Genomic DNA, 41,347 nt, shown 5'->3' on the forward strand with positions numbered 1-41,347 from the left:
GGACCTCAACGTGGCCGGGATGGTCCGCAACCGGCGGCTGGCCCGCGCCCTCTCCGACGCCGGCTTCGGGGAGATCCGCCGTCAGCTCGCCTACAAGACCGGCTGGAACGGCGGCCGACTGCTGGTGGCGAGCCGCTGGTTCCCCTCCTCCAAGACGTGTTCATCCTGCGGTGCGGTGAAAGCCAAGCTGCCGCTGCGGGTGCGCACCTACGTGTGTGAGGGGTGCGGCCTGTCGATGGATCGCGATGAGAACGCCGCGCGCAATCTCGCTTCGCTGGTGGAGCGTACGGTCGCCGGGAGTGGCCCGGAGACCCGAAACGGACGTGGAGCCGACCGTAAGACCCCGCCTGGCGGGGCAGGTGGCCGTGAAACGTCAACCTCGCACCGGGCACCCGCTGCCCGGATCAGACGGGGACCTTCGCCCACACCGGGCGAATCACCGAGAATCCTTAAAACTCAGTGAACGGTTGTGCGTGTTGTCATGCGGCGGCGGTCACCTGGCCGCCGGTGGGGGAGACCTGGCGGCCGCGCGCGGCGAGTGCCGGGTCGTGGGTGGCCATGACGACGGTGCCGCCCTCGGCGGTGTACTCATCCAGCAGTACGGCCAGTCGCTCGCGGAAACCGGAGTCCAGGCCGCGTTCCGGCTCGTCGAGCAGCAGGAGCTCGCTGGGCCGCAGCAGCGCGGCGGCCAGGAGCAGCCGCTGGCGCTGGCCCGTGGACAGGTTCAGTGGCGGCGCGTCGGCGCGTACGGCCAGGTCGAACAGCTCCAGCGCGGCGTCCACGGTGAGGCGGGGGCCGGCGTGCACCGTGTGCGTCAGCTCCAAGTGCTCGCGGGTCGTGAGCCCCGGGTACCAGGCCGGCTCCTCACCTACCAGCGTCGTCCGCCGCCAGAAGGCCGGTTCGTCGACCGGCGGCGCGCCGAACACCTCCACCGTGCCGCCGGTGGCGGGCAGGAGCCCGGCCAGGCAGCGGAGGAGGGTCGACTTGCCGGATCCGTTGGGGCCGACGATTGCGACCAGCTCCGCAGGGGCGACGGTCAGGTCCAAGTCGCGCAGCACCGGGTTGCCGCCGAGCTCCACGGACAGGCCGCTGACCCGGATGGTCATGTCGCACATGTCCCGAGCCTAGCCACCTCACCGGGGCGACCGGGATCGCCGCCTGCGTCGGGGATTCTGTCGGTGGCGGCGGCTAGCTTTGTACCCGAACACCTGTGCGACTGGAGGGTGACATGATTGCTGCTGAGCGGTTCGAGCGTGCTGCTGTTCTGGGTGTCGCCGTGGCGGAGGAGGCGCGGCGGCTGATCCGGCTGCATCTGATGCCCGCCGAGGTGGGGGAGGACGGCAAGGTCGTGGTGGACGTCCCGATGCCCGACGCCGCCGTGGTGACGGCCCTGCTCGACGTGGCGGCGGACTGTTTCGGCGAGCGGGGAGAGTCGGTCGAGGAGATGCGCCAGGCGGCCCTGGAGACGCTCTTACAACTGGCCGACTTCGACACCGACTCCCGGCTCAACGCCACGCCCCCGTAGGGGCTGTGGCCGGGCCTCACGCGGACACGAGCGCGTACGTGTCCGCGCGAGGCAGCCTCCGGCCTCAGGTGGGTGGCTCATCTCAGGATCGGGCGGCTCTCGGTGGGAGCGGCTTGATCCCAGGATCGGGTGGCTCTCGGTGGGAGCGGCTCGACCCTGAGGTCGGGTGGTTCGCCGCGGAGGTCCGGCTCATCTCAGGATCGAGTGGAGGGCCGAGGTCAGGGAGGCTCGGGAGTCGTCCTGGTCGATGGACCACATCATGGCGCCGCCCAAGCCCTTGAGCCGGATGTACGCCGCCTTCTGCACCAGCACCGCCGGGTCGTCATAGGACCAGAACTCGTTGCCGTCGTACAACCACAGGGTGCCGGTGCGCAGGTCGCGGTGGCGCTTGCCGGGCTTGGTCACCAGGTCCTTGTAGTCCTCGGTGCCCGCTGCCCACTTGCCGGGGGCGGGGCCGGTGGCCGGCTTGTACAGGCCGTTGCCGCCGCCCGTGACGCCGGTCCAGCCCTGCCCGTACGCCGGGACGCCGATGACGAGTTTGCGGGCCGGGGCGCCGCGCTCGCGGTAGTCGCGGACGGTCTGGTCGACGCTGTAGCGGACCTCGTTGGGGTCGCGGCGGTCGGAGAGCAGGTTGCCGTTGTGCCCGGTCCGGGTCTCCCAGCTGCCTCGTAGGTCGTAGCCCTGGATGGTGGCGAAGTCGAGCTGCTGGAAGACGCGCCGTACCTCGAAACCAGAGTCGATCTTGGCAGCGGCGGCGGGGAGGAAGGCAGTGAGCTCAGCCCGGGAGGAGAACGCCTTGAGCTGTGCGCGGAGTTCTTCGACGAAGAGGGTGAAGTTCCGCTTGTCCTCCGGCCGGATGATGTTGCCGTCGGCGCCGGCCGAGCCTGGCCACTCCCAGTCCAGGTCGATGCCGTCGAACACGCCCGCGCCCGCGCCGGGTGCGAGACCCGGGAGGTTGCCGCGCAGCCACAGGTCGACGCAGGACCGGGCGAGCTCGGCGCGGGATGCGGGGGTGAGCACGGCGTCGGAGAAGTACTTCGAGCCGGTCCAGCCGCCGAGCGAGATGAGGGTCTTGAGGCCGGGGTGCTTGGCCTTGAGCTTGCGCAGCTGGTTGAGGTTGCCGTTGAGCGCCTGGCCGGGCTCGTCGGCCACGCCGTCCACGCTCTGCTCGGCCGGGACGGGCCGCTGCCAGTCGGCCCACGGGTCGGCCGAGTAGCAGGCGCCTTCCGGGTTGACGAAGCCGAAGGCGTAGTTGATGTGGGTGAGCTTGGCGGCGGCGCCGCTGGTGTCCATGTCCTTGACGTGGTAATCGCGCCCGTAGACGCCCCACTGGATGAAGTAGGCGACCCGCTTGAAGCGGTCGTGCGTGCCTGTCTCCGCCTGGACGGGCAGCGGGACCGCCGTGAGGCCGAGTAACAGGGAGAGGGCGATGAGGATCTTCTTCACGGGGGGCGCCTCCCGGAGCGTGTACTTATAGGAAACTTTCCTATAAGTTGCCCCGGATCGTAGAGCCACGGGATCGGGCAGTCAATGGCAGCGGGCACACTGGTAGACGTGCCCTCCACGTTGCCTGACGGCGATCCCGCGCCCGCCTCCGGCGAGCTGCCCGACAGCGCCCTGCCCGGACTCGGTGAGCGGCCGTTCGGCTTCTACGTGCACGTCCCGTTCTGCGTGACACGCTGCGGCTACTGCGACTTCAACACCTACACCGCCACCGAGCTCGGCCCCGGCGCCTCCCAGCGCGACTACGCCGACACCGCCATCGAGGAGGTGCGGCTGGCCCGCCGGGTCCTCGGCGAGGTGGATCTTCCGGTCGAGACGGTTTTCTTCGGTGGCGGCACCCCCACGCTGCTGCCGGCCGAGGACCTGTCCAGAATTCTGGCGGCCATCGACGCGGAGTTCGGGCTGAAGGCCGGCGCGGAGGTGACGACGGAGGCGAACCCCGAGTCCGTCGACCAGCGCTACCTGGACGAACTCCGCGAGGGCGGCTTCAACCGGGTCAGCTTCGGCATGCAGAGCGCCCGCGAGCACGTGCTCAAGGTGCTCGACCGGCAGCACACGCCGGGCCGGGCCGGTCAGGCCGTGCTGGAGGCGCGCAAGGCCGGGTTCGAGCACGTCAACCTGGACCTGATCTACAGCACGCCGGGGGAGTCCGACGACGACTGGCGCGCCTCGCTGGCGGCCGCCGTCGCCGCCGAGCCCGACCACGTCTCGGCCTACTCGCTGATCGTCGAGGAGGGCACCCGGCTGTCGGCCAGGATCCGCCGGGGCGAGCTGCCGATGCCCGACGACGACGTGGCCGCCGACCGCTACCTGATCGCCGACACGATGCTGGCCGAGGCCGGATTCCGCTGGTACGAAGTGTCCAACTGGGCCACCTCGGACGCCGCGCGGTGCCGCCACAACCTGCTCTACTGGACCGGCGGCGACTGGTGGGCCGTCGGCCCCGGCGCGCACAGCCACGTCGGCGGCACCCGCTGGTGGAACGTCAAACACCCCGCCCCGTACGCTCAGCGCCTGGCCGAGGGCGTCTCACCCGCCCACGCGCGCGAGGAGCTGACCGGGGAGGACCGCGCCACCGAGCGGCTGATGCTGGAGCTCAGGCTCGACACCGGCTACCCGCTCGCCGAGGTCGAGCCCCGCGCCCGGCCGCGCGTCGCCTCGGCCCTGGCGGACGGGCTGCTGGAGGTCGAGGCGTTCAAGGCGGGCCGGATGGTGCTCACCCTGCGCGGCCGGCTGCTGGCCGACGCGCTGGTGCGTGACCTGCTCAGCTGATCAGGCGGATGCTGAAGGGGTAGCGGAAGTTCTCGCCCCGGTTGGCGGAGACGGCGGCCTGGATCTGGAAGATCAGCGCTCCGATCCAGACGATCGGGAGCAGCACGATGCCGATGACCACGATCGTCAGGATGCCGCTGATCATGAGGGCGGCGAACACGGTGATCTGGAAGTTGAGCGCCTCGGCGGCCTGATCCCTGACGTAGGGGGACTCGTCCTTTTTGATGAGGTAGAGGATCAGCGGGCCGACCCACGAGACCAGCAGACCGAGCAGGTGGGCCAGCATGGCCATCGAGCTGTCGTCGCTGCCGGGACGGGGACCGTACCTTCCCGGCACGTACGGCTCCTGCCGCCCCTGCGCCGCGTAGCCGTACGGCGGATGCTGCTGTCCGGGCGGAGGCTGCTGCCCGTAGCCGTACGGCGGGGGCTGCTGGCCGAACCCGTACGGCGGCGGCTGCTGGCCATAGGGCGGCTCGTAACCGGGCGGCGGAGGCGGCTGGCCGTAGCCGGACTGGTGTCCTTGCCCAGGCTGCGAGCCAGGTTGTACGCCATACGGCAGGCCGGGCGGAGGAGGAGGGTACTGCGGCCCTGAGGGTGATCCGGGCTCGGGGCCTTGGCCAGGCTGGGAGCCGTACTGCGGGCCGGACGGAGGAGGGAACTGCGGCCCTGACGGTGATCCGGGCTCGGGGCCGTACTGCGGGCCGGACTGGGGGCGGAACTGTGGCCCCGACGGCGGTCCGGACCGGGGGCCGTCCGGCTGCGGGTCACGTGACTGGGGTCCGGACTGGGTGCCCGAGTCGGGCTGTGGGTCCGGTGGCTGGGCGCCGTGGACGTCGGCGGCGGAGACGCGGCGGGTCGCGTCGTCGTCCGGCGGTGGCTGCGGATCGTGGCTCATGGTGCCTCCGTAACGAAGTCGATCAGTTCCTCCACCCGGCCGAGCAGCTCGGGCTCCAGGTCGGCGAAGCTCGACACCGAGCCCAGTATGCGCCGCCACGCGTCGGCCGGCGCCATGCGCCAGCCCAGCGCGGCGATCACGCCTTCCTTCCACGGAACCCCGCGCGGCACGTCCGGCCAGGCCGGGATGCCGACAGAGGAAGGCTTGACCGCCTGCCAGATGTCGATGAACGGGTGACCGACCACGAGCACGTCCGGGGAGGTCACCCGGGCGGCGATACGGCTCTCCTTGGAGCCGGGCACTAGGTGGTCGACCAGCACGCCGAGCCTGCGGCCCGGCTCGGGCGCGAACTCCTCGACGATCTCCGGCAGATCGTCCACGCCCTCCAGGTATTCGACCACGACGCCCTCCACCCGCAGGTCGTGGCCCCAGATCCGCTCCACCAGCGCGGCGTCGTGCACGCCTTCGACGTAGATGCGGCTCTGCCTGGCCACCCTGGCCCGCAGTCCCTCCACGGCGATCGAGCCGGAGGCGCTGCGCCGGTGGGTCTCCGCGGTGGCGGCCGCCGGCCGTACCAGCGTAACGATCTTGCCGTCCAGCAGGAACGCGGCCGGATCGAGCGGGAACAGGCGCCGCTTGCCGAAGCGGTCCTCCAGCGTGACGGCCTCCTTGTCGCAGGCGACCACCGCGCCGCAGAAGCCGCTGTCGGCGTCCTCCACGACCAGGTCGCGCTCGGCCGGCACCTTCGGAATCTTGCCCCGGCCCGGACGCCGCCAATTTCCCCCGAGAACATCACCCTCGTACACACGGGGACCGTAGCAAATCAGTCGCGGACCGCGAGGCGCTTACGCTGGCGGCTGCGGCGCACCAGGACCACGATCGTCACGATGATCGCGGCCAGGACGCCTACCCCCGGGACGGCCACCAGCAGGGCCACCCCGCCCAGGACGCCGCCCACGGCGGTGGAGATGTCCCGGCCGACGCCGAACCGCGCGGTCGCGCCCTCCGTGACGGTGCACGTGATCGGGTAATTGCCCGCGGAGGGTGCGGCGATCCGCAGGATCTGCTGCCACTGCGTGCCGTTCACCGTGAGGTTCTGGGTGCCGGAGACGGGCAGGAGCCTCGCCCCGTTGGCGATCTGGCATTCGTAGCGCACCCGGGTGCGGCTGGCGAGGTAGAGCACGGGGCTCTGGGCCGGGTCGAGGGCCACGGTGACCTGCTCGCCGGCGGCGAACGTCCTGGTCGGCGCGACGTTGTCGACGCTGCTGAGCAAGCCGCTGACGAAGAGAACCACGCCTGCGACGACGCACAGGACGGCGACGCCCCAGGCGACGGCGATCCACCGCAGGTGCGGCCTGAGGTTCTTCGAGCCGTCGGGCGGCCTGGACCCCGGCGGGTACTGACCGAACTGCGGTTGCTGGCCGTACGGGGCGTAGGGAGACTGCTGGCCGTACTGCGGGGGCGGGGCTTGCGGGTAGGGCGGAGGCTGGGGCTGGCCGTACTGCGGCTGTCCCTGCTGGCCGTAGGGAGGTGCCTGGCCGTACTGCGGCGGTGGGTACTGCTGGGGCGGGCCGTTCGGGAAGGATTGTGGTGTCTCACCTGGGGAATGCCCGCCCTCTGACGGGGGACCGTAGGGAGGATATGGATTGTCCGTCATGTGACAAGTGTGACGGGTGTGATGATGGTGCGCCAGCAGGCCAGGGCCCGCAGCGTGCCTCTGACGTGCGCCGAGTGGCCGGCGGCCCACCGTGTTATCGCACCTTGTGAGTGAGAGCCGTACACTTGGCACTCGGGAACACAGAGTGCTAGACCTGTCGTTTCCCGGAAGGCAGCGGTAGGAGGTGCTCACGTGCTCGACGATCGTAAACTCGCGGTGCTCCGCGCCATTGTCGAAGACTACGTGTCGACCAACGAACCGGTGGGCTCCAAAGCGCTGGCGGAGCGCCACAACCTGAAGGTCTCCCCGGCGACGGTCAGGAACGATATGGCCGCACTGGAGGAGGAGGGCTACATCACCCAGCCGCACACCAGCGCCGGCCGGGTGCCGACGGACAAGGGATACCGCCTGTTCGTCGACAGGCTCTCGCAGATCAAGCCGTTGTCCGGAGCCGAGCGCAGGGCCATCGAGACCTTTCTGGCCGGCGCGGTGGACCTGGACGACGTGGTGACCCGCACGGTGCGGCTGCTCGCGCAGCTCACCAGGCAGGTCGCTGTGGTGCAGTACCCGACGCTGACCCGCTCCACGGTGCGGCATGTCGAGCTGGTCCAGCTCGCCGAGCGACGCGTCATGCTCGTGCTGATCACCAACACCGGCCGCGTCGAGCAGCGCGTGATCGAGCTGCCCGAAGTGGTGGAGGACCACCGCATCGCGCACCTGCGCGCGGTGCTCAACAGTTGCCTGGACGGCTGCGGGCTGGGCAATGTGCCCGACCTGGTGGCCGACCTGCCCGAGCGACTACCGGCCGAGGATCGGCCCGTCGTGGCCACGATCCTGTCCGTCCTGCTCGAAACGCTCGTCGAACGCCACGACGAGAAGATCGTCTTCGCCGGTGCCGCCAACCTCGCGGGGGCCGGCTTCAGCGTCGGGCTGCGCGACGTGCTCGAGGCACTGGAGGAGCAGGTCGTGCTCATGCGCCTGCTCGGCGAGACTTCCACAGACACACCGTCCGCTCTCACCGTGCGCATCGGATCAGAGAACGCCTATACCGGGCTCGTGGGCACGTCCATCGTCGCCACCGGATACGGTTCAGGCGACAACCAACTGGCTCGGCTCGGCGTGCTGGGCCCCACGAGGATGGACTACCCCGTGACGATGGGCGCCGTGCGCGCGGTGGCACGCTACGTCAGCCAGATCCTGGCTGCATCTTAAGAGGTCGATAAGTGGCAAACACCGACTACTACGCCACCCTCGGGGTGCGCCGTGACGCCAGTCAGGAAGAGATCAAGAAGGCTTACCGCCGGCTGGCTCGCGAGCTGCACCCTGACGTGAATCCCGATCCCGCCACCCAGGAGCGGTTCAAAGAGATCACGCAGGCCTACGAGGTGCTGTCGGACGCGAGCAAGCGCCAGATGTACGACCTGGGCGGCGATCCGTTCGGTGGCGCCGGCGCGGCGGCCGGCGCCGGCGGGTTCGGCGCGGGGTTCCCGTTCAGCGACATCATGGACGCCTTCTTCGGCAGCGCGGGCGGCGCACGCGGGCCGCGCTCGCGCGCTCGCCGGGGCCGCAACGCGACCATCCGGGTCGAGCTCGACCTGCGCGAGACCGCCTTCGGCACCACCCGCGAGCTGGTCGTCGACACGGCCGTGCTGTGCGAGGTGTGCCAGGGCGCGGGCGCGTCCCCGGGCACCCACCCCGACACCTGCGACATGTGCAACGGGCGCGGCGAGATCAGCCAGGTGACCCGGTCGTTCCTGGGTCAGGTCATGACCTCGCGGCCATGCCCGCAGTGCGGCGGTTTCGGCAGCATCATCCGCAATCCCTGCCAGGAGTGCTCCGGCGACGGCCGGGTGCGCACCCGCCGTACGATCAAGGTGCGCATCCCTGCGGGCGTCGAGGACGGCACCCACATCCAGCTCGCCGGCGAGGGCGAGGTCGGCCCCGGCGGCGGCCCGCCCGGAGACCTCTTCCTGGAGATCGTCGAGCGCCCGCACGAGATCTACGAACGGCGCGGCGACGACCTCCACTGCACCGTCCAGATCCCGATGACGGCCGCCGCCCTCGGCACCATTCTCACCGTCGAGACGCTCGACGGCGCCGAGGAGATCGACGTCCGGCCGGGCACCCAGTCAGGCCAGGTCATCACCATGTACGGCCGCGGCGTGCAGCGGCTCAACGAGACGGGCCGCGGCGACCTGCTCATCCACGTGAACGTCGAGACGCCGCACCGCCTCGACACCGCTCAGGAGGAGCTGCTGCGCGAGCTGGCCAAGCTGCGCGGCGAGGAGCGCCCGCCGGGCAAGTTCGCTCCGGGCCAGCAGGGCTTCTTCTCGCGACTGCGCGACGCCTTCAACGGGCGCTGACGCCGCCGAGCAGCTCTGGCGGTTGCTCCGGCCGTGACGGCACCGCCAGCAGCTCCTCAGGCAGCGCCACCCGCGCGGTGACGCCGCGGCGCAGCGACTCGTGCAGCCACACCCTGACACCGAGCCGGTCGGCCAGCCTGCCCACCACGTGGTGGCCCAGGCAGCGGGTGGGGGCCACCAGGAAGCTCTCCTCGCCGCGCAGCCGCGCGTTGGCCGCGGCCAGCTCCTCGGCGGTCATGCCGATGCCGTGGTCGGTGATGGTGATGCGGCATTCGCCCTCGTCCGCCCGCGCCCACACCTCCACCTCCGCATCGGGTGGCGAGTGGGTCAGCGCGTTCTCCACCAGCTCGGCCAGCAGGTGGGCGACCTCCGCCACCACCGCGCCCCGGACCGGCGCGCCGTCCACCACGCGCAGCGTGACCCGGTGATGGTCCTCGACCTCGGTCAGGGCCAGCCGCAGCACGTCCGCCACCGGTACGGGCTCCGACGAGCGGCGCGCCCCCCGCTTGCCGGCCAGCACCAGCAGGCTCTCGGCGTTGCGGCGCAGCCGGCTCGTCAGGCGGTCCAGCTCGCAGAGCCGGGCCAAGGCGGCGGGGTCGGACTCCTCGCGCTGCAGCATGCCGATGAAGCTCAGCTGGCGGTGCGCCAGGTTTCGGTGCCGTACGCCGAGGTCCACCAGCGACTCGGTGGTGACGCGCCGCAAGGCCGTGTGCTCGGCCGCCAGCCGTACGGCGCTGCGGTGCAGGTCACCGAGCGCGCCGGCCACCCCCGCGAACTCGCCGTCCCGCCGGCGCGAGCACTGCGCGTGTACGTCCTGACCCTGCCCGCCGTGAGTGACCCGGAAGACCTGCTCGGCCAGCGCGTCGGCCTGGTCGGAGAGCCGCCGCAGGGGACGCAGCGCCGAACGGGAGGCGAGCACGCCGAGCACCGGCATGCCCAGCACGAGCACCGCGCCCAGCGCGCCCAGCAGGGCCAGGTGCAGAGTGGCCCGCTCCGCGGCGGCCAGCGCCGGTGCGCGCACCTCTTCGGCCACCGACCGCTGCACGCTCCGCAGGGCCTCGTCGTAGCCGATGGCCGCGTGGTGCCAGGCGCGCGGGCTCGCCGACAGCGGGGTGCCCGCGACGGCCTGTCTCTCCATGGCGGCGAGCCTGGGCGGATGGCCACTCTGCTGGGCCCGGGCCAGCGCCGCCCGGCCCGTCGCCGTCGCCACGCGCTCGAACCTGGCGAACGCGTCCGCCTTGACCGCCCGTACCTGGAGCAGGTCGAGATGCCCCGCCGAGGTGAACGAGCCGGTCGCGAACGCCGCGGTCACCAGGGCGCGCTCCTGACAGGCCGTCTCCTTGGCCCTGCTGATGGCCTCCAGCGCCTCCAGCGCCTGCAGCCCGCCCGGCCGGGCGGCGAAGGAGGCGTCCAGGAGAGCCGAGATCGCGCCGGTGTAGGCGGAGAAGGCCTCCTGCGCGGTGGCGGCGCCGGACCGGGCCTCCCGGAGGCCGGTGAGCGCCGCACGCAGGCCCGGCGTCGCGGTGTCGAGCCGGGCTCTGGCCCGATCGGTGACACGGCGTTCGGCGTCCAGATCGGCCGCGAACCTGTCGTCGCCGGCGAGCACCCCCAGCGCCAGGCCGCGCTCGCGCTGGAGCGGGTGGATCAGCTCCTGCGCGGCGAGCACCCCGCCGACGTGACCGGCGGTCCCGGTCGCGTCGGCCCTGGCCCTCAGCCGGTCCGCGGCGCCCGCTCCCAGGCCCGCGACCAGCAGGAGCGTCGAGACGGCCAGCGGCAGCGCGACGCGCGCCCTGACGGGCGGCGGCCAGGGGAGCCGGCGGGAGACTGTCATCGCGCTGACCCCTCGTAAAGTGACTCAGGAAGGTGCGACTGCACGTGACACGATATTGCGCTACGTGATCGCTTGGCTGCATAACGTTAAGAATCTGGGGTGCCTGGAGTGACGGTTCCGGTGTTCCTCGCGGCGGATCTGAGCGGGTCCGAGCTGGTGCTCGACGGTCCTGAAGGGCGTCACGCCGCCGCGGTCCGGCGGCTGCGGGAAGGGGAGCGGGTCGACCTGACCGACGGGGCGGGCGCGGTGGCCGAGTGCGTCGTGCGCGAGGTGCGCAAGGACGCGCTCAGGCTGGAGGTGCTGGCCCGGCACGAGGTGCCGGCGCTGCGGCCCCGGCTGGTGGTCGTCCAGGGCCTGCCGAAGGGCGACAGAGGCGAACTGGCCGTCGAGATGATGACCGAGGCGGGCGTGGACGTGATCGTGCCCTGGGCGGCCTCGCGCAGCATCACCCAGTGGAAGGGCGAGCGGGCGGCCAAGGCGCTGCACCGGTGGCGGTCGACGGCGCGCGAGGCGGGCAAGCAGGCCCGCCGGTTCCATCTGCCCGAGGTGACGGAGCCGGCCTCGACGGCCCAGGTCGAGGCGCTGCTGGCGGACGCGGCTCTGGGGCTGGTGCTGCACGAGGAGGCGGCCGAGCCGCTGTCGCGGGTGGCACTGCCGGCGGGCGGCGACATCATCATGGTGGTGGGACCCGAGGGCGGCGTCTCGGACCAGGAGCTCGCCGCCTTCCAGGCGGCGAAGGCGCTGCCGGTCCTGCTCGGGCCGACGGTGCTGCGCACCTCGACGGCGGGGGTGGCTGCGGCAGCGGTGCTGCTCACCCGAACCGGCCGCTGGTGACACCCGTGCGGGCTACGGGGCGCCAGACGTGACGACAGAGGGCTGGGGACGTCCGTATGGGGTGCCAGGCGTGACGAACAGCGGGCTTGGGGCGTTCGTGCAGGGCGAGGGTGTCTACGGGGCGCCGGGCGTGACGAACAGGGGGCTGGGGACGTCCGTCGGGGTGGGGGCCAGGTCGCCCGGTGGGCACTCCTCCGCCGGGCACGACGTGTCCGGCAACGCCGTCTCGGACAATGTCGGGGTCGGTGTCGAGGTGGGTGTCGGCGAGATCGTCGGGCAGTCCGACGGCAGCTCCTCCTGCAGCTCCACGGTCGACGGGCAGGGCGTCGGAGTGGGCGTAGGCGTCGGGGTGGGGGTCGCCTTGCTGGTCGACCTGGCCGTCTCCGACGCGGGCTGCGGCGGCGGTGACGTGACCGGCTCGGAGACGATCCCCGGCGGCGGCACGTCCTCGCGGACGGTCGACTTGGGGGACGGCGGCCGGCTGGTCGAGGACTTGGCCGGCGGCGTGCTGCTGGTAGTGCTCCGCACCTCCTGATAAGGCTGCTCGATCACGCGCTGGCGCAGCTCCGGGACCACCATCACGATGGTGCCCGCCACCAGCATCGCGCTGGCGGCGGCGGCGCCCGCGCGCCACCAGAACAGGTTGCGCACGCCACGCCGCTCGATGCGGGCGCGGATGATCTCCAGTCCTTCCGGCGAGGGTACGACCGCGTCCGCCTCCGCGCGGAGCGCACGGCGAAGGATCTCGCCGTGCTCGTCGGGGGGCTGGGTCATGACATTTTCTCCAGGACGGATCGCAAGGCGGCCATGCCACGTGCGGTGTGGCTCTTGACCGCGCCCTTGCTGATGCCCATGGCGTGGGCGATCTCAGCCTCGGACAGATCACCGTAGTAACGAAGGACCAGTGCCTCTCTCTGACGTGTCGGCAGGGACCTCAGTGCCTCGATGACGGCGGAGCGTTCGAGCTCGCCGATCGCGCCGTTCTCAGCGCTGGGCGCATCGGGCAGTCCCTTGGGCGCGTACTTCTCCACCACCGCGCGGTGCCGCAGCACCGAACGGGATCGATTGACGACGGACTGACGCAGGTAGGCGAGTGCTTTGTCGGGGTCACGCAGTCTGCGCCAGGCGCCATGGATGGCGACGAACGCGTCCTGCACGACTTCCTCCGCGGTTGCCATGTCGCGCACCAGCAACACAGCGAGACGCACTAATGACCGAAAGTGCGCACTGTAAAGCGCGGTCACGGCCATGTCGGCATCCCACCCGACCGGCACCGCCCCCATGGACCTGTCGGCCAGGAGGGTTTCGGTGGTCACATCAGTGGGACGCGCGGCCTTGCCTGAGGGTTTACGCTCTTCCGGTTCCTTAGGGGGCATGACCCAGTCGTGTCCTCGCCAGGTGGCCTCGCCCGACCCTGAATCGTCTTTTTTCTTGAGTGTCGCACACCCACCCTAACCGCGCTGATCTTAAGACGCCACGACGGATCGGGTCACCTCTTCGCAACGCCGATCAGGGGGCGGACGCCGGACCAGGCAGCGGAGGCGGGCCTGTCGGTAGGGTGCTCAGATGACCGACTGCATCTTCTGCAAGATCGCGGCCAAGGAGATCCCGGCCGAGATCGTCCTGGAGACCGACAGAACGCTGGCGTTCCGCGACACCAACCCGCAGGCGCCCACCCACGTGCTGGTCATCCCGAAGGAGCATCACGCCGACGCGGCCGCGCTGGCGCGGGCCGACGCCGGGCTCGCCGACGAGGTGCTCAAGGCCGCGCACACGGTGGCCGAGAACGAGGGGGTGGCCGTCGCCGGTTACCGAATCGTGTTGAACACCGGGCCCGCCGCCGGGCAGACCGTCTTCCACGTGCACGCCCACATGCTGGGCGGACGTGACCTGACCTGGCCGCCCGGGTGACCCTGGCCGGGTGATTTTGGCCCGGATATATTGGCGCGAGTAATTCTGCTGCTCCCGGCTACGATGTGGGGAGAAGAACAGCCGAACAGACCGGGAGGCATCAGGCCGCTGGCCTGCCCATGTCCGAACTACACGAATCCCGACGCACGGCACCTCCATCGCGCACACAGGCCAAGGTGCTGATTCCGGACGAATACCCGATGGTCAGCCTCCTGGGCTCCCGTGACGAGCTGCTTCGCGTCATCGAGGGCGCTTTCAAGGCCGACGTCCATGTGCGCGGCAACGAGATCACCGTCACCGGCAGCCCCGACGAGAGCAGCACCGTGGTGCGGCTGTTCGAGGAGCTGGTGGAGGTCCTGCGCAGCGGCGGCGAGCTGACCCCCGACGCGGTCGAGCGGAGCATCGCCATGCTCCGGATGACCTCCGACCGCCCGGCGGAGGTGCTGTCCCTGGACATCCTCTCCTCCCGCGGCCGCACGATCAGGCCCAAGACCGTCAACCAGAAGCGTTACGTCGACGCGATCGACAAGCACACCGTCGTCTTCGGCATCGGCCCCGCCGGCACCGGCAAGACCTACCTGGCCATGGCCAAGGCGGTGCGGGCGCTGCAGGAGAAGCAGGTCAACCGGATCATCCTGACCCGGCCCGCGGTCGAGGCGGGCGAACGGCTGGGCTTCCTGCCGGGCACCCTCTACGAGAAGATCGACCCCTACCTGCGGCCGCTGTACGACGCGCTGCACGACATGGTCGACCCCGACTCGATCCCCAAACTGATGGCCGCGGGCACGATCGAGGTCGCCCCCCTCGCATACATGAGGGGTAGAAGCCAGCCGCTCGGCACCGGCGTGCTGACGCCGGATGGATTCCGCTCGATCGGCGAGTTGGAAGTCGGTGACCTGGTCATCGGGTCCAACGGCGAGCCGACTCCCGTGCTCGGCGTCTATCCGCAGGGTGAGAAGAAGATATACCGGCTCTTCAGCCAAGATGGTTCCTCGGTGCTCGCTTCCGAAGACCATCTGTGGGCTGTCCGCTCCCGTGATGACGGCAATCGTGGCAAGCCGTGGCGGGTGCTGGAGACGAAGCAGATGATCGGCGACCTGCGGACGGCTCACTACCGCAAGTGGGAGTTGCCGCTGCTGAGCGCTCCGGTCCGCTTTCCCGAGCAGCCGGTCCCCATGGACCCGTACGCACTGGGCCTGCTCATAGGGGACGGCTCAATCACAGGCTTGACCACTCCGAGTTTCGCGACCAATGATCCGGAACTCGTAGAGGCGCTGGAGGAGGCCGTACCTGGGGTGAAGGCGAGGTGGAGGGGTGGGCCGAACTACCTCCTCAACCGGGTGCCGCAGGCCGAGGAAACCGGCAGAGTCACACACCCGATCAAGTCAGCCGTCCGTGCTCTGGGGCTGGTCGGGTGTAAATCGCCGACGAAATTCGTGCCTGACGTCTACCTGTACAACACCCCGGAGGTCAGGCTCGCGATCCTGCAAGGACTGCTGGATTCGGACGGCGGTCCGGTCACGCAGGACGAGCGCAGCGCCAGGATTCAGTACACGACGGTCTCGCCCCAGCTGCGCGACAATGTGATCTTCCTGGTGCAGTCGCTGGGCGGCGTCGTGTATTGGCGTACGCGTCCGGCGGCGGGCCGCAAGCCGGGGTTCGCGCACGGGCAGCCGGTGCATCACCGTCATGACGCGCACATCCTGGACATCCGGCTTCCGGAGGGCGTCGAGCCTTTCCGGCTGTCGCGGAAGGCGGAGATCTACCGTTCCTTCGGGGGCGGCAGGCCGATGCGTTTCGTGGACCGTATCGAGCCGCGTGGCACGGCGGAGTGCGTCTGCATCCAGGTGGCTGCGGCGGATTCGCTCTACGTCACGGAGGACTTCCTCCTGACGCACAACACGCTGAACGATGCGTTCATCATTCTCGACGAGGCGCAGAACTCCTCGGCCGAGCAGATGAAGATGTTCCTGACCAGGCTCGGGTTCAACTCGAAGATCGTGGTGACGGGTGACGTCACCCAGGTCGACCTGCCCTCGGGCACGACCAGCGGCCTGCGGGTGGTGCAGGAGATCCTCGACGGCATCCCCGACATCCACTTCGCGCTCCTGTCCAGCGCCGACGTGGTCCGGCACAAGCTGGTGAGCGAGATCGTCGACGCCTACGGCCGTTACGACGCGTTGCAGGATCCCAAGCCTCTCCAGCAGCGGGGGAAGCGTCGATGAGCATCGAGATCAACAATGAGACGGGCGCGGAGGTCGGCGAGGAGCTCCTGGTCTCGCTGGCCACCCACGTCCTCGGCGAGATGGGCATCAACCCGCTCGCCGAGCTGTCGATCGTGATCGTGGACGAGGACGTCATGTCCGAGCTGCACGAGAAGTGGATGGGCGAGGCGGGCCCGACCGACGTGCTCGCCTTCCCCATGGACGAGCTGCGACCGGGCGGCGGGGCGCGCGGAGACGCCGATGTCCCGGCCGATCCGGCCCTGCTCGGCGACGTGGTGCTCTGTCCCGAGGTGGCGACCAGACAGGCGGCCGAGGCGGGGCACAGCGCCCAGGAGGAACTGGAGTTGCTGTGCACGCACGGCATCCTGCACCTGATGGGCTATGACCACGCCGAGCCCGAGGAGCACAAGGAGATGTTCGACCTGCAGGCCCAACTGCTCCAAGGATGGCGGGAGGTGCGCAGCTCCCGGTGAACGCCTGGTTGCCGTTGGCCGTCGTCCTCGTCATGGTCGGCGGCCTGATCGCCAGCGCCGAGACTGCGCTGACGCGCATCTCCAGGGTGCGCGCCGAAGCGGCCGTGCGTGACGGGAAGCGCGGGGCCCAGCGGCTGCACGCCATCGTCGCCGACGCGCCGCGCTACCTCAACCTCCTGCTGCTGCTCCGGCTGAGCTGCGAGATGGTCGCGACGGTGATCGCGACACTGCTGTTCATCGACCTTTTGGACGATCAGGGCTGGGCGTACGTCTCCGCCGCGGCGGTGATGATCGTGGTCAGTTATGTGATCGTCGGGGTGATGCCGCGGACCCTGGGCCGTCAGCACGCCGAGCCGATCGCGCTGGCCAGCGCGCCCATCGTCTACGGGCTGACCAAGATTTTCGGTCCGCTGCCCAAGCTGCTCATCCTGCTCGGCAACGCGCTGACTCCCGGCAGGGGGTTCCGTGACGGCCCGTTCACCTCGGAGGCCGAGCTGCGGGACCTGGTCGACCTGGCCGAGGAGCGCAGGGTCATCGAGCCGGACGAGCGCGAGATGATCCACTCGGTCTTCGAGCTGGGTGACACGCTGGTGCGCGAGGTGATGGTGCCGCGCACCGACATGGTCTACATCGAGCGTGGCAAGACGCTCAGCCAGGCGTTGTCGCTCGCGTTGCGCAGCGGCTTCTCCCGCGTCCCCGTCGTCGGCGAGAACGAGGACGACGTCATCGGCATCGCCTACCTCAAGGACATCACCCGCCGGGTGCACGAGTCCGGCGAGGACGGCGGGGAGGAGCGGATCGAGTCGATCATGCGCCCGGCCACCTACGTGCCCGAGAGCAAGCCGATCGACCAGTTGCTGCGCGAGATGCAGGCCAAGCAGACCCACCTGGCGATCGTCATCGACGAGTACGGCGGGACGGCCGGGCTGGTCACCATCGAGGACGTGCTGGAGGAGATCGTCGGCGAGATCACCGACGAGTACGATCAGGAGGCGCCCCGCGTCGAGACCATGTCCGACGGTGCGCTGCGGGTGACGGCCCGGATGCCGGTGGACGAGCTGGCCGAGCTGTTCGACACCGAGATCGAGGTCGACGACGTGGAGACGGTGGGCGGGCTGCTCGCGCACGCGCTCGGCCGGGTGCCGATAGCGGGGTCGCAGGCGGAGGTGGCCGGGCTCCAGCTGACCGCTGAAAGCCTGGCCGGTCGGCGCAACCGGATCAGCACCGTGGTGGCGCGCCGGGTCGCGCCGGCGGAGGGTGACGTCGTCCCGGCGGCCGCCGAGCACGAGTGAGCGGACGCCGTCGGGCGCGGGCCGAGCACGAGTGAGCGGACGCCGTCGGGCGCGGGCCGGGCATGGCTGGGCGGACGTCGTCCGGGTCATGGCCGGGGATGGCTGAGCAGCGGCGCAAGCCTTCTACAAGCGTTCTGCAAGTGGGGTGGAGGAGTCTCTTCATCGACGCCCTGTGCGGTGGGTGTCACAGGGGGATGTGTCCGAAGCGCCGGGTGGGGTTCGCGGCGCAAGGACACTCCCTGGGGGGACGGCAACGTCACGGTCTGCTAGCCGGCCGAGGCGTTGGTCGGCGTAAAGGGTGCTCTCGTCCGGATTACCGGGCGAGGGCACCCTTTTAGCGTTTGATTGTTTATTGGCAACTCTGGTGGATTGCCGTATTAGTCGCCCGGGGAGATTGCGACTCGGGGGGAATCATGAAACGCGTACTGCGGATCATCGCCTGCGGGCTCCTGGCCGGTGCCCTGGCGGGATGCGGCGGCAGGGGTATCGCCGAGGTCGACGGGGTCGACATGAAAGCCCTGGCGCACATGAAGGAAATCTTGGCCAAGGAGCCGAGGCTGCCGGACGGCTTCTCGCCGCGGCCCGGTCAGGCGTGGCAGGCGCCGTTCACGCCGGCGGATCGCAACTGCCGCGCCGTACTGGACGCGGCGGGTGGACGGGCGCCCGAGCGGGCGCTGACCGCGCAGGCGGCGGCCAGCTATCAGGGTGACGAGCTGGGTGAGCAGGTCGGGGTGGGGCTGGCCCAGTACATGGGCTCCGAGGCCGAAGAGCACATCGCCGAGCTGGCCAGGGCGCTGGAGTCCTGCCGGGCGGTCCGCGCGGGCAGCGGCACCCTCCTGCGCACGACCATCCTGCCGCTCGGGGACGTGGCCGACGAGGCGGTGGGCGGCGAGCTGCGCGGAAAGCTGAACGGCTACCCGTACACGCTGGACGTGGTGCTGGCCCGATCGGGTGACACGCTCGTCTCTCTGGTGCACACGAGCATGGCCGAGATGGAGCCGCAGCGGACGCGGCAGCTCCTCGACGCGGTGATCAGGATGGCCACCGCCTAATCTGGTCCTCGTGACTCTCGATCCCGAAGACAGCAAGATCATTACGTTGGCGCGTGCCGCCAGGGCGCGCAACGGCTCGGCCGAAGGCGCCGCCGTGCGTGACGAGACGGGCCGCACCTACTCGGCCACCGACGTCGCGCTCACCTCGCTCACGCTGTCCGCCGTGCAGGTGGCGGTGGCGGTGGCCGTGTCCAGCGGCGCGCGGTCGCTGGAGGCGGTCGCGCTGGTGACCGCCGGCGAGCCGAGCGCCGCGGACGAGGCCGTGGCGGCGGAGCTGGGCGTCAAGGGCCTGCTCGTGGCCGATCCCGACGGCACGCCGCGCGCTGCGGGCGGCGGGCGCTGAGATGCCGATGTCGCCGTTCCTGGCCGCGCTGCGGGCCAAGGTCGGATCCGACCTGCTGGTGTTGCCCTCGGCGAGCGGCTGCGTGTTCGACCGATCCGGCAGGCTGCTGGTGGCCCGGCACGGGGACGTGGGGCTGTGGGCGGTGCCCGGTGGCGGCATCGACCCGGACGAGCGGCCACAGGACGCCGTGGTGCGGGAGCTGCGTGAGGAGCTCGGCATCGAGGTGGAGGCGCGCGGCCTGATCGGCGTCTACGGCGGGCCGGAGTTCCGGACCCTCTACCCCAACGGGCACGAGGTCTCCTACGTCATCGCCGTCTACGGGTGCGCGCTGGTCTCGGGCACGCCCACCCCGGACGGGGACGAGATCAACGACGCCCGATGGGTCACCGAGCAGGAGCTGGACGGGCTCACGATGACCGGATGGTCGCCGGGTGTGCTCCCCGACGCGTTCGCCTGGTGGCGTGACCAGGCCCGTTGATGGGCCAGAATGCACATGTGACTTCGCCAGACAGCCATCGCGCCGGATTCGCCTGCTTCGTGGGGAGGCCGAACGTCGGCAAGTCCACGTTGATGAACGCCCTGGTCGGCACCAAGGTGGCGATCACCTCGTCCAAACCGCAGACGACCAGGCGGGTCATCAGGGGCATCGTGCACCGCCCCGACGCGCAGATCGTCATCGTGGACACGCCGGGTCTGCACCGGCCGCGCACGCTGCTCGGTGAGCGGCTCGACAGTCTCGTGCTGTCGACGCTCACCGAGGTGGACGTGATCGGCTTCTGCGTCCCGGCCAACGAGCCGATCGGCAAGGGCGACCGGTTCATCGCGGAGAAGCTCACCGCGGTGAAGAACACCCCGGTGGTCGCCGTGGTGACCAAGTGCGACCTGGCCACGCGGGAGCAGATCGCGGCGCAGCTCCTGGCGGTGTCGCAGATCGCGGAGTTCGCGGCCATCGTCCCGGTCTCCGCGCAGTCGGGGGAGCAGCTCGACGTGCTGGGTGACGTGCTCATCGAGCACCTGCCCGAGTCGCCGCCGCTCTACCCGGGCGGGCAGCTCACCGACGAGCCCGAGCAGGTGCTGGTCGGCGAGCTCATCCGGGAGGCGGTGCTGGAGGGCGTCCGCGACGAGCTGCCGCACTCGATCGCCGTGGTGGTCGACGAGATGATGGCGCGCGAGGGGCGGGACGACCTGCTCGACGTCTACGCGCACATGTTCGTCGAACGGCCCTCGCAGAAGGCCATCGTCATCGGTCACAAGGGCGAGCGGCTGCGGGACGTGGGCACCAGGGCGCGCAAGCAGATCGAGGCGCTGCTCGGCACCAAGGTCTATCTGGACCTGCGGATCAGCGTCGCCAAGGACTGGCAGCGCGACCCCAAGCAGCTGCGCCGCCTGGGCTTCTACGACTGACGGCCGTGCCGGCTGACCTGCTACGGCTGACGGCCGTCGTGCCTGCCGACCTGCTACGGCTGACGCCGCTGCGTCGGCCGGCCTGCTACGACTGACGGCGTACCAGTGTCGCGACCGCGAGGACGATCACCGCGAGTGCGGACGCCAGTGCGGCGAACCAGCCGAATCTGATCACCGGCTCGACCGACAGCAGGCGGCCCAGGTCGATCGAGACCCGGTCCTGGATGCCGGCCGAGTCGGTCACGAAGAGCACCAGCACCAGCGCGGCCAGCGCCCCCGGCAGCGCCGCCAGCGCCGCGACCCGCGGCCGGCTGAGCAGCCCCGCCACCCCGAAGCCGAGCGCGGCCAGCCCCGCGAGGAGCGTCAGGACGCCGAAGGTGTCGTCGACGCCGCGGATGTCGTTGGACACCCCGCCGCCGATCAGCTCACTCCTGGCCTCGACGCCCGCCCACGGCAGGATCGCGCAGAACACCAGCGACGCCCCGGCCACCATGACGGCGAATGCGTAACCACGGCGGGTGCCCTGCTCGGCAGAAAGATGGTCGGCCACCCGATCACGATAAGCCGGGCCGCGCCGCGCCGCCTACTGTCCACGCGTCCTGAATGCCGAGACCACCCCGCCGGACGACCACGATCGGGTACGGCTACACCGGGCCTGCCGGCCGGCCGCGCGAAGCCGTGGATTCGCCCCATTCGAGCCTGGTCCGGAGGGCGACGGCGTCGAGGGCCAGGGCGGAGACCAGGGTGGCGGGGCCTGCCAGGGGGAGCACGGCGACGCCGTCGGCGACGACGGCCTCCGCCAGGGGAACGGGGCCCGCGATCAGGGTGGTGCCCACGCAGCGGGCGTCGCCGTACACGGCGGGGGAGGTGTCGAGAGCCGGGGTGCCGACCGTGAACTCCTGCCTGAGCAGGGGGCGGCCGTCGAGGGTGGCGTCGAAGCGGGCATGGCAGCGTCCCGGTTGCTCGCCGTACCGGCCGAAGACGATCTCTTCGCGCCACAGCACCCGGGCGTCCGAGGCGAGCGTCAGGCCTACCTCGATGCGGTGGGCGCAGCCGGCGGCGAGCACCGTCGGCTCGGGCGTGAACCGGAGGGTCGCTCCCGCGCCGACGCGGGCGGTGATCAGCGTCCGGGACTCGCCCGGACCGGGCAGGACCAGGGTGCTCGCCACCGAGCCGAGCTCCAAGGTGGTGCCCGGGGCGACGTCCAGGTCGAGTTCGAGGCGGTCGCCGCCGAGCGGGCCCGCCGCCGTGGAGATGAGGTGGACGGAGTGCGGCCCCGTCTGGCGGAGCGTCAGCGGGGGCGCGGACCTCAGCACCGGGATGCTGGTGCGGCCCGCCACCAGCGCGGTGGCGAGAGCGGCCCGCGCGTGCATCGCACGTCGTCCCACGGTTGGTGCCCGCGAGCGGCCGAGTGGCGGTAGCGGTGGGGCGGTCGGGGTGCTGGAAGGTTCAGGGCGTAGTGGGGTTCGGGTTTCCGGAGCGGGTGGGGTCGGCATGTCAGTGGTGTTGGTGGAGCCAGGACTGGACCTGGTCGCGTACCCAGGCGGCCACCGCGGCGGCGGTGGGGTCCTGTCTGATGGAGGTGAACAGGACAGGTCGGTCGCCGCGTACGGCCGCCGAGTCCTTGGCCATGACGTCGAGGTCGGCGCCCACCAGGGGGGCCAGGTCTGTCTTGTTGATGACCAGGAGGTCGGCGGTGGTGACGCCGGGGCCGCCCTTGCGGGGGACCTTGTCGCCGCCCGACACGTCCAAGACGAAGATCTGCTTGTCCGCCAGACCTCGGCTGAACGTCGCCGTCAGGTTGTCGCCGCCGCTCTCCACGATGACCAGGTGCAGCGGCCCGAAGCGGTTCTCCAGGGTCTCCACGGCGTCCAGGTTGGCGGCGATGTCGTCGCGGATGGCGGTGTGCGGGCAGCAGCCGGTCTCCACGGCGAGGATGCGGTCCTCGTCGAGCACGCCGGCCTTGCGCAGGAAGTCGGCGTCCTCGGTGGTGTAGATGTCGTTGGTGACGACGCCGAGCTGGAGCGTGGGGCCGAGCGTCCGGCACAGGGCGGCGACCAGGGCCGTCTTGCCGCTGCCGACCGGGCCGCCGACGCCCAGGCGCAGCGCGCGGCCGTGGCCGTCGGGGGCGTGGTGGTGGTCGTCATGGTCGGCGCTCATGAGGTGTCCTTCCTAGGAGACGAACAATCTGACCTGAGCCAGCGCATGCCGCTCGGCCAGCACATCCAGAGCCGGGGCCGAGTGAGCCGGCAGATCCGCCCAGGGGGCGGCCGAGGGTGGGAGATCGCGCTCGCCGGGTGCCGTCGGGAGCTCGCGGGACAGGTCCGCGAGCAGCCGGTGGACGGCCACCGGGTCGAGACCCAGCAGCCGGACCGCCGCCGTGGCCGGGCCGCTGATCGCGTGGTAGGCCGCCGCCAGCGCGGCGTCCTCGGGTGCGGCGCCCGCCGCGTGCGCCGCCGCGCCGAGCGCGAGCGGATGATGCGGGCTTGGTACGGCCCCCGCCAGCTCCTCCAGCACCGGGGACGGCCACAGGCGGCGCGCCACCCGGAGCAGCAGCCTGCCCTGTACCCGCGACGCCGCCCGCTGGGCGGGAGACGCCGTCCGGGCATCGACCTCGGCGTCCAGGCCGTCCCAGGCCCAGGGGCCGTCGGCCGTACCGGAGGCGAAGGCGCAGGACGCCGCGGCGAGGGCGGTGGCGACCGCGCCCGTGGTGTGCAGGCGGCCCCTGAGGAAGGACCCCAGGGAGGGCACGTCGTGTACGGCGCCGGACGTGACCGCCTGCTCGACGCCGCCCGAGTGGGCGTGGCCGCCGGCGGGGAGGCGGGAATCGGTGAGAAGCAGGATGGCGGCGTTCATCGGACGGCGTTCATCAGAAGAGGAAGTAGCGCTGCGCCAGCGGCAGCGTCTGGGCGGGGGCGGGCTCGATCAGGTCGCCGTCGATCCGGACCTCGAACGTGTCCGGCGCCACCTCGATCCTCGGCAGCGCGTCGTTCAGCGGCATCGACGCCTTGCCGCGCCCCCGTACATCCGTCACGGGTGTCAGGCGGCGGCGGACGGCGAGGCGGTCGGTGAGGCCGGAGTCCAGCGCGTGCGGCGAGACGAAGTGCAGTGAGGTGGCGGCGGCCGTCGCGGGGGCGGCGCCGAACATGGGGCGGGGCAGCACCGGCTGGGGCGTGGGGATGGAGGCGTTGGCATCGCCCATCTGGGCCCAGGCGACGACGCCGCCCTTGAGGACGAGCGTGGGCTTGACGCCGAAGAAGGCCGGATCCCACAGGACGAGGTCGGCGAGCTTGCCCGTCTCGACGGAGCCGACCTCGGCGTCCAGCCCGTGGGCGATGGCGGGGCAGATGGTGTATTTGGCGACGTAGCGGCGGGCGCGGAGGTTGTCGGCGGGGCCGCCGAGCGAGCCGCGGCGGGCCTTCATGACGTGCGCCGTCTGCCAGGTGCGGATGATCGTCTCGCCGACGCGGCCCATGGCCTGCGAGTCGGAGCCGATCATCGAGATGGCGCCTAGGTCGTGCAGCACGTCCTCGGCCGCCATGGTCGTCGGCCTGATCCTGGACTCGGCGAAGGCCAGGTCCTCGGGGATGGACGGGTTCAGGTGGTGGCAGACCATGAGCATGTCGAGGTGCTCGTCGAGGGTGTTGACGGTGTGCGGCCTGGTCGGGTTGGTGGAGGAGGGCAGCACGTTGCCGTAGGAGGCGACGCGGATGATGTCGGGCGCGTGCCCGCCTCCGGCGCCTTCGGTGTGGTAGGCGTGGATTGTCCGGTCACCGATGGCCGCCAGCGTGGATTCGACGAACCCGGCCTCGTTCAGCGTGTCGGTGTGGATGGCGACCTGCACGCCGCTCGCGTCGGCGACCTTGAGGCAGGCGTCGATCGCGGCGGGGGTGGTGCCCCAGTCCTCGTGTAGCTTGAACCCGGACGCGCCGGCCGCGAGCTGCTCCCACAGCCCTTCGGCGGAGACCGTGTTGCCCTTGCCGAGCAGCGCGAAGTTGAGCGGGTAGGAGTCGAGGGACTCCAGCATCCTGCCGAGGTACCAAGCGCCGGTGACGGTGGTGGCCTTGGTGCCCTCGACGGGTCCGGTGCCGCCGCCGATGATCGTGGTGACGCCGGAGCCGATCGCCTCGTCGAGGACCTGCGGGCAGATGAGGTGCACGTGGGAGTCGATGGCGCCGGCGGTGAGGATCTTGCCGTTGCCGGCCAGGATCTCCGTGGACGGGCCGATGACGATGTCGACGCCGTCCATCGTGTCGGGGTTGCCGGCCTTGCCGATGGCGGCGATCCGGCCGTCGATGACGCTCACGTCGGCCTTGACCACGCCCCAGTGGTCGAGGATCACCGCGCCGGTGATCACCAGGTCGGCGGCGCCCTCCGCGCGGGTGGTGCGGGCCTGGCCCATCGACTCGCGGATCACCTTGCCGCCGCCGAACACCGCCTCGTCGCCCGCCCCGGCGGGCCCCATGGACAGGTCCTCGGTGACCTCGACGAACAGGTCGGTGTCGGCGAGCCGGATCCGGTCGCCGGTGGTGGGGCCGTAGAGGGCGGCGTAGCGGGCGCGGGAGATCTCAGGCATCGAGCGCTCCCGCCTGCTCGGCGCGCAGCCCCGGCACGATCCGGTGGCCCGCGAGGGGCACCAGGCTCACGTCTCGCTCGACGCCCGGCTCGAAGCGGATCGCGGTGCCGGCGGGCACGTCCAGGCGCAGGCCCCAGGCGGCCTGCCGGTCGAAGTCCAGGGCGGGGTTGCAGGCGGCGAAGTGGTAGTGCGAGCCGACCTGCACCGGCCGGTCGGCCGTGTTGACGACCCGCACGGTCACCCGCTCACGGCCCGGGTTCAGCGGGATCGTCCCCTCGGGGTGGATGTACTCGCCGGGGATCACGGGATCGGCCTGTGCACGGTGACGAGCTTGGTGCCGTCGGGGAAGGTGGCCTCGATCTGCACGGTGTCCAGCATCTCCGGCACCCCCTCCATGACGTCGTCCCGGCCGAGCACGGCGCGCCCTGACTCCATCAACTCCGCCACCGTCCGGCCATCCCTGGCCCCTTCCATCAAGAACGACGCGATGATCGCGGTGGCCTCGGGATGGTTGAGCCGCAGGCCCCTGGCCTGACGGTCGCGCGCCACCCCGGCCGCGACGTGGATGAGCAGCCGTTCCTGCTCGTGTGGGGTCAACCGCATGGGCCGGACCCTAGGAACCGGCCGTTTCCACGGTGTTGCCGAGGCGTGTCGTGCCGGTTTCCTCTGGGTCGCGACGCCGCGGAATCCCCGTGAGGCACGGGCAATCGGCTCTTAACGTACGGGATCTCACGCCGACATCAGGCCGGGTCACTTTACTCGCAGAGCAAGTCTGCAGGAAGGAACGGCAGTGCGTATTCCTCACGCGATTCTCTCAGGGGTTCTCGTCATCTCCGTCGCGGCGTGCTCCGGCACGCAGTCCGGCACCGCGCCCAGTGAGGCGGCCGGAGGGAGCGAGATCAAGGTCGGTCTCCTCCACTCGCTCAGCGGCACGATGGCGATCAGCGAGGTGACGGTGCGGGACGCGGAGCTGCTCGCGATCGAGGAGATCAACAAGGCCGGCGGGGTGCTCGGCAAGAAGCTGGTGCCCGTGGTGGAGGACGGCGCCTCCGACTGGCCGACGTTCGCCGAGAAGGCCACCAAGCTCATCCGGCAGGACAAGGTCGCCACCGTGTTCGGCGGCTGGACCTCGGCGAGCAGGAAGGCGATGCTGCCGGTCTTCGAACGGTACAAGGCGCTGCTGTGGTATCCGGTGCAGTACGAAGGGCTGGAGAGCTCGCCGTACATCTTCTACACGGGCGCCACCACCAACCAGCAGATCATCCCCGGCCTGGACTACCTCAAGGAACAGGGCAAGAAGAAGATCTTCCTGGTGGGCAGCGACTACGTCTTCCCGCGCACCGCCAACAAGATCATCAAGGCGTACGCCGCCGCGAACGGCATGGAGATCCTGGGCGAGGAGTACACCCCGCTCGGCCACACCGAATACTCCACGCTGGTCAACAAGGTGACCCAGGCCAAGCCCGAGGCCGTCTTCAACACGCTCAACGGCGATTCGAACGTCGCCTTCTTCAAGCAGCTCAAGAGCGCCGGCGCCACCGCCGAGAGCATGCCGGTGCTGTCGGTGAGCATCGCCGAGGAGGAGGTCAAGGGCATCGGCGTGGACAACATCGCCGGCCAGCCGGTCGCCTGGAACTACTACCAGACCACCGACAACCCGGCCAACACCGCCTTCGTCAAGGCCTTCAAGGACACCTACGGCCAGGACAAGGTCACCAGCGACCCGATGGAGGCCGGCTACAACGCCGTCTACCTGTGGGCCGAGGCCGCCAAGAAGGCCGGCACGGTCGAGGTCGAAGCGGTCAAGAAGGCGGCAGGCGGCATCGCGCTGGAGCGCCCCGAGGGGCTGGTCACCATCGACGGTGAGACCCAGCACATGTACAAGACGGCCCGCATCGGCATCGTCCAGCCCGACGGCCTGATCAAGCAGGTCTGGGACTCCGGCAAGCCGATCAAGCCCGACCCGTACCTCAAGGGCTACCCCTGGGCGAGCGGGCTGGCGCAGGGCTGATGGAGGCCCTGGTCAACCAGCTACCCATCGGGCTGTCGATCGGCGCGGTGCTGCTGCTCGTCGCGCTCGGCCTGACGTTCACGTTCGGCCAGATGGGCGTGATCAACATGGCGCACGGGGAGTTCATCATGGCGGGCGCCTACACCGCCTTCCTGCTCCAGGACCTGCTGCTCGCGCTCCCCGCGGCCTTCCTGGTCGCGGGACTGATGGGGCTGATCCTGGAGCGGGCCGCCATCCGGCACTTCTACGGCCGGCCGCTGGACACGCTGCTGCTCACCTGGGGGGTCAGCCTGGTGCTGCAGCAGCTCGCCCGCGACCTGTTCGGCGCGCCGAACGTGCAGGTGGCGGCGCCGCCCTGGCTGACGGGAGCGATCGGGATCCTGCCGTACAACAGGCTGTTCATCCTGGCGCTCGCCGTCGCCGGCGTGGTCGCGGTGTGGGCGTACCTCGGTCACACCCGGCAGGGCCGCAGGACGCAGGCGGTCGTGCAGAACAGGCAGCTCGCGGCGACCAGCGGCATCGACACCGGCCGGGTGGACATGCTCACGTTCTTCATCGGGTCGGGGCTGGCCGGCGTGGCCGGGGTCGCGCTGACGCTGATCGGACCGGTCGGGCCCGCGCTCGGCACGTACTACATCGTGGACGCGTTCCTCGTGGTGGTCGCGGGCGGGCTCGGGCAGCTGCGCGGGGCGGTGCTCGCCGCCGCCGGGCTCGGCCTGCTCAACTCCTACGCCGAGTTCTGGTCCGACGCGAGCCTGGCCAAGGTGATCGTGTTCGCAGCCGTCATCGCGTTCCTGCAGGTGCGGCCCCAGGGGATGTTCGTGCTCAGGTCGAGGGCGCTCACATGATCAGAAAACACCTGCCCTTCGCCACGATCGCCGTGCTGGCCCTGGTCGCGGCCCCGCTGCTGCTCGAACCCTTCCGGCTGAGCCTGCTGGCCAAGTATCTCTGCTACGCCATCGTCGCCCTCGGCATCGGGCTGGCCTGGGGGCAGGGCGGCATGCTCACCCTTGGCCAGGGCGTCTTCTTCGGGCTCGGCGGCTACTCCATGGCCATGTACCTCAAGCTCGCCGAAGGCGGCGGGCTTCCCGACTTCATGGTGTGGAGCGGCGTGGAGGAGTTGCCGGCGCTGTGGACGCCGTTCGCCAACCCGGTGTTCGCCCTCGGCATGGCGGTGCTCGGCCCGGTGGCGATCGCGGTGGTCCTCGGCACGCTCGTCTTCCGGCAGCGGGTACGCGGCGCCTACTTCGCCATCCTCACCCAGGCGCTGGCCGCCGCCATGGTGATCCTCCTGGTGGGGCAGCAGGGCCTGACCGGCGGCACCAACGGCATGACCAACTTCTTCGACCTGTTCGGCGCGGACCTGGCCGCCGACTCCACCCAGCGAGGGCTCTACCTGGTGGTCGCCGGCGTGCTTGGCGTGCTCTACCTCGCCACCCGGCAGCTCGTGAACAGCAGGTTCGGCAGGCTGCTGGTGGCCGTCCGGGACGGCGAGGACCGGGTCCGGTTCCTCGGCTACAACCCGGCGACGGTCAAGACGGTGACCTTCGCCGCCTCCGCGGGCATGGCCGGGCTGGCGGGCGCCCTGTTCGTCCCGGTGGTGGGCATCATCTCGCCCGCGCTGCTCGGAGTGGTGCCCTCGCTGGAGCTCGTCGTCGCGGTGGCCGTCGGCGGGCGGCACGCGCTGGCCGGCGCCGTGCTCGGCGCGGTCCTCATGGGATACGCCAAGACGGCCTTCAGCGAGCAGTTCGCCGACGGCTGGCTCTACCTGCAGGGCGCGCTGTTCATCCTGGTCATGACGCTGGCCCCGAAGGGCATCGCCGGCATCCTGGGAAGGTGGCGAAGTGCTCGAGCTACGTGACGTACGAGTGGTGTTCGACGGGTTCCACGCCCTCGACGGCGTCGACCTGACGGTGCCGGAAGGGGAGCTGCGCTTCCTGATCGGCCCCAACGGCGCCGGCAAGACCACCCTCATCGACGTGATCACCGGCCTCACCCGGCCGGCCGCCGGAACGGTCACCTTCGACGGGCACGACCTGGTGGGCCGCAAGGAGCACCGGATCGTCCGGCTCGGCGTCGGCCGTACCTTCCAGACCTCGGTCGTCTTCGAGGAGCTGAGCGTCGTGGAGAACCTCGACCTGGCGGCCTGCTTCCGCAGGCCGCTGTGGTCGCTGGCCCGCCGGCGCAAAGGGGTGTCGCAGGCCGTCGAGGAGGCGCTGACCAGGACCGGTCTCGAAGAGCTCGCCGACCGTTCAGCCGGCGTTCTCTCCCACGGCCAGCGCCAGTGGCTGGAGCTCGGCATGCTGCTGGCACAGCGCCCCAGGCTGCTGCTCCTGGACGAGCCCGTGGCCGGCATGTCGCGGGAGGAGCGCGAGCGGACGGGGGAGCTGCTCACCCAGATCGCCGCCGACCACACGGTGATCGTGGTGGAGCACGACATGGAGTTCCTGCGCCGTCACGCCTCGAAGGTGACGGTGCTGCACGAGGGCAAGGTGCTCGTGGAAGGTTCGGTGGAGCAGGTCAGCGCCGATCCGCGGGTGCAGGAGGTCTACCTGGGGAGGAAGCCCAGCGATGCTGTCGGTAAGTGACCTCGAATCCGGTTACGGCAGGGCGCGGGTGCTGTTCGGCGTCTCGCTCGACGTCGAGCCCGGCCAGCTCGTCTGCGTCATGGGACGCAACGGCGTCGGCAAGACCACGCTGCTCAACACCGTCATGGGCGTCCTGCCCGCGACCGCGGGCGCCGTCACGTTCGACGGCCGCGACGTCACCAGGCTCAAACCGCACGAGCGGGTACGGCTCGGCATGGGGTACGTCCCGCAGGGCCACCAGTGTTTCCCGCAGCTGTCGGTGCTCGGCAACCTGCTGGTGACCGCCGAGGCGGCCAAGGCCCCGAAGGGCGCCATCGACGAGGCGCTAGAGATCTTCCCCCGGCTGAAGCCGCTGCTCAAACGCAGGGCCGGGCACCTGTCCGGCGGCCAGCAGCAGCAACTCGCCATCGCCCGCGTCCTGGTGACCGGGCCCAGGATGCTGATCCTCGACGAGCCGACCGAGGGCATCCAGCCGTCGATCATCCAGGAGATCGAGGAGGCCATCGAGCGGTTGCACGCCTCCGGGCTCGCCGTGCTCCTCGTCGAGCAGTATCTGGACATCGCGCTACGGCTGGCCGACCGGTTCGTCATCCTCGACGGCGGGCACGTCGTACGCACGGGCGCCGCCGAGGAGCTGAACGGGGCGGACGTGCACCGGCTGCTGGCCGTCTGACCAGGTCAACCGGCTGTTCACAGGCGGGCTTGGGCGGAGGTCAACCGGCGGCCCACAGGCGGGCCGAGCGGACGATCTCCTCCAGGTCGTTGCTGTGCGCGCCGTGCCAGTAGACCTGGCCGCACACCCGGCACCGGCCGTAGGCGTCGTAGCCTTTGCGGGTGCCGTCGCGCAGCATCGGCTCCACGTCCCGCTTGGCCACCGTGACCAGCTCGCCGTTGCAGGCCGTACACCTCGTCCATGGGCGCAGCGGCGGGGAGAAGCGTTCGAGCAGGTCGCGGAGCTGGTCCGGGGCCCGCGAGCCGCGCACGTACGCGCCCAGCCACAGGGCGCGGCGGCGCAGCAGGCCGCGGTCCTGGGTGAGCAGCACCCGCCGCTCCTCGTTGGCCTGCACCACCAGCGACGGATCGTCCATGTCATTGTGGTACGCCGTGTCGATGCCGAGCAGCCGCAGCCGCCTGGCCAGCGTGCCCAGGTGGACGTCGAGCAGGAAACGCGGCTCCGCGGGCAGCGGCTGCGGCCTCGGCACCGCCCGCACGTCCACCACGTCGCCGGGCCGGAGCTGGTAGGACGGCGGCACACCGCGGTCGCCGACCGTCATCGGGCCGACCTCCGTCAGCGGGACGCCCGCCGACTCCACGTGGTGCCCCAGCGTGGAGGAGCCGTCGAGGGCGATCCGCCGCGTGCTGGTGCGGCGACTCGCGGGCAGGAACATCATCAGCTCCGGCGCGATGCGAAGAAGCGCGTCCCGTTCCGTCACAACGCCCATTCTGCGTGCCTCCGTGTTCAGATCGGGAGCCGCCACTCGTTCCACTCGTCCAGCAGCTCGAACCCGATGGCCTCGTTGATCGCCAGCATGTGGGCGTTGGACGTCGCGTTCCAGGTGATGACGTGGTCGAGGTGCGGCTCCCGCTCGCGCAGCCAGAACAGGTTGGTGAGCTTGAGCAGCAGGCCGAGGTGGTGGCCGCGGTGCTGCCTCAGCACGGTCGTGTCGCCCTGGTGCGCCCAGTCGTCCTCGCGGTCCGCCCTGAGGAAGACGCGCGTGTAGCCGGCGGGGGCGCCGTCGGAGGTCCGCCTGGCCAGGATGGTGTAGCAGTCGTCGCCCCCGTCGCGGGTGCGCTGCTCGCCGGTTCGGACCCGTTCGAGGGGGATGTTCATCGCCTCCACGTCCGCGTCGCGGGGCGCGTCGTTCATTCCGTTCATCACCGTGGCGAGATCGGGCAGCAGCTCCGGGCTCGTGGGGCCGGTCCATCGTTCCAGGTGATAGCCCTCGCTGTGGGGGATCATCCGCTCGAAAGCATCCCAGTCGACCTTGCGGAGGTCGAGCACGCGGCGGGCGAGGACCACGCCGGCCGTGCAGCCGCGCGCCAGCGCGAACCGCGCGCCGACGCCCTCGGTGGGCGTCTCGGCGAGGAGCAGCCGCCTGCCGTCGGCACGCAGCCGGCCGAGGGCGTGGGCGAGCAGGGCGGAGCCCATCGCCTGCCGGCGCCGCTCAGGGCGAACCACGAGAGGAAACAGGACGCCTACGTGGGCGTTGTCGTACCGGGGGAAGCCCAGCCCGTAACCCGCGACGACCTGGCCGTCTTCGACCACGACCCAGGACTCGGTACGCGCCCCGGGGCCGCCCTCGCCGACCTCCTGCCGGAAGCGGGCGACAGGGACCTGCGGGCCGGGCACCCCCTCCATGGCGGCGACGAACGCGTCGTGGAAGTCGTCGAGCAGGCGGCCAGGCCGCTCCGGGTCGATGCGGTGGATCTGCATGAGCTCACACAAGCGCACCCGGCGCCGGGTACGCGAGCCATTTACTGCCGGTAATTCTCCACCTGATCGGCGGGACGGGCGGCGGCGGCGTCCGGGTCCTCGCCGGCCCCGCGCCGCGCCCGGCGCTGCCGGAGCAGGTCCCAGCACTGGTCGAGGGCCACTTCCAGCTGCTTGACCCGCTCGTGCTCCTCGTCGCCGGCGAGTTCGCCGTCGCGCAGTTTGCTGCGCAGTTCGTGCTCCTCGTCGACCAGAGCGCTGATCGTGGAGAGAATCTCGTTGTCCCGCATGACCGAGACTCTACCGACCACGTGATAGAAAACGCCCTATGTCCGGTATCGCGCTGGTAAGAATGCCTGGTCCTCGAATCGCCGAGGGGATCGTCACCCATGTCCCGCGAGAGGTCGTGGATCGCGAGCTGGCCGTTGAGCAGCACGCCCGCTATGTGGCCGCGCTCACCGCGAACGGGTGGCGGGTGGTGTACGCCGAGCCCGCCGACGAACTGCCCGACGCGCCGTTCGTGGAGGACACGGTCGTGGTGGCCGGGCAATTGGCCGTACTGACCAGGCCGGGTGCGCCGGAGCGGCGGCCGGAGAGTGAGTCCGTGGGGGCGGTTCTGCGGCAGATCGGGGTGAAGGCGGTGCGCATCGCCGCGCCCGGGACGCTCGACGGCGGAGACGTGCTGCAGGTCGACAACACCGTCTACGTCGGCAGGTCCGCGCGGACCAACGACCAGGGGATCAGGCAGCTCATCGCGCTGCTGCCGGAGCGGCACGTCGTCCCCGTACGGCTGAGCGGGGTGCTGCATCTGAAGTCGGCGGTCACCGCGCTGCCGGACGGCACGCTCATCGGCCTTCCGGCGTACGTGGATCTGCCTGATCTGCTGGTGCCGCCGGAGGAGTCGGGCGCGCATGTGGTGCCGCTGGGCGGTGACCGGGTCCTGATGGCCGCCTCCGCGCCCCAGACCGCCGCCATGCTCGAAAAGCGCGGATTTAGTGTGACGGTGGTGGATATTTCGGAGTTTGAGAAGTTGGAGGGGTGTGTCACCTGCCTCAGCGTTCTCATCTCCTCCTGACTTCTGAGGATTGACTTCTCACGATGTGGAACCGGGCGGGGGCACGGTGAGACGTCTGATAGCGTGAAAGCCATGCTGCGCGGACTGCTTCTTAGCTGCCGCGGCGGGGGCCTCTAGGCCGGCTCCCTCGCCGCGGAGCCTGTCATGCGCGTCGGCCGATTCCGTTCGACCGACGAGGAGCACACGACATGACTGCTCAGCAGCCCAGCCCGATGCCGTTCCAGCGCTATCAGCCCTTCGAACCCATCCGGCTGACCGACCGCACCTGGCCCGACAAGGTCATCACCGAGGCGCCCCGCTGGTGCGCCGTCGACCTGCGGGACGGCAACCAGGCACTGATCGACCCGATGGACGCCCATCGCAAGCTGCAGATGTTCGAGCTGCTGGTCAAGCTGGGCTACAAGGAGATCGAGGTCGGCTTTCCGGCCGCCTCACAGACCGACTTCGACTTCGTACGCCAGATCATCGAAGAGGACCGGATCCCCGATGACGTGGTGATCCAGGTGCTGACCCAGGCCAGGCCCGAGCTCATCGAGCGCACCTACGAGTCCATCGAGGGCGCCAAGCAGGTCATCGTCCACCTGTACAACTCCACCTCCACCCTGCAGCGCCGCGTCGTCTTCGGCATGGACCGCGAAGGCATCACCGCGATCGCCGTCGAAGGCGCCAAGCTGGTCAAGAAGCTCGCCGACGCCAGCGACGTGGACGTACGCTTCCAATACTCGCCCGAGTCGTTCACCGGCACCGAGCTGGAGTACGCGGTGGAGGTGTGCGACGCCGTCAACGAGGTGTGGCAGCCCACCCCCGACCGCAAGGTCATCCTCAACCTGCCCGCCACCGTCGAGATGGCCACCCCCAACATCTACGCCGACCAGATCGAGTGGATGCACCGCAACCTGGCCTACCGCGACTCGATCATCCTGTCGCTGCACCCGCACAACGACCGCGGCAGCGCCGTGGCCGCCGCCGAGCTGGGCTATATGGCCGGCGCCGACCGCATCGAAGGCTGCCTGTTCGGCAACGGCGAGCGCACCGGCAACGTCTGCCTGGTCACGCTGGGGATGAACCTGTTCTCCCAGGGCGTCGACCCGCAGATCGACTTCAGCGACATCGACGAGATCCGGCGCATCACCGAATACTGCAACCAGCTGCCCGTGCATCCTCGGCACCCGTGGGGTGGGGAGCTGGTCTACACAGCTTTTTCTGGGTCGCACCAGGACGCCATCAAGAAGGGGTTCGAGCACCTGGAGCGGGACGCCGCCGCTGCCGGGGTGCCGGTGGACTCGTTCACCTGGGCGGTGCCTTACCTGCCCATCGACCCCAAGGACATCGGGCGGACCTACGAGGCGGTCATCCGGGTCAACAGCCAGTCGGGTAAGGGCGGGGTGGCCTACATCATGAAGGCCGACCACCAGCTGGATCTGCCTCGAAAGCTGCAGATCGAGTTCTCCAAGGTGGTGCAGGCCCGGACGGACGCCGAGGGCGGGGAGATCAGTCCTGCCGCTATGTACTCGATTTTCCAGGATGAGTACCTGCCCACTCCGGACAACCGGTGGGGGCGACTGGGGCTGATGGCGCACCGGCACGAGTCGACGGTTGACGACAAGGACCGGATCAGTGCTGATGTGCGCGTTGACGGGGAGATCCGGGAGATCTCGGGGGCGGGCAACGGGCCTATCTCGGCGTTCGTCGATGCCATTGCTGGGGTGGGGGTCAAGGTGCGGGTGCTGGACTATGTCGAGCACGCCATGAGCGCTGGGGCCGATGCCAAGGCCGCTTCTTACCTGGAGTGTGACGTTGATGGGCAGGTGCTGTGGGGGGTCGGGATCGACGCCAACACCACTACAGCTTCGCTCAAGGCGGTCATCTCAGCGGTAAACCGCGCCTCGCGCTGACCGCTTCCCTTCGCCGGCCCTGCACGATCTGCGGGGTCTGGTGCCCGGCATGCCGCCCACCAGGCACGATGCCACCTCTTCTCGACCGCGCCCAGCTCACCATGAGGGGTGCGGTCGAAGTGCTTTATCCGGAGGTGAGGGTGCAGTCATGGATCTGGCTGTAGCGCTTCTGGGCGATGCGCATGAGGTCGGTGAGGTCTTTCATGGCGTCTCTGCCTTTTGAGATTTGAGGCAGCGAGATATCGATCAAACGATCCATTTCCCCACAGCGGAACTTCGCGCTCGCTTGATACGGCTGGTCATTCACTGGGGGGTTGGGCAGGTATGCGGCCATGCCGTCACCGAGCTCTGCAGGGAGCTCAATCCCGCCATACCTGGTGTAAACTTTTCGCCTGTCACCCATAAGGAAATCCAAGTGCCCGCGCGGCATTCCACGTTCCTGCATCCACCACACCTCTAGAGCCTGCGGGGCCGCGTCAGGGGCCCGGCAGCTACCGTTCCGCTCAGTGCCATCAGTTCTTTCGGGGCGAGGTTCGGTGACATTACTGACGAGGCGAAGTGCGCCCTCCGGAATAAGCGTGCAGAGGTATGGAGTGGAATCAACGACAGGCCGGGGAATCGGGGGCGGTTCAGAGGCGTTGTCGAATTCTGGAGTGCAGGCCGTGGCAAGAATGCCGAGGGTTGCCAGGGCAATCGGAAGAAGAACAATCCTCATTTGGCACCTTCGGACTCGGATGGAATCTTCAGAGCTAGATGGTCATTCACATCACTGGTTGTGCGGAAGGTGTCCCGGAAGCTGGTATACAGACTTTCGCTTCCTCCGGCTGTACGGCTCCACTTCAGGAATCTGCTATATTCTTGAGGGCTCATTTCAGCAAAGGGTTTGAGCCTCGGCGGATTGCCGAAAGTAAATGTCTCGTTCTTCAGATCCAGCCCATCGAGCATGCCCTTACTGAGCAAGGCCGTGGCAAGCATCTGCTCCGCTAGCCTGTCCACCGCCAGTCGGTTTTCCGCCAGTGTCCGATGCGTTTCGTCGAGACTGGGCACCTGCTCGGACGCCTGCCTGACTATGTGCCGGGCAAGTTCGTCGTACGCAAGTCCAGCGAGCTTTTCATACCCCTTGCCTGCTATCTCGCCGAACGCTCCAACGGCCAGAGTGCCAACGTGCTTGGCCCCCGGAACCGGGATCATGCCTATCGCATCACGCACCATGGACGTCAGTGCTTCGTCTGCCTTCTTGTCATCCAGCCCCTGGGCGATCAGCACCTGTCGACGGATTTCCACGATGAACCCGAAAGAGCGCGCCTCCGCTTTGGCGCGGTCCCCAAGGAAGTGCAGGACGTCGTCTCTGTCAACCCGCCCGTTTTCATTCATGTCGAACTGCTTCACTTCGGCCTTCGTGAACCCGGATTCTTCGGCGTTGGAGGCGTTGAGCCCGACTGGGGGCACCGCTGTGGCGAGGGCTGCTCGCATGTGTTCTGTCTGTGCTCTCGCCAGCGCCTCGAATCCCTTGTCGTGGGACGTCGCCACCACCAGTGCGTAGGCCATGTCCTTGGCCGCGACCTCGCCGAAGGTCGCCTGGTTCAGGACCAGATTTGAAATCTCGTCCACGTTGGCAGCAATTGCGCGTGCCAACGGATAACTCAGCGGGAGGTATCGATCAAGAGCTTCTCGGTCTAGGATCTCCAGGTTTCCGTGGGTGTCCTTTCCGAATCCGTTACGCACTTCATCAGAGACGGTTTTTATCATGCCAGCGGCCAGTTTCTTGCTGGTTGCGTCCTGTCCCGTCGTTGCGGTGATCAGCATGTCACTGATGGCCGCACCGTCGTCGACGTACTGGGAGACCCCCCACCTGGTGGTCAGCAGATAGTCCAGCATGGACTCCTTCCACCCGGCCGGAGTGTGGGTCAGGAGGGCATGAGAGGCCTCCCGGCTGGACTTCGCCGCGTGAAACAGGCCGTCCACTACCGAGGATGAGCTCTTCACTCCCGGAGCACCGGCCTGCGTCCCTGGTCTCAGCAGGGTGCCGAGTCCGAGCATGCCGGCCAGGTCGACGATGGGTCGTTGAGCCCATGAGAAGTCTTTGCTTGCCTTCCATGCGCTTTCGCGCTGCTCGCGCTCGTAGACGATCACGTCGCGTCCGACGATCTCCATGAACTCCTTCGAGTACGGAGGCTCCTCCTCGTGAGCACGCCAGATCAGTGCCTGAGCCTGGTAGCCCGAGTACTTCATATCGCCGGACCTGTGCTCGGTCCGGCCCTGCTTCACCAAGTCTCTGGTGAAATCAGCACCTAGGTACGCGGGATTCTTCGGATCGGTCGCCTTGGCCAGGGTCCTGCTGAGCATGCCCAGAGCCCTCTGGCCCTGGGCCGAGACCGAGGCCACGCGCGCCGAATCGCCCTGTTTCGAGGCGGCGCGCAACTCGGTGGCGATCGAGCCGGGCAGCCGCGTCGCCCCTCCGGCTCCCAGAACGCCAAGGAACACCTTGACGAACTCCGCGTCCCCGGTCCGCGAGGCGTACTTCTCCAGCTCGGCCAGCGCCTTGGCATCTCCTCGCGAGGCGTTCAGCGCGGCCCGACCGGCCAGCGTCCCATCCAGCAGGCTCTTGGCGGCCTCCAGGCCGTCAGGCATTTCCAGAAAGCTCCCGGCCGGAGTGCTCGTCCCGAAGCTGACCTTCTGCCGCTGCAGCTCATGGATCAGCTTCTGCCGCCGCCGCAGGTCCTCGGCCTGTGTGGTGACTCGTCCGGCCAGCTCCCGAAGCTGCGCCGCCGGAGAGGTATCGAGCCCGGCGCCCTGCAACTCGCCGTGCAGCCTCTGCGCCAGCTCCTCCAACTGCTGGGCGGCCTGGGCGTGCCTGCCCGTCATCGTGTCGAACGCGGGCTGTTTGACCCCGCTGAACTCCGTCATGCCTTATCCGGAAGCGCGGCCAGTATCTGGTTGGCGCTCTGTACGGCCCGCGTGAGCATGTCCCACAGCTCCCGCTGGTCAGCGTGGACCTGCGTGTCGAACCGGGTGCCCGTCGGCCCCACCCAGGCGTCGGTCTCCATCAGCCGGCAGGAAGGGGTGAGCGCCCACCAGTGCTCGTCCGACAGGCGCTGGATGCGCTGCGCCACGGCCCGCATCGCCTCGCGATCGAGGTCGGCCAAGATGATCCCCTTGGATGGCTCGCTGCAAAGAACCAGATCAGGAGGCGGCCCTGACGTGTTCACACGGTAATCAACAGCACCTCAACAGAACAAGCGAAAACTCGCTGAAAGTATGGAACGCCATCCGGCTCTGTTCGGAGTGGACCATTTTGCCCGATTGTGAGCATGGGTGCTGTTGCTCTTCAATGGAGTGAGATGCGTGAGGCCAACATTACGGTCTGGTAGAGATGTGATCTTCCGCCGGTCTTGTCAGGTAAGAATTGGCTGTGACCCATGGATCTCCTTCGCCCACCGAAAATGAAACCCGACGGACGCTCGTTGAACATCAGCTGAAACAGTCGGGGTGGGACCGGGACCAGATGGTCGACGAGTACACCATCACGGATGGAAAGATCATGGCCGCCGGAGGCAGGCCGAGGCGGGGAGCACAGCTCCGCGCCGACTACGCGCTCGAATACCGTCCGGGTCTACCCATCGCGGTGGTGGAGGTCAAGCGGACGTCCATCAGCGCCGCCGATGGCCTTGAGCAGGCGAAGCGGTATGCCAAGAAGCTTGAGGTGCCGTTCGCCTATGCCACGAACGGGCGGCGGATCCAGGAGTTCGACCGTGGCACCGGTCTCATCACGGAGATCGACGGCTACCCCTCGCCGAACGAGCTGTGGCGGCGCTACCGCCAGGCCAAGGGTCTCGACGTGCCGCTTGCCACCGACCTCGTGCTGACCCCCTTCGACCAGTCGCTCAAGAACTGGGACAACACTCCCAAGATTCCCCGCTACTACCAGCGGCTGGCGGTCAACAAGGCGGTATAGGCCATCGGGCGAAGAGCGAATCGAGTCCTGCTCGTCCTGGCCACCGGTACGGGCAAGACCCTCGTGGCCTACCAAATCGTCAAGAAGCTGTCGAACGGCGGTTGGATCAAGGGGCGTCGGCCGCGGGTGCTCTATCTCGCCGACCGGAATATCCTCGTTGATCAGCCCAAAGACGAATATTTCGTCCAAGGATTCGGCGAGGCCGTCCACAAGCTGGGCGGCGGGGTGGCGAAACTCGGCCGTGACATCTACTTCGCGCTCTACCAGTCCCTCGATCGCCAGGGAAAGCAGACGACGGGCGACTGTAAGGCACTGTTCGAGCAGTTCGACAAGGACTTCTTCGATCTGGTCATCGTCGACGAGTGCCACCGGGGGAGTGCCAAGGACGACTCCAATTGGCAACGCATCCTGAAGCACTTCGCGTTCGCCGTGCAGATCGGCCTCACCGCGACGCCCATCAGCGAACGCGACGCCGACACGTACGAATACTTCGGCAAGCCCGTCTACGAGTACTCCCTCAAGGACGGCATCGAAGACGGTTTCCTCGCCCCCTATCGGGTGCGCAGGGTGAACATCAACGTCGACGTCAGCGGCTGGGCGCCGGAGCCGGGTCAGCTCGACAACTACGGCAACGCCATCCCGGAACGGGAGTACACCCAGCCGGACTTCGAGCGCATCCTTGCGATCAAGGAACGTACCGACGTCGCGGCCCAGTATCTGACGGACCTGCTGCATGAGACCGGCCGCATGAACAAGACCATCGTCTTCTGCGTCGACTCCGACCACGCCGGCCGGATGCGCGATGCGCTGAACAACCTCAATGCGGATCTGTCCCGGCAGTACGGCGGTGACTACGTCGTCAGGATCACCTCCAGGGACGGAGACCCCGGACTCGCGCACCTCGGCGAGTTCAAGAAGGTGGACACGGACACGCCGGTGATCGCGGTGACGTCCAGGCTGCTCTCCACGGGCGTCGACATGCCAATGGTCCGCAACGTCGTGATCTTCCCCCGATCGGCTCGATGACGGAGTTCAAGCAGATCGTGGGCCGCGGCACGAGACTGTTCAAGGACAAGGACAAGTTCAGCTTCGACATCATCGACTTCGTCTACGCGACCAGGAAGTTCAACGACCCCGAGTTCGACGGTCCTCCCGTCCGCCGTTACGAGGTCAAGACCGACGACGACGGACACGCGGTCGAGACCGTCGAGGAGGACCTCGCCGACGACCAGGTGTGGGTCGCCGAGCCTGAGGCCGACTACGACAGGCAGGAAGGTGGGTCCTTCGATCCTGCCGAGGGCATGAGCGACGACGAGCTGGTCTCGACGCTGACCACCCGCGCCCGCAGGTTTTATGTGGGCCGTGCACGACCCCGGCAAGGTCATCGCCGACCTGGCCCTCACCTTGGCTCTCGGCGGTGACTGCCTGGCCGATATCGCCCTGCTGCGCTCCCAGCCCGAACTGTTCGGCCCCATCGCCTCAGATCCGACGGTCTCGCGCCTGATCGACCGGCTTGCCGCCGACCCGGCCCAATCGCTGAAGGCCATCCGCGCCGCCCGAGCCACCGCACGCCAGCGCGCCTGGCACCTGGCCGGCCCACACGCTCCCGGCGCCGACAGTCAGCCACTCATCGTGGATCTCGACGCCACCATCGTCATCTCCCACTCCGACAAGCAGCGCGCGGCACCGACCTGGAAGAAAAGCTACGGCTTCCACCCGATGACCGCCTTCGCCGACCACCAAGGCGAGGGCGGCGGCGAGCCTCTGGCCCTGCTACTGAGGGCCGGCAACGCCGGATCCAACACCGCCGCCGACCACATCAAGACCACCCGGCTCGCCCTGACCCAACTCCCCAAACACCAGCGGCGCAACGTCCTCATCCGCACCGACTCCGGCGGCGGCACCCGCGAGTTCTCACCTGGCTCACCCGCCCCGGCCGATGGCTGAAGTACTCCATCGGCTTCACCATCACCGACGACATCGGCCAGGCGATCCTCAAACTCCCCGCCACCGCCTGGACCCCCGCCTACGACGCCGACCAGCGGCCACGCCCGGGCGCCTGGGTCGCCGAACTCACCGGCCTGCTCGATCTAACCGGCTGGCCCACGGGCATGCGCGTCATCGCCCGCAAAGAACGCCCGCACCCCGGCGCCCAACTGCGCTTCACCGACCTTGAGGTGCCTAGCAGATTCCGGACAGTCGACTACATAAGCTGACAGAAGTCTGGAAGAGGTAG

Annotated in this window: 44 protein-coding genes and 4 pseudogenes; 27 read left to right on the forward strand and 21 right to left on the reverse strand. The window is 69.4% G+C overall.

What is annotated here, in order from left to right; genetic code table 11:
* Positions 1-463 (forward strand): zinc ribbon domain-containing protein (locus IEY87_RS46495; RefSeq protein ID WP_229699471.1); only part of this gene is annotated, 463 nt, incomplete at its 5' end.
* A gap of 16 nt (positions 464-479) precedes the next feature.
* Here IEY87_RS46495 and IEY87_RS44850 read toward each other — a convergent pair.
* Positions 480-1,115, reverse strand: coding sequence for an ABC transporter ATP-binding protein (locus IEY87_RS44850; protein ID WP_189145024.1), 636 nt, complete (start codon positions 1,113-1,115; stop codon positions 480-482).
* A gap of 113 nt (positions 1,116-1,228) precedes the next feature.
* On the opposite strand from IEY87_RS44850, the gene IEY87_RS44855 reads away from it, so the two are divergent.
* Entirely contained in the window at positions 1,229-1,525 is a 297-nt protein-coding gene (locus IEY87_RS44855) for a hypothetical protein (RefSeq protein WP_189145025.1), read from the forward strand.
* A gap of 189 nt (positions 1,526-1,714) precedes the next feature.
* On the opposite strand, the gene IEY87_RS44860 is transcribed toward IEY87_RS44855, so the two are convergent.
* Positions 1,715-2,971, reverse strand: a complete 1,257-nt coding sequence (locus IEY87_RS44860; RefSeq protein WP_189145026.1) for a glycoside hydrolase family 18 protein — start codon at positions 2,969-2,971, stop codon at positions 1,715-1,717.
* A gap of 108 nt (positions 2,972-3,079) precedes the next feature.
* On the opposite strand from IEY87_RS44860, the gene hemW reads away from it, so the two are divergent.
* Positions 3,080-4,300, forward strand: a complete 1,221-nt coding sequence (gene hemW / locus IEY87_RS44865; protein ID WP_189145027.1) for a radical SAM family heme chaperone HemW — start codon at positions 3,080-3,082, stop codon at positions 4,298-4,300.
* Here hemW and IEY87_RS46935 read toward each other — a convergent pair.
* From IEY87_RS46935 to IEY87_RS46510, 3 genes are read right to left on the reverse strand one after another with little or no spacing between them, the layout of a single operon-like run.
* Positions 4,293-5,195 (reverse strand): DUF4870 domain-containing protein, encoded by a 903-nt coding sequence (locus IEY87_RS46935; RefSeq protein ID WP_189145028.1) that lies wholly within the window; start codon positions 5,193-5,195, stop codon positions 4,293-4,295. The genes hemW and IEY87_RS46935 overlap by 8 nt on opposite strands.
* The gene (locus IEY87_RS44875; protein ID WP_189145029.1) at positions 5,192-6,001 is read right to left on the reverse strand and encodes a DUF3097 domain-containing protein; all 810 of its coding nucleotides are present in this window, start codon (positions 5,999-6,001) and stop codon (positions 5,192-5,194) included. The genes IEY87_RS46935 and IEY87_RS44875 overlap by 4 nt, the downstream gene beginning before the upstream one ends.
* 17 nt (positions 6,002-6,018) lie before the next feature.
* Complete coding sequence (locus IEY87_RS46510) at positions 6,019-6,852, reverse strand: hypothetical protein (protein ID WP_225278278.1); 834 nt, start codon at positions 6,850-6,852, stop codon at positions 6,019-6,021.
* 192 nt (positions 6,853-7,044) lie between these two features.
* On the opposite strand from IEY87_RS46510, the gene hrcA reads away from it, so the two are divergent.
* Both hrcA and dnaJ read left to right on the forward strand, forming a co-directional pair.
* Positions 7,045-8,064, forward strand: a complete 1,020-nt coding sequence (gene hrcA, locus IEY87_RS44885; protein ID WP_189145030.1) for a heat-inducible transcriptional repressor HrcA — start codon at positions 7,045-7,047, stop codon at positions 8,062-8,064.
* A gap of 11 nt (positions 8,065-8,075) precedes the next feature.
* Complete coding sequence (dnaJ, locus tag IEY87_RS44890) at positions 8,076-9,215, forward strand: molecular chaperone DnaJ (protein ID WP_189145031.1); 1,140 nt, start codon at positions 8,076-8,078, stop codon at positions 9,213-9,215.
* On the opposite strand, the gene IEY87_RS44895 is transcribed toward dnaJ, so the two are convergent.
* A complete protein-coding gene (locus IEY87_RS44895; RefSeq protein ID WP_189145032.1) occupies positions 9,202-11,046 on the reverse strand; it encodes a sensor histidine kinase in 1,845 nt (614 codons plus the stop codon). The genes dnaJ and IEY87_RS44895 overlap by 14 nt on opposite strands.
* Before the next feature lie 108 nt (positions 11,047-11,154).
* Here IEY87_RS44895 and IEY87_RS44900 point away from each other — a divergent pair, with 108 nt between their 5' ends.
* Positions 11,155-11,880: a 16S rRNA (uracil(1498)-N(3))-methyltransferase gene (locus tag IEY87_RS44900; RefSeq protein WP_189145033.1), complete on the forward strand. Its 726-nt coding sequence runs from the start codon at positions 11,155-11,157 to the stop codon at positions 11,878-11,880.
* 114 nt (positions 11,881-11,994) lie between these two features.
* Here IEY87_RS44900 and IEY87_RS46515 read toward each other — a convergent pair whose 3' ends face one another.
* Both IEY87_RS46515 and IEY87_RS44910 read right to left on the reverse strand, forming a co-directional pair.
* Entirely contained in the window at positions 11,995-12,654 is a 660-nt protein-coding gene (locus tag IEY87_RS46515; RefSeq protein ID WP_225278282.1) for a hypothetical protein, read from the reverse strand.
* A complete protein-coding gene (locus tag IEY87_RS44910; protein WP_189145064.1) occupies positions 12,651-13,163 on the reverse strand; it encodes a SigE family RNA polymerase sigma factor in 513 nt (170 codons plus the stop codon). The genes IEY87_RS46515 and IEY87_RS44910 overlap by 4 nt, the downstream gene beginning before the upstream one ends.
* Before the next feature lie 283 nt (positions 13,164-13,446).
* Here IEY87_RS44910 and IEY87_RS44915 point away from each other — a divergent pair, with 283 nt between their 5' ends.
* The 10 genes and pseudogenes from IEY87_RS44915 (at position 13,447) to era (ending at position 20,580) form a co-directional block, all read left to right on the forward strand.
* Complete coding sequence (locus IEY87_RS44915; RefSeq protein WP_189145034.1) at positions 13,447-13,791, forward strand: histidine triad nucleotide-binding protein; 345 nt, start codon at positions 13,447-13,449, stop codon at positions 13,789-13,791.
* Positions 13,792-13,991: 200 nt separating this feature from the next.
* Positions 13,992-14,618, forward strand: a pseudogene (locus IEY87_RS46520) (PhoH family protein); the annotation flags it as partial.
* Positions 14,619-14,966: 348 nt separating this feature from the next.
* Positions 14,967-15,428: pseudogene (locus IEY87_RS46525) on the forward strand (LAGLIDADG family homing endonuclease); the annotation flags it as partial.
* 261 nt (positions 15,429-15,689) lie between these two features.
* Positions 15,690-16,016 (forward strand): annotated as a pseudogene (locus tag IEY87_RS46530) (PhoH family protein); the annotation flags it as partial.
* Positions 16,013-16,489 (forward strand): rRNA maturation RNase YbeY, encoded by a 477-nt coding sequence (gene ybeY / locus IEY87_RS44925; RefSeq protein WP_189145035.1) that lies wholly within the window; start codon positions 16,013-16,015, stop codon positions 16,487-16,489. The pseudogene IEY87_RS46530 and the gene ybeY, both read left to right, overlap by 4 nt.
* Positions 16,462-17,781 carry a hemolysin family protein gene (locus tag IEY87_RS44930; RefSeq protein WP_189145036.1) on the forward strand — a complete coding sequence of 440 codons (1,320 nt, stop codon included), beginning with the start codon at positions 16,462-16,464 and terminating at the stop codon, positions 17,779-17,781. Before ybeY ends, IEY87_RS44930 begins: the two co-directional genes overlap by 28 nt.
* A gap of 413 nt (positions 17,782-18,194) precedes the next feature.
* Entirely contained in the window at positions 18,195-18,833 is a 639-nt protein-coding gene (locus tag IEY87_RS44935) for a hypothetical protein (RefSeq protein ID WP_189145037.1), read from the forward strand.
* 10 nt (positions 18,834-18,843) lie between these two features.
* On the forward strand, positions 18,844-19,176 hold the full coding sequence (locus IEY87_RS44940) for a cytidine deaminase-like protein (RefSeq protein ID WP_372462300.1): 333 nt from the start codon (positions 18,844-18,846) through the stop codon (positions 19,174-19,176).
* A 7-nt stretch (positions 19,177-19,183) separates the two neighbouring features.
* Complete coding sequence (locus IEY87_RS44945; RefSeq protein WP_189145038.1) at positions 19,184-19,654, forward strand: NUDIX domain-containing protein; 471 nt, start codon at positions 19,184-19,186, stop codon at positions 19,652-19,654.
* 17 nt (positions 19,655-19,671) lie between these two features.
* Positions 19,672-20,580 (forward strand): GTPase Era, encoded by a 909-nt coding sequence (gene era, locus IEY87_RS44950; protein WP_225278277.1) that lies wholly within the window; start codon positions 19,672-19,674, stop codon positions 20,578-20,580.
* Positions 20,581-20,665: 85 nt separating this feature from the next.
* Here era and IEY87_RS44955 read toward each other — a convergent pair whose 3' ends face one another.
* The 7 genes from IEY87_RS44955 to IEY87_RS44985 form a co-directional block, all read right to left on the reverse strand.
* The gene (locus tag IEY87_RS44955) at positions 20,666-21,130 is read right to left on the reverse strand and encodes a hypothetical protein (protein WP_189145040.1); all 465 of its coding nucleotides are present in this window, start codon (positions 21,128-21,130) and stop codon (positions 20,666-20,668) included.
* A gap of 94 nt (positions 21,131-21,224) precedes the next feature.
* Positions 21,225-21,968 carry an urease accessory protein UreD gene (locus IEY87_RS44960; protein ID WP_225278276.1) on the reverse strand — a complete coding sequence of 248 codons (744 nt, stop codon included), beginning with the start codon at positions 21,966-21,968 and terminating at the stop codon, positions 21,225-21,227.
* A gap of 109 nt (positions 21,969-22,077) precedes the next feature.
* A complete protein-coding gene (gene ureG, locus IEY87_RS44965) occupies positions 22,078-22,740 on the reverse strand; it encodes an urease accessory protein UreG (RefSeq protein WP_189145041.1) in 663 nt (220 codons plus the stop codon).
* Positions 22,741-22,752: 12 nt separating this feature from the next.
* Entirely contained in the window at positions 22,753-23,436 is a 684-nt protein-coding gene (locus IEY87_RS44970; protein ID WP_189145042.1) for an urease accessory protein UreF, read from the reverse strand.
* A 13-nt stretch (positions 23,437-23,449) separates the two neighbouring features.
* The gene (locus IEY87_RS44975) at positions 23,450-25,156 is read right to left on the reverse strand and encodes an urease subunit alpha (RefSeq protein ID WP_189145043.1); all 1,707 of its coding nucleotides are present in this window, start codon (positions 25,154-25,156) and stop codon (positions 23,450-23,452) included.
* Positions 25,149-25,460: an urease subunit beta gene (locus IEY87_RS44980; protein WP_189145044.1), complete on the reverse strand. Its 312-nt coding sequence runs from the start codon at positions 25,458-25,460 to the stop codon at positions 25,149-25,151. Before IEY87_RS44980 ends, IEY87_RS44975 begins: the two co-directional genes overlap by 8 nt.
* Positions 25,457-25,759 carry an urease subunit gamma gene (locus IEY87_RS44985; protein WP_189145045.1) on the reverse strand — a complete coding sequence of 101 codons (303 nt, stop codon included), beginning with the start codon at positions 25,757-25,759 and terminating at the stop codon, positions 25,457-25,459. Before IEY87_RS44985 ends, IEY87_RS44980 begins: the two co-directional genes overlap by 4 nt.
* Before the next feature lie 187 nt (positions 25,760-25,946).
* On the opposite strand from IEY87_RS44985, the gene urtA reads away from it, so the two are divergent.
* Genes urtA through urtE form a run of 5 tightly spaced genes read left to right on the forward strand, consistent with a single transcriptional unit; the run spans position 25,947 to position 30,428 of the window.
* Entirely contained in the window at positions 25,947-27,167 is a 1,221-nt protein-coding gene (gene urtA / locus IEY87_RS44990; RefSeq protein WP_189145046.1) for an urea ABC transporter substrate-binding protein, read from the forward strand.
* Positions 27,167-28,015: an urea ABC transporter permease subunit UrtB gene (urtB, locus tag IEY87_RS44995; protein WP_189145047.1), complete on the forward strand. Its 849-nt coding sequence runs from the start codon at positions 27,167-27,169 to the stop codon at positions 28,013-28,015. Before urtA ends, urtB begins: the two co-directional genes overlap by 1 nt.
* Positions 28,012-29,028, forward strand: a complete 1,017-nt coding sequence (urtC, locus tag IEY87_RS45000; RefSeq protein ID WP_189145048.1) for an urea ABC transporter permease subunit UrtC — start codon at positions 28,012-28,014, stop codon at positions 29,026-29,028. The genes urtB and urtC overlap by 4 nt, the downstream gene beginning before the upstream one ends.
* On the forward strand, positions 29,012-29,755 hold the full coding sequence (urtD, locus tag IEY87_RS45005) for an urea ABC transporter ATP-binding protein UrtD (protein WP_189145049.1): 744 nt from the start codon (positions 29,012-29,014) through the stop codon (positions 29,753-29,755). Before urtC ends, urtD begins: the two co-directional genes overlap by 17 nt.
* Positions 29,739-30,428, forward strand: coding sequence for an urea ABC transporter ATP-binding subunit UrtE (gene urtE, locus IEY87_RS45010; protein WP_189145050.1), 690 nt, complete (start codon positions 29,739-29,741; stop codon positions 30,426-30,428). Before urtD ends, urtE begins: the two co-directional genes overlap by 17 nt.
* 40 nt (positions 30,429-30,468) lie before the next feature.
* Here urtE and IEY87_RS45015 read toward each other — a convergent pair whose 3' ends face one another.
* From IEY87_RS45015 to IEY87_RS45025, 3 genes are read right to left on the reverse strand one after another with little or no spacing between them, the layout of a single operon-like run.
* The gene (locus tag IEY87_RS45015; RefSeq protein ID WP_225278275.1) at positions 30,469-31,188 is read right to left on the reverse strand and encodes a Mut7-C RNAse domain-containing protein; all 720 of its coding nucleotides are present in this window, start codon (positions 31,186-31,188) and stop codon (positions 30,469-30,471) included.
* 26 nt (positions 31,189-31,214) lie between these two features.
* Entirely contained in the window at positions 31,215-32,189 is a 975-nt protein-coding gene (locus IEY87_RS45020) for a GNAT family N-acetyltransferase (protein ID WP_189145052.1), read from the reverse strand.
* Between the two features lie 41 nt (positions 32,190-32,230).
* Complete coding sequence (locus tag IEY87_RS45025) at positions 32,231-32,476, reverse strand: DUF2630 family protein (protein ID WP_189145053.1); 246 nt, start codon at positions 32,474-32,476, stop codon at positions 32,231-32,233.
* A 38-nt stretch (positions 32,477-32,514) separates the two neighbouring features.
* On the opposite strand from IEY87_RS45025, the gene ddaH reads away from it, so the two are divergent.
* Both ddaH and leuA read left to right on the forward strand, forming a co-directional pair.
* On the forward strand, positions 32,515-33,261 hold the full coding sequence (gene ddaH, locus IEY87_RS45030; protein ID WP_189145054.1) for a dimethylargininase: 747 nt from the start codon (positions 32,515-32,517) through the stop codon (positions 33,259-33,261).
* Between the two features lie 188 nt (positions 33,262-33,449).
* Positions 33,450-35,156: a 2-isopropylmalate synthase gene (gene leuA, locus IEY87_RS45035; protein ID WP_189145055.1), complete on the forward strand. Its 1,707-nt coding sequence runs from the start codon at positions 33,450-33,452 to the stop codon at positions 35,154-35,156.
* A gap of 124 nt (positions 35,157-35,280) precedes the next feature.
* Here the strand turns inward: leuA and IEY87_RS45040 are convergent, their stop codons facing one another.
* From IEY87_RS45040 to IEY87_RS45050, 3 genes are read right to left on the reverse strand one after another with little or no spacing between them, the layout of a single operon-like run.
* Positions 35,281-35,871: a hypothetical protein gene (locus tag IEY87_RS45040; RefSeq protein ID WP_189145056.1), complete on the reverse strand. Its 591-nt coding sequence runs from the start codon at positions 35,869-35,871 to the stop codon at positions 35,281-35,283.
* Positions 35,868-38,063 carry a hypothetical protein gene (locus tag IEY87_RS45045; RefSeq protein ID WP_189145057.1) on the reverse strand — a complete coding sequence of 732 codons (2,196 nt, stop codon included), beginning with the start codon at positions 38,061-38,063 and terminating at the stop codon, positions 35,868-35,870. The genes IEY87_RS45040 and IEY87_RS45045 overlap by 4 nt, the downstream gene beginning before the upstream one ends.
* Complete coding sequence (locus IEY87_RS45050) at positions 38,060-38,302, reverse strand: hypothetical protein (protein ID WP_189145058.1); 243 nt, start codon at positions 38,300-38,302, stop codon at positions 38,060-38,062. The genes IEY87_RS45045 and IEY87_RS45050 overlap by 4 nt, the downstream gene beginning before the upstream one ends.
* Positions 38,303-38,568: 266 nt before the next feature.
* Here IEY87_RS45050 and IEY87_RS45055 point away from each other — a divergent pair, with 266 nt between their 5' ends.
* From IEY87_RS45055 to IEY87_RS45070, 4 genes and pseudogenes are all read left to right on the forward strand, one after another.
* A complete protein-coding gene (locus tag IEY87_RS45055; RefSeq protein WP_189145059.1) occupies positions 38,569-39,111 on the forward strand; it encodes a type I restriction enzyme HsdR N-terminal domain-containing protein in 543 nt (180 codons plus the stop codon).
* A 3-nt stretch (positions 39,112-39,114) separates the two neighbouring features.
* Positions 39,115-40,137 (forward strand): DEAD/DEAH box helicase family protein, encoded by a 1,023-nt coding sequence (locus IEY87_RS45060; protein ID WP_225278280.1) that lies wholly within the window; start codon positions 39,115-39,117, stop codon positions 40,135-40,137.
* Positions 40,134-40,532 carry a hypothetical protein gene (locus tag IEY87_RS45065; protein ID WP_189145061.1) on the forward strand — a complete coding sequence of 133 codons (399 nt, stop codon included), beginning with the start codon at positions 40,134-40,136 and terminating at the stop codon, positions 40,530-40,532. Before IEY87_RS45060 ends, IEY87_RS45065 begins: the two co-directional genes overlap by 4 nt.
* A pseudogene (locus tag IEY87_RS45070) lies at positions 40,471-41,288 on the forward strand (IS1380 family transposase); the annotation flags it as partial. The gene IEY87_RS45065 and the pseudogene IEY87_RS45070, both read left to right, overlap by 62 nt.
* Between the last annotated feature and the right edge of the window lie 59 nt (positions 41,289-41,347).

It is taken from the genome of Nonomuraea glycinis, from assembly GCF_014646515.1.
GTDB classification, from domain to species: Bacteria; Actinomycetota; Actinomycetes; order Streptosporangiales; family Streptosporangiaceae; genus Nonomuraea; species Nonomuraea glycinis.

Bases quoted from the DNA above. Each gene is read 5' to 3' on its own strand.
- IEY87_RS44945 (WP_189145038.1), top strand. From the start codon at position 19,184: ATGTCGCCGTTCCTGGCCGCGCTGCGGGCCAAGGTCGGATCCGACCTG.
- ybeY (WP_189145035.1), top strand. From the start codon at position 16,013: ATGAGCATCGAGATCAACAATGAGACGGGCGCGGAGGTCGGCGAGGAG.
- IEY87_RS44935 (WP_189145037.1), top strand. From the start codon at position 18,195: ATGAAACGCGTACTGCGGATCATCGCCTGCGGGCTCCTGGCCGGTGCC.
- IEY87_RS44930 (WP_189145036.1), top strand. From the start codon at position 16,462: ATGGCGGGAGGTGCGCAGCTCCCGGTGAACGCCTGGTTGCCGTTGGCC.
- leuA (WP_189145055.1), top strand. From the start codon at position 33,450: ATGACTGCTCAGCAGCCCAGCCCGATGCCGTTCCAGCGCTATCAGCCC.
- IEY87_RS44895 (WP_189145032.1), bottom strand. From the start codon at position 11,046: ATGACAGTCTCCCGCCGGCTCCCCTGGCCGCCGCCCGTCAGGGCGCGC.
- IEY87_RS44910 (WP_189145064.1), bottom strand. From the start codon at position 13,163: ATGGGGGCGGTGCCGGTCGGGTGGGATGCCGACATGGCCGTGACCGCG.
- IEY87_RS44970 (WP_189145042.1), bottom strand. From the start codon at position 23,436: ATGAACGCCGCCATCCTGCTTCTCACCGATTCCCGCCTCCCCGCCGGC.
- IEY87_RS45020 (WP_189145052.1), bottom strand. From the start codon at position 32,189: ATGCAGATCCACCGCATCGACCCGGAGCGGCCTGGCCGCCTGCTCGAC.
- urtC (WP_189145048.1), top strand. From the start codon at position 28,012: ATGATCAGAAAACACCTGCCCTTCGCCACGATCGCCGTGCTGGCCCTG.
- IEY87_RS44975 (WP_189145043.1), bottom strand. From the start codon at position 25,156: ATGCCTGAGATCTCCCGCGCCCGCTACGCCGCCCTCTACGGCCCCACC.
- IEY87_RS44985 (WP_189145045.1), bottom strand. From the start codon at position 25,759: ATGCGGTTGACCCCACACGAGCAGGAACGGCTGCTCATCCACGTCGCG.
- ureG (WP_189145041.1), bottom strand. From the start codon at position 22,740: ATGAGCGCCGACCATGACGACCACCACCACGCCCCCGACGGCCACGGC.
- IEY87_RS45045 (WP_189145057.1), bottom strand. From the start codon at position 38,063: ATGACGGAGTTCAGCGGGGTCAAACAGCCCGCGTTCGACACGATGACG.
- IEY87_RS44855 (WP_189145025.1), top strand. From the start codon at position 1,229: ATGATTGCTGCTGAGCGGTTCGAGCGTGCTGCTGTTCTGGGTGTCGCC.
- IEY87_RS45065 (WP_189145061.1), top strand. From the start codon at position 40,134: ATGACGGAGTTCAAGCAGATCGTGGGCCGCGGCACGAGACTGTTCAAG.
- urtB (WP_189145047.1), top strand. From the start codon at position 27,167: ATGGAGGCCCTGGTCAACCAGCTACCCATCGGGCTGTCGATCGGCGCG.
- ddaH (WP_189145054.1), top strand. From the start codon at position 32,515: ATGTCCGGTATCGCGCTGGTAAGAATGCCTGGTCCTCGAATCGCCGAG.
- urtE (WP_189145050.1), top strand. From the start codon at position 29,739: ATGCTGTCGGTAAGTGACCTCGAATCCGGTTACGGCAGGGCGCGGGTG.
- IEY87_RS45040 (WP_189145056.1), bottom strand. From the start codon at position 35,871: ATGAGGATTGTTCTTCTTCCGATTGCCCTGGCAACCCTCGGCATTCTT.
- IEY87_RS46935 (WP_189145028.1), bottom strand. From the start codon at position 5,195: ATGAGCCACGATCCGCAGCCACCGCCGGACGACGACGCGACCCGCCGC.
- IEY87_RS44915 (WP_189145034.1), top strand. From the start codon at position 13,447: ATGACCGACTGCATCTTCTGCAAGATCGCGGCCAAGGAGATCCCGGCC.
- IEY87_RS46515 (WP_225278282.1), bottom strand. From the start codon at position 12,654: ATGACCCAGCCCCCCGACGAGCACGGCGAGATCCTTCGCCGTGCGCTC.
- IEY87_RS45025 (WP_189145053.1), bottom strand. From the start codon at position 32,476: ATGCGGGACAACGAGATTCTCTCCACGATCAGCGCTCTGGTCGACGAG.
- IEY87_RS46510 (WP_225278278.1), bottom strand. From the start codon at position 6,852: ATGACGGACAATCCATATCCTCCCTACGGTCCCCCGTCAGAGGGCGGG.
- IEY87_RS44850 (WP_189145024.1), bottom strand. From the start codon at position 1,115: ATGTGCGACATGACCATCCGGGTCAGCGGCCTGTCCGTGGAGCTCGGC.